General features: G+C 68.1%; 51 protein-coding genes, 2 tRNA genes and 1 other RNA gene (1 of these 54 cut by a window edge). 32 read left to right on the forward strand and 22 right to left on the reverse strand.

The features are described 5' to 3' along the window. Positions 1–793, reverse strand: a 793-nt coding sequence (locus MYL53_RS16035) for a pyruvate kinase (RefSeq protein WP_247854967.1), incomplete at its 3' end; no start/stop codon positions are given. A 354-nt stretch (positions 794–1,147) separates the two neighbouring features. Between MYL53_RS16035 and gap the strand changes: the two genes are divergently transcribed. Further along, positions 1,148–2,152 (forward strand): type I glyceraldehyde-3-phosphate dehydrogenase, encoded by a 1,005-nt coding sequence (gap, locus tag MYL53_RS16040; RefSeq protein WP_247854968.1) that lies wholly within the window; start codon positions 1,148–1,150, stop codon positions 2,150–2,152. 96 nt (positions 2,153–2,248) lie between these two features. Here the strand turns inward: gap and MYL53_RS16045 are convergent, their stop codons facing one another. The 3 genes from MYL53_RS16045 to smpB form a co-directional block, all read right to left on the reverse strand. Next, a complete protein-coding gene (locus MYL53_RS16045) occupies positions 2,249–2,992 on the reverse strand; it encodes a M15 family metallopeptidase (protein WP_247854970.1) in 744 nt (247 codons plus the stop codon). Positions 2,993–3,372: 380 nt separating this feature from the next. Next, positions 3,373–3,751: a transfer-messenger RNA gene (gene ssrA / locus MYL53_RS16050) on the reverse strand. Between the two features lie 42 nt (positions 3,752–3,793). Further along, positions 3,794–4,285 (reverse strand): SsrA-binding protein SmpB, encoded by a 492-nt coding sequence (gene smpB / locus MYL53_RS16055; RefSeq protein WP_247854972.1) that lies wholly within the window; start codon positions 4,283–4,285, stop codon positions 3,794–3,796. 129 nt (positions 4,286–4,414) lie between these two features. Between smpB and MYL53_RS16060 the strand changes: the two genes are divergently transcribed. Together MYL53_RS16060 and MYL53_RS16065 are read left to right on the forward strand one after the other, a co-directional pair. Beyond that, positions 4,415–4,858, forward strand: a complete 444-nt coding sequence (locus tag MYL53_RS16060) for a type II toxin-antitoxin system RatA family toxin (protein ID WP_247854973.1) — start codon at positions 4,415–4,417, stop codon at positions 4,856–4,858. A 1-nt stretch (position 4,859) separates the two neighbouring features. Then, positions 4,860–5,159, forward strand: a complete 300-nt coding sequence (locus tag MYL53_RS16065; protein ID WP_247854975.1) for an RnfH family protein — start codon at positions 4,860–4,862, stop codon at positions 5,157–5,159. A 12-nt stretch (positions 5,160–5,171) separates the two neighbouring features. Here MYL53_RS16065 and MYL53_RS16070 read toward each other — a convergent pair whose 3' ends face one another. Next, positions 5,172–5,594: an outer membrane protein assembly factor BamE gene (locus tag MYL53_RS16070; protein WP_247854978.1), complete on the reverse strand. Its 423-nt coding sequence runs from the start codon at positions 5,592–5,594 to the stop codon at positions 5,172–5,174. A 72-nt stretch (positions 5,595–5,666) separates the two neighbouring features. Here MYL53_RS16070 and fur point away from each other — a divergent pair, with 72 nt between their 5' ends. Beyond that, positions 5,667–6,113: a ferric iron uptake transcriptional regulator gene (gene fur / locus MYL53_RS16075; protein WP_247854980.1), complete on the forward strand. Its 447-nt coding sequence runs from the start codon at positions 5,667–5,669 to the stop codon at positions 6,111–6,113. 121 nt (positions 6,114–6,234) lie between these two features. Here fur and recN read toward each other — a convergent pair whose 3' ends face one another. Continuing rightward, positions 6,235–7,908: a DNA repair protein RecN gene (gene recN, locus MYL53_RS16080; RefSeq protein WP_247854982.1), complete on the reverse strand. Its 1,674-nt coding sequence runs from the start codon at positions 7,906–7,908 to the stop codon at positions 6,235–6,237. Between the two features lie 235 nt (positions 7,909–8,143). Between recN and grpE the strand changes: the two genes are divergently transcribed. From grpE to dnaJ, 3 genes are all read left to right on the forward strand, one after another. Beyond that, positions 8,144–8,776 carry a nucleotide exchange factor GrpE gene (gene grpE, locus MYL53_RS16085; RefSeq protein ID WP_247854984.1) on the forward strand — a complete coding sequence of 211 codons (633 nt, stop codon included), beginning with the start codon at positions 8,144–8,146 and terminating at the stop codon, positions 8,774–8,776. 121 nt (positions 8,777–8,897) lie between these two features. After that, positions 8,898–10,826: a molecular chaperone DnaK gene (gene dnaK, locus MYL53_RS16090; protein WP_247854986.1), complete on the forward strand. Its 1,929-nt coding sequence runs from the start codon at positions 8,898–8,900 to the stop codon at positions 10,824–10,826. Positions 10,827–10,919: 93 nt separating this feature from the next. Then, positions 10,920–12,062 carry a molecular chaperone DnaJ gene (dnaJ, locus tag MYL53_RS16095; protein ID WP_247854988.1) on the forward strand — a complete coding sequence of 381 codons (1,143 nt, stop codon included), beginning with the start codon at positions 10,920–10,922 and terminating at the stop codon, positions 12,060–12,062. A 69-nt stretch (positions 12,063–12,131) separates the two neighbouring features. On the opposite strand, the gene MYL53_RS16100 is transcribed toward dnaJ, so the two are convergent. Next, entirely contained in the window at positions 12,132–13,064 is a 933-nt protein-coding gene (locus MYL53_RS16100; protein ID WP_247854991.1) for an HNH endonuclease, read from the reverse strand. A gap of 199 nt (positions 13,065–13,263) precedes the next feature. On the opposite strand from MYL53_RS16100, the gene MYL53_RS16105 reads away from it, so the two are divergent. Beyond that, on the forward strand, positions 13,264–14,157 hold the full coding sequence (locus tag MYL53_RS16105) for a DMT family transporter (protein WP_247854994.1): 894 nt from the start codon (positions 13,264–13,266) through the stop codon (positions 14,155–14,157). Here the strand turns inward: MYL53_RS16105 and MYL53_RS16110 are convergent. From MYL53_RS16110 to MYL53_RS16120, 3 genes are read right to left on the reverse strand one after another with little or no spacing between them, the layout of a single operon-like run. After that, complete coding sequence (locus tag MYL53_RS16110) at positions 14,135–14,884, reverse strand: ABC transporter ATP-binding protein (protein ID WP_247854996.1); 750 nt, start codon at positions 14,882–14,884, stop codon at positions 14,135–14,137. The genes MYL53_RS16105 and MYL53_RS16110 overlap by 23 nt on opposite strands. After that, positions 14,878–15,960, reverse strand: coding sequence for a FecCD family ABC transporter permease (locus MYL53_RS16115; protein WP_247854997.1), 1,083 nt, complete (start codon positions 15,958–15,960; stop codon positions 14,878–14,880). The genes MYL53_RS16110 and MYL53_RS16115 overlap by 7 nt, the downstream gene beginning before the upstream one ends. Before the next feature lies 1 nt (position 15,961). After that, positions 15,962–17,089 (reverse strand): ABC transporter substrate-binding protein, encoded by a 1,128-nt coding sequence (locus MYL53_RS16120; RefSeq protein WP_247854998.1) that lies wholly within the window; start codon positions 17,087–17,089, stop codon positions 15,962–15,964. Between the two features lie 277 nt (positions 17,090–17,366). On the opposite strand from MYL53_RS16120, the gene MYL53_RS16125 reads away from it, so the two are divergent. The 6 genes from MYL53_RS16125 (at position 17,367) to greA (ending at position 24,646) form a co-directional block, all read left to right on the forward strand. Beyond that, positions 17,367–17,648 carry a DUF2218 domain-containing protein gene (locus MYL53_RS16125; protein ID WP_247855001.1) on the forward strand — a complete coding sequence of 94 codons (282 nt, stop codon included), beginning with the start codon at positions 17,367–17,369 and terminating at the stop codon, positions 17,646–17,648. Between the two features lie 38 nt (positions 17,649–17,686). Continuing rightward, a complete protein-coding gene (locus MYL53_RS16130) occupies positions 17,687–18,574 on the forward strand; it encodes a DMT family transporter (RefSeq protein WP_247855003.1) in 888 nt (295 codons plus the stop codon). A 70-nt stretch (positions 18,575–18,644) separates the two neighbouring features. After that, positions 18,645–19,451 (forward strand): 4-hydroxy-tetrahydrodipicolinate reductase, encoded by an 807-nt coding sequence (gene dapB, locus MYL53_RS16135; protein ID WP_247855004.1) that lies wholly within the window; start codon positions 18,645–18,647, stop codon positions 19,449–19,451. A 286-nt stretch (positions 19,452–19,737) separates the two neighbouring features. Then, positions 19,738–20,883, forward strand: a complete 1,146-nt coding sequence (carA, locus tag MYL53_RS16140; RefSeq protein WP_247855007.1) for a glutamine-hydrolyzing carbamoyl-phosphate synthase small subunit — start codon at positions 19,738–19,740, stop codon at positions 20,881–20,883. Positions 20,884–20,942: 59 nt separating this feature from the next. Next, positions 20,943–24,173 carry a carbamoyl-phosphate synthase large subunit gene (gene carB, locus MYL53_RS16145; protein ID WP_247855008.1) on the forward strand — a complete coding sequence of 1,077 codons (3,231 nt, stop codon included), beginning with the start codon at positions 20,943–20,945 and terminating at the stop codon, positions 24,171–24,173. Continuing rightward, a complete protein-coding gene (greA, locus tag MYL53_RS16150; RefSeq protein ID WP_247855009.1) occupies positions 24,170–24,646 on the forward strand; it encodes a transcription elongation factor GreA in 477 nt (158 codons plus the stop codon). Before carB ends, greA begins: the two co-directional genes overlap by 4 nt. A gap of 149 nt (positions 24,647–24,795) precedes the next feature. Here greA and yhbY read toward each other — a convergent pair whose 3' ends face one another. Continuing rightward, the gene (gene yhbY / locus MYL53_RS16155) at positions 24,796–25,122 is read right to left on the reverse strand and encodes a ribosome assembly RNA-binding protein YhbY (RefSeq protein WP_247855012.1); all 327 of its coding nucleotides are present in this window, start codon (positions 25,120–25,122) and stop codon (positions 24,796–24,798) included. 177 nt (positions 25,123–25,299) lie between these two features. Between yhbY and rlmE the strand changes: the two genes are divergently transcribed. The 16 genes from rlmE to MYL53_RS16235 all read left to right on the forward strand — a co-directional run bounded on the left by rlmE (position 25,300) and on the right by MYL53_RS16235 (position 42,014). Beyond that, complete coding sequence (rlmE, locus tag MYL53_RS16160) at positions 25,300–25,959, forward strand: 23S rRNA (uridine(2552)-2'-O)-methyltransferase RlmE (RefSeq protein WP_247855014.1); 660 nt, start codon at positions 25,300–25,302, stop codon at positions 25,957–25,959. 186 nt (positions 25,960–26,145) lie between these two features. Continuing rightward, positions 26,146–28,113 (forward strand): ATP-dependent zinc metalloprotease FtsH, encoded by a 1,968-nt coding sequence (ftsH, locus tag MYL53_RS16165; protein WP_247855015.1) that lies wholly within the window; start codon positions 26,146–26,148, stop codon positions 28,111–28,113. Between the two features lie 97 nt (positions 28,114–28,210). After that, complete coding sequence (gene folP / locus MYL53_RS16170; protein ID WP_486606362.1) at positions 28,211–29,074, forward strand: dihydropteroate synthase; 864 nt, start codon at positions 28,211–28,213, stop codon at positions 29,072–29,074. After that, complete coding sequence (gene glmM, locus MYL53_RS16175) at positions 29,067–30,416, forward strand: phosphoglucosamine mutase (protein WP_247855017.1); 1,350 nt, start codon at positions 29,067–29,069, stop codon at positions 30,414–30,416. Before folP ends, glmM begins: the two co-directional genes overlap by 8 nt. Positions 30,417–30,480: 64 nt before the next feature. Next, positions 30,481–31,230 (forward strand): triose-phosphate isomerase, encoded by a 750-nt coding sequence (gene tpiA / locus MYL53_RS16180; protein WP_247855019.1) that lies wholly within the window; start codon positions 30,481–30,483, stop codon positions 31,228–31,230. Positions 31,231–31,234: 4 nt separating this feature from the next. Then, positions 31,235–31,603, forward strand: a complete 369-nt coding sequence (gene secG, locus MYL53_RS16185) for a preprotein translocase subunit SecG (protein WP_247855021.1) — start codon at positions 31,235–31,237, stop codon at positions 31,601–31,603. Positions 31,604–31,627: 24 nt separating this feature from the next. Next, positions 31,628–31,714: transfer RNA gene (locus MYL53_RS16190), tRNA-Leu, on the forward strand. Positions 31,715–31,837: 123 nt separating this feature from the next. Further along, a tRNA-Met gene (locus tag MYL53_RS16195) sits at positions 31,838–31,914 on the forward strand. A gap of 221 nt (positions 31,915–32,135) precedes the next feature. Continuing rightward, positions 32,136–32,597 carry a ribosome maturation factor RimP gene (gene rimP, locus MYL53_RS16200; protein ID WP_247855023.1) on the forward strand — a complete coding sequence of 154 codons (462 nt, stop codon included), beginning with the start codon at positions 32,136–32,138 and terminating at the stop codon, positions 32,595–32,597. 40 nt (positions 32,598–32,637) lie between these two features. Beyond that, a complete protein-coding gene (gene nusA / locus MYL53_RS16205; RefSeq protein ID WP_247855025.1) occupies positions 32,638–34,131 on the forward strand; it encodes a transcription termination factor NusA in 1,494 nt (497 codons plus the stop codon). 27 nt (positions 34,132–34,158) lie between these two features. Further along, on the forward strand, positions 34,159–36,654 hold the full coding sequence (gene infB, locus MYL53_RS16210; protein WP_247855027.1) for a translation initiation factor IF-2: 2,496 nt from the start codon (positions 34,159–34,161) through the stop codon (positions 36,652–36,654). Positions 36,655–36,670: 16 nt separating this feature from the next. Next, positions 36,671–37,090, forward strand: coding sequence for a 30S ribosome-binding factor RbfA (gene rbfA / locus MYL53_RS16215; protein ID WP_247855030.1), 420 nt, complete (start codon positions 36,671–36,673; stop codon positions 37,088–37,090). Then, complete coding sequence (gene truB, locus MYL53_RS16220) at positions 37,090–38,016, forward strand: tRNA pseudouridine(55) synthase TruB (protein ID WP_247855032.1); 927 nt, start codon at positions 37,090–37,092, stop codon at positions 38,014–38,016. The genes rbfA and truB overlap by 1 nt, the downstream gene beginning before the upstream one ends. A gap of 91 nt (positions 38,017–38,107) precedes the next feature. Next, a complete protein-coding gene (gene rpsO / locus MYL53_RS16225; protein ID WP_016853973.1) occupies positions 38,108–38,377 on the forward strand; it encodes a 30S ribosomal protein S15 in 270 nt (89 codons plus the stop codon). Positions 38,378–38,576: 199 nt separating this feature from the next. Further along, complete coding sequence (gene pnp, locus MYL53_RS16230; protein WP_247855033.1) at positions 38,577–40,712, forward strand: polyribonucleotide nucleotidyltransferase; 2,136 nt, start codon at positions 38,577–38,579, stop codon at positions 40,710–40,712. A gap of 93 nt (positions 40,713–40,805) precedes the next feature. Further along, on the forward strand, positions 40,806–42,014 hold the full coding sequence (locus MYL53_RS16235) for an MFS transporter (RefSeq protein ID WP_247855035.1): 1,209 nt from the start codon (positions 40,806–40,808) through the stop codon (positions 42,012–42,014). A gap of 114 nt (positions 42,015–42,128) precedes the next feature. Here the strand turns inward: MYL53_RS16235 and MYL53_RS16240 are convergent, their stop codons facing one another. The 10 genes from MYL53_RS16240 to dksA form a co-directional block, all read right to left on the reverse strand. Then, positions 42,129–43,304, reverse strand: coding sequence for an acetyl-CoA C-acetyltransferase (locus MYL53_RS16240; protein WP_247855038.1), 1,176 nt, complete (start codon positions 43,302–43,304; stop codon positions 42,129–42,131). 307 nt (positions 43,305–43,611) lie between these two features. Next, positions 43,612–44,460, reverse strand: a complete 849-nt coding sequence (gene panC, locus MYL53_RS16245; protein ID WP_247855040.1) for a pantoate--beta-alanine ligase — start codon at positions 44,458–44,460, stop codon at positions 43,612–43,614. After that, the gene (gene panB, locus MYL53_RS16250; RefSeq protein WP_247855041.1) at positions 44,460–45,251 is read right to left on the reverse strand and encodes a 3-methyl-2-oxobutanoate hydroxymethyltransferase; all 792 of its coding nucleotides are present in this window, start codon (positions 45,249–45,251) and stop codon (positions 44,460–44,462) included. Before panB ends, panC begins: the two co-directional genes overlap by 1 nt. Positions 45,252–45,361: 110 nt before the next feature. Next, a complete protein-coding gene (gene folK, locus MYL53_RS16255) occupies positions 45,362–45,862 on the reverse strand; it encodes a 2-amino-4-hydroxy-6-hydroxymethyldihydropteridine diphosphokinase (RefSeq protein WP_247855043.1) in 501 nt (166 codons plus the stop codon). Beyond that, the gene (gene pcnB / locus MYL53_RS16260) at positions 45,859–47,259 is read right to left on the reverse strand and encodes a polynucleotide adenylyltransferase PcnB (protein WP_247855045.1); all 1,401 of its coding nucleotides are present in this window, start codon (positions 47,257–47,259) and stop codon (positions 45,859–45,861) included. Before pcnB ends, folK begins: the two co-directional genes overlap by 4 nt. Positions 47,260–48,113: 854 nt before the next feature. After that, positions 48,114–49,520: a sigma-54-dependent transcriptional regulator gene (locus tag MYL53_RS16265; RefSeq protein WP_247855047.1), complete on the reverse strand. Its 1,407-nt coding sequence runs from the start codon at positions 49,518–49,520 to the stop codon at positions 48,114–48,116. Continuing rightward, on the reverse strand, positions 49,498–52,452 hold the full coding sequence (locus MYL53_RS16270) for an ATP-binding protein (protein WP_247855048.1): 2,955 nt from the start codon (positions 52,450–52,452) through the stop codon (positions 49,498–49,500). The genes MYL53_RS16265 and MYL53_RS16270 overlap by 23 nt, the downstream gene beginning before the upstream one ends. Further along, on the reverse strand, positions 52,449–52,643 hold the full coding sequence (locus MYL53_RS16275) for a hypothetical protein (RefSeq protein WP_247855050.1): 195 nt from the start codon (positions 52,641–52,643) through the stop codon (positions 52,449–52,451). The genes MYL53_RS16270 and MYL53_RS16275 overlap by 4 nt, the downstream gene beginning before the upstream one ends. A 9-nt stretch (positions 52,644–52,652) precedes the next feature. Next, positions 52,653–53,546: a tRNA glutamyl-Q(34) synthetase GluQRS gene (gene gluQRS, locus MYL53_RS16280; RefSeq protein WP_247855052.1), complete on the reverse strand. Its 894-nt coding sequence runs from the start codon at positions 53,544–53,546 to the stop codon at positions 52,653–52,655. An 88-nt stretch (positions 53,547–53,634) separates the two neighbouring features. After that, positions 53,635–54,072, reverse strand: a complete 438-nt coding sequence (dksA, locus tag MYL53_RS16285; RefSeq protein ID WP_126481705.1) for an RNA polymerase-binding protein DksA — start codon at positions 54,070–54,072, stop codon at positions 53,635–53,637. A 218-nt stretch (positions 54,073–54,290) separates the two neighbouring features. On the opposite strand from dksA, the gene MYL53_RS16290 reads away from it, so the two are divergent. Next, positions 54,291–55,460 carry a pyridoxal phosphate-dependent aminotransferase gene (locus tag MYL53_RS16290; protein ID WP_247855055.1) on the forward strand — a complete coding sequence of 390 codons (1,170 nt, stop codon included), beginning with the start codon at positions 54,291–54,293 and terminating at the stop codon, positions 55,458–55,460. Further along, the gene (sfsA, locus tag MYL53_RS16295; protein ID WP_247855058.1) at positions 55,460–56,227 is read left to right on the forward strand and encodes a DNA/RNA nuclease SfsA; all 768 of its coding nucleotides are present in this window, start codon (positions 55,460–55,462) and stop codon (positions 56,225–56,227) included. The genes MYL53_RS16290 and sfsA overlap by 1 nt, the downstream gene beginning before the upstream one ends. Here sfsA and metW read toward each other — a convergent pair. Further along, positions 56,214–56,686, reverse strand: the 3' portion of a protein-coding gene (metW, locus tag MYL53_RS16300; RefSeq protein ID WP_247855074.1) for a methionine biosynthesis protein MetW. The gene runs 121 nt beyond the window's last position; only the last 473 of its 594 coding nucleotides appear in the window; the start codon falls outside the window, past its right edge — the gene reads right to left on this strand; it ends in the stop codon at positions 56,214–56,216. The genes sfsA and metW overlap by 14 nt on opposite strands.

The raw sequence follows: 56,686 nt of genomic DNA on the forward strand, positions 1-56,686 counted from the left end.
GCGCCTCGTCGCCGATCTCCACGCCGAGATCGCCGCGGGCCACCATCACCGCCTCGCTGGCCTCGATGATGCCGTCGAGCGTGGCGTCGTCGGCCACCGCCTCGGCGCGCTCGAGCTTGGCCACCAGGCCGATTTCCTTTCCGGCGTCTCCGAGGAGGGCTCTGGCTTCCTGCATATCGGCGGCGCTGCGCGGGAAGGACACGGCGAGATAGTCGACGCCGATGGCCATGGCGGTCTCGAGGTCGGCCTTGTCCTTGTCGGTCAGCGCCGGGGCGGAGAGCCCGCCGCCCTGCTTGTTGATGCCCTTGTTGTTGGATAGCTCGCCGCCGACCACCACCGTGGTGTGGATGGCGCTGCCGTCGACGCGGTCGACGTCGAGCACCACCCGGCCGTCGTCGAGCAGCAGGCGGTCGCCGGCGGCCACGTCGTCGGCCAGTGCGCGGTAGTCGCAGCCGACCCGCTCGGCGTCGCCGGCCTCGCGCTCGAGGGCCACGTCGATGACGAAGGGCGCGCCTTCCTCCAGCACGACCTTGCCCGCGCCGAAGCGGGCGATGCGGATCTTGGGTCCCTGCAGATCACCCAGGGCGGCGACGCTGCGGCCCTGGCGGGCGGCGATCTCGCGCACCGCACTCAACCGGCGGCGATGGTCGTCCGCCGAGCCGTGGGAGAAGTTGAGGCGCACCACGTCGACGCCGGCGGCGATCATCTGCTCCAGCACGCCCTCGCGGTCGCTGGCGGGGCCGAGAGTGGCGACGATCTTGGTGCGGCGGAGCGGGGTGGGGCGATCAGACATGCCGATTCTCCTGTGGCGCGGTCGGTGCGGCGGGAAATGAAAGGGTCAAGATATCGTAGTAGTGGTGATATTACGAAACAAAGCGCCTTCGACCAAAGTCGTCCTCACCCTGCTCCTGGCGAGATTTTTTCATACAACCCCCTTTGAGGAGAAGCTTTTAGCAAAGTCCGGAGGGAATGAGGGAGTTGGCGGTGTTGTAAAATTACGAAAAATCGCTTGTCTCGAGCGCCATCCTGATCCACATTGAAGGACAAGACGAGCCTTCGGGTCGTTCGCGAGGCGGCGGCCGCCGCTTCTCCGGCTCGACACGCTCCCATCCGACAAGTCGGTAACTGGTTTCGAGAGGATCACGCCATGACGCTCAAGATCGCCATCAACGGTTTCGGTCGCATTGGTCGCAACGTGTTTCGTGCGCTGTACGAGGGTGGCTATCGCGACCGGGTGCAGGTCGTCGCCATCAACGACCTGGGCGATCCGGCCCTCAACGCCCACCTGCTGCGCCACGACACCGTGCACGGCCACTTCCCCTTCGAGGTCTCTCACGACGAGAGCAGCCTGACGGTCGACGGCGATCGCATCGAGATCATCTCCGAGCGCGACCCGGCCCAGCTGCCCTGGGAGCGCCTGGGCGTGGACCTGGTGATGGAGTGCACCGGGCTGTTCACCAAGCGCGCCGATGCCGGCAAGCACCTCGAGGCCGGTGCCGGTCGCGTGCTGGTCTCCGCGCCGAGCCCGGACGCTGACGCCACCGTGGTCTTCGGCGTCAACGAGGACGTGCTGACCGCCGAGCACAAGGTGGTGTCCAACGCCTCCTGCACCACCAACTGCCTGGCCCCGGTGGCCAAGGTGCTGAACGAGACGGTGGGTATCGAGAACGGTCTGATGACCACGGTGCACGCCTACACCAACGATCAGAACCTGTCCGACGTCTATCACAAGGACCCCTACCGGGCTCGCAGCGCCACGCACTCCATGATCCCGACCAAGACCGGCGCCGCCGCTGCGGTGGGGCTGGTGCTGCCGGAGCTGGACGGCAAGCTCGACGGTCTGGCGGTGCGCGTGCCGGTGATCAATGTCTCGCTGGTGGATCTGACCTTCACGGCGAGCCGCGACACCACCAAGGAAGAGATCAACGCCATCGTCGCCGAGGCGGCTCAGGCGTCGCCGGTGCTGGCGGTCAACGAGCAGCCGCTGGTGTCGATCGACTTCAACCATGACGCCAACTCCTCCACCTTCGACAGCAATCACACCCGCGTGACCAACGGTCGCCTGGTGAAGGTCATGGCCTGGTACGACAATGAATGGGGCTTCTCCAACCGCATGCTGGATACCGCCCTGGCGATGCACGCCACGGCCTGATCCTGGCGGGAATGCCGCGCCGAGCGACGCCGGGCCACGCGAGTGGCCCGGCGTCGCTGCGTCTGGCCGCTGGAAAGACGAGGCGGGGCGGACAGGTCAGACGCCGCGCCGCCAGCGGCTCTCCAGCGTCACCGGCCGGGTGGCGCCGTAGCGGGCGGCGGGATGATCGCCGTAGTGGGCCCACAGCGGATCGCCGAGGTCGAAGTGCCACCACTCGCTCGGCAGGTTGGTGAAACCCTCGGCGGCCATGGCGTGGTACAGCAGGCGGCGACGGTCGCGGGCCCGGCGCTCGGCCTTGCCGGGCGCGTCCAGGCGTTCCAGGGCCGCGCTGTGGGACGCCGGCACGGCCTCGTCGAACAGTGTGCCCATGTCCAGCGGCAGGCCGTCGGCATCGCACAGAGTCACGTCCACGGCGCCGCCGGTCAGGTGCGGGCTCGGCGCCTCCGGCGACTGGCTCGGCAGGGCGACGAACTCTCGGGTGCGCGTCGCCAGGGTCTCGGCATCGAGCTCGGGGTGGCGCGAGCGGATCGCCTCCTGCAGCGTGTCGAAGAGGTGCTGCTGCACCCGCCAGGGTCGCCAGCCATCCAGCACCAGCAGGCTGAGTCCCTCGGGCAGGGCGCGGGCCACCGCCAGCAGTCGGCGATATACGCCCTCGCGCACGTAGCAGTCATGGACGGCGCCGGGAATGCCGAGCCGCGCATAGACCGGGTACGCCCGCAGCGGCATGGGCGCGAGGCTGACCGGCACCAGCGGCTCGTCGCACTCGACGATCGTCCGGCGCTCGACGACGGCCCAGTCGGGCTCGGGGCATTCGGGAACGGGCGGAAGATGATCGGCCATGCGGGGCTCGCGTCTGGCGGGTAGGTCATCATCATATCGCAGCGCGTCGTATCCCGGGCAAGCCGGTCTCTATGAGCATTCCCAAACGAAAAAAGCCACCTGGGTGGGGTGGCTTCTTTCTGAGTTTGGTGGGGGTGGCGGGAATCGGGCCCAGGTCGTCGAGAGAGGGTCGACACCGCGACGGCGGAGCCGGTGTCTTTCGCCCTCTTCAAACGAAAAAAGCCACCCGGGTGGGGTGGCTTCTTTCTGAGTTTGGTGGGGGTGGCGGGAATCGGGCCCAGGTGGTCGAGAGAGGGCCGACACCGCGTCGGCGGAGCCGGTGTCTTTCGCCCTCTTCAAACGAAAAAAGCCACCCGAGTAGGGTGGCCTTTCTCTGAGTTTGGTGGAGGCGGCGGGAATCGAACCCGCGTCCGCCGACACTCGCCCATCGGCTCTACATGCTTAGTTCCGTCATTTGTTTTAACGTCGCTGGCTCCGACGGGCAGGATCCAGAAACGCGATTCCTCTAAGATTTAACGGTTGACGCGAGGACGAAGCCAACCGCGATCCCATCAATCTGAGCTCGTGCCCTTTGGCGATGAATGGGCACATCGCCGCCGGGTAGGACTAGAAGCTAGCGGCGTTTAAGCTGCCAGCGCGCCCTGAGCGTAGTTGTCGTCGTTTGCGACTATTTAATCGTGATGTTGGATTTACGAGATACATCACGCTCTCGGCATGCACCTCAGGGGTTGTCATCGGCGTCGAAGCCATGTCGCCCCCAGAACGTCGCCATCTTATCAGGATGGCCGATCTTATGACACCTCAGCCGCGGTTTTGTTCGCGCATGATGCGGCCCTTCTGGCGTTGCCAGTCGCGGTCCTTCTCGGTGGCCCGCTTGTCGTGCAGCTTCTTGCCCGACACCAGCGCCAGCTCGCACTTCACCTTGTTGCCCTTCCAGTACAGCTTGAGCGGCACGCAGGTGTGCCCCTTGTCCTGGGTGCGCGAGAAGATCCTGGCGATCTCCTTCTTGTGCAGCAGCAGCTTGCGCGTCCGAGTCGGGTCGGCGACCTCGTGGGTGCTGGCGGTGTTGAGCGGCGTCACGTGGCTCCCCAGCAGCCAGGCCTCGCCGTTCTTGACCAGGATGTAGGTGTCGGTGAGCTGCGCCTTGCCGGCGCGCAGGCTCTTGACCTCCCAGCCGGCCAGCGACAGGCCGGCCTCGAAGGTCTCGTTGATGTGGTACTCGAAACGCGCCTTCTTGTTCAGCGCGATGGCGTTGCTGCCGGGACCCTTGCCTTTACCTTTCTTGCTGGCCATGGAACCTCGTGTCTGTGCTTGCCGGTGGCGGCCTGCCCCCTCCGATATGGGGGGAAGCGTGATACCATTCAAGGCCGAAATAACCGCTCATGATACGCCCTGGGCCCCTTGAAGTCAGCGGAGAGGTCAATGCCAACGGTCAATCGGTCCGCCCTGGTGCGGCACACCCCTCAGGAAATGTTCGATCTGGTCAACGATTTCGAACGCTATCCGGAATTCCTGCCGGGCTGTCGACGGGCGCGCCTGATCGAGCGGGACGAGGCGCACCTGGTCGGCGAGATGACCCTGGGGCGCGCCGGCATCGAGCAGAGTTTCACCACCCGCAACGACCTTCACGAGCCCGAGCGCATCGAACTGTCGCTGGTCAGCGGGCCCTTCAAGCGGCTGCGCGGCCGCTGGCAGTTCCTGCCGATGGGCGACGGCGCCTGCAAGGTGAGCCTGGAGATGGAGTTCGAGTTTGCCAGCCGCCTGCTGGGCATGGCCTTCGGCAAGCTCTTCCAGCAGGTCGCCGGCCAGCTGGTCGATTCCTTCACTCGTCGCGCCGACGATCTCTACGGCCGGGGGCGCTACTGAGATGCTGCGCGTCGAGGTGGCCTTCGCCATGCCGCAGCGCCAGCGCATCGTCGAGCTGACGGTGCCCGAGGGCACCACGGCCCGCCGGGCGGTGGCCCTGGCCGAGCTGGAGGTGCACTTTCCCGAGCTCGCGCCGGAGACCTTCGCCGAGGCCGATCTGGGCATCTTCGGCAGGGCATTGCGCGAGCCCGAGACCCATGCGCTGGCAGACGGCGATCGGGTCGAGGTCTATCGCCCGCTCGAGCTGGACCCCAAGGCAGCGCGGGCGGCCAGGGCCGCCCGCGCTGCGCGTTCTTCCTGAGGCCTCGCCCGCTTATTCCTCGTTCGGCACCACGTTGAAGAGGTTGCCGCGCGAGGTGTCGCTTTCGCCGGACGGGCCGATGCCCTGCTTGGAGATCAGCGCCGGCGGATGGGAGAAGTCGCCTTCGTGCTCGATGGCGGCCAGGCGGTCGCCATCGAAGGTCAGCGTCAGGCGGCGCTGCTCTACGTCGCCGTAGGCCTTGTCCAGGCGATAGACGTAGTCCCACTGGTCGGCGTCGAAGGGCGCCTCGAGCAGCGGGCTGCCCATCAGATCGATGACCTGCTGGCGGGTCATGCCGGCGTGCAGCTGTTCGGTCATCGCCGGGGTCACCAGGTTGCCCTGGGCCAGGTCGCGCTTGTAGACGCCGAAGTAGCTGCAGCCGCTGATCAGCGTCAGGGCGATGGAAAGGGTGACAATTCTGCTCAGCTTTTGCATTTGCGGCCGTTCTTCACTATCGTGGTTTCGGTCGATCATAACCGACCCTACCCGATACTGCGAAGAGCAACCATGGCCGACCAGAACCATGAACTGCGCAAGGCCGGTCTCAAAGTGACCCTGCCGCGCGTCAAGATCCTGCATATCCTCGAGAATGCCACCAATCAGCATCATCTGAGCGCCGAGGACGTCTACAAGACGCTGCTCGACTCCGGTGAGGACGTGGGTCTCGCGACCGTCTATCGGGTGCTGACTCAGTTCGAGTCCGCCGGACTGGTGACCCGCCACAACTTCGATGGCGGCCACGCCGTCTTCGAGCTGACCCAGGAAGAGCACCACGATCACATGGTGTGCCTGGACAGCGGCGAGATCGTCGAGTTCTTCGACGAGACCATCGAGCGCCGCCAGCAGGAGATTGCCGAGGAGCACGGTTACGAGCTCGTCGATCATGCGCTGGTGCTCTATGTGCGCCCCAAGGGGTCCAAGGCGACCCGTCAGGAGCTGAACCTGAAAAAGTGACGCCCGAGTAAGTAGCAGGCGTAGGCACGACCGCCGCCGAACAGCGAACGGCCCCGATCCACTGGATCGGGGCCGTTCTCATTGGTGGGCATGACGGCGTGCCGGCGGGCGTCGGCGCGTCTCAGTGGCGGGCGCGCTGGCTGGCGTCGAGCATCTCCCGGGCGTGGGCCAGGGTCTGGTCGGTCAACTTCATGCCGCCGAGCATGCGCGCCAGTTCGCCGACGCGGCCGGCCTCGTCGAGCAGCGCCATGCGGGTCAGGGTGGTGTCGTCCTCGGCCTGCTTGGCGATGTGCAGATGCTGGTGGGCCTGGGCTGCCACCTGGGGCAGGTGGGTTACGGTCATCACCTGGCCGTTGCCGCCCAGTCGACGCAGCAGCTGGCCGACGATCTCGGCGGTGGCGCCGGACACGCCGACGTCGACCTCGTCGAACACCAGGCTGGGGATGGTGGAGTGCTGGGCCGCCACCACCTGGATCGCCAGGCTGACGCGGGACAGCTCGCCGCCGGAGGCCACCTTGGCCAGCGGGCGGGCCGGCTGGCCGGGGTTGGCGCTGATCAAAAAGCGTACCCGGTCGAGCCCCTCCGGAGCCGGTGCCTCGCGCTCGCGGACCTCGACCTCGAAGCGCGCCTTGCCCATGGCCAGGAAGGCTAGCTGGTCCTGCACGGCGGTGCCGAAGCGCGCGGCGGCCGCGCGGCGGGCGGCGCTCACGGTCTCGGCCTGTTCACGCCAGCGCGCCTCCAGGGCGTCGACCTCGGCGGCGAGCGCCTCCAGGTCGTCGCCGCCGTCTTCCAGCTCGGCCAGCTCGGCGGCCAGCCGCTGGTGCAGTTCGGTCAGCTCCTCGGGCGAGATGTGATGCTTGCGCGCGATGCGGTGGACCTCGCCGAGGCGCTCCTCGACCCAGGCCAGGCGCTCGGGGTCGAGTTCGACCCCGGCGGCGAAGTGGTTGAGCTCGCGGCCGGCTTCCTCGACCTGGATGCAGGCGTCGCCGAGCATCGTCAGCGCCTCGGCCAGGGCGCCGCGGTCGCTGCCGGGCAGCGCGGAGAGATGATTCACGGCCTGCTGCAGCAGTGGCAGGGCGCCACCCTCCTCGCCGTCGCAGCAGGTGGCGGCGAACTGGGCCTCGCGCAGGCGCTCCTCGGCGTGGGCCAGCGCCTCCTGTTCGGCCTCCAGGCCGGACAGCTCGTCGTCGGCCAGCGCCAGCTGGTCGAGCTCCTCCACCTGATAGCGCAGCAGCTGGCGGCGGGCGCGCAGCTCGTCGCCGTCTTCGGCCAGCCGCTTGAGGCGGCGCTTGGTCTCGCGCCACTCGCGGAAGGTCTCGCCCAGCGCGATCACCGCCTCGTCGTGGCCGGCGAAGTCGTCGAGCAGCCGCAGGTGGGTCTCTTCGCCGAGCAGCGCCTGATGGGCGTGCTGGCCGTGGATCTCGATCAGGTGGCCGCCCAGCGCCTTGAGATCGGCCACGGTGGCGGGCTGGCCGTTGATCCAGGCCTTGGAGCGTCCGCCCCGGGTCACCACGCGGCGCAGCAGACAGTCGTCCTCGGGCAGCTCGCGGCTGGCCAGCCACTCCCGGGCGGCGGGCAGGGCGGCGATGTCGAAGCGCGCGCTGAGGTCGGCGCGCTCGGCGCCGTGGCGCACGCTGCCGGCGTCGGCGCGCTCGCCGAGGCACAGCCCCAGGGCGCCGAGGAGGATGGATTTGCCGGCCCCGGTCTCGCCGGTGATGGCGGTCATGCCGCCGCCGAGCTCGAGCTCCAGATGGTCGACGATGGCGAAGTCACGAATGGCGAGCTCTGTCAGCATGATGCCTCCCGGGGCCGGTTTCGGAATGACGGGCGAAACTACTGGTTATTCATCCACTGGCTTGTGCGTTTATACAGTAGTTCAGGGAGGGGGACAACGCACGCTCCGATTCCCGCGCGTCTTCATCCCTTGAGATCGACGCGGCCAGCCCCATATAGCTGGCAACGGCATTTTTCACCGACATATCAGTCTCGCTGGCGGCTTCGGCCGCCGGCCGGCATTTCAGGAGAGACGCATGGCCAAAGATCCGCAGACCCCGCTGGACGACGAGCTGGCCCGCCAGCAGGACGAGGCCGACACCCAAGTCGAGCCCGAGCCCGTCGAGGGCGAGCTGGAAGACGCCGTCGACGCGGCCGAGGCCGCCGAAGAGAACGCCGAGGTCGAGTCCGACAATCCGGAGGCCGAGATGCTCGCCGCCAAGGTCGAGGAGCTCGAGCAGGCCCTGGAAGAGGCCAAGGACCAGTCGATGCGCACCGCGGCCGAGGCCCAGAACGTGCGTCGCCGCGCCGAGCAGGAGGCCGAGAAGGCCCGCAAGTTCGCGCTGGAGAAGTTCGTCAAGGAGCTGCTGCCGGTGGTCGACAGCCTGGAGAAGGCGCTCGAGGCCATGGGCGAGGACGCCACCGAGGCGCACCGCGAGGGCGTCTCCATGACCCTGAAGATGCAGCTCGACGTGCTCAACAAGTTCGGCGTCGAGCAGGTCGAGCCGTCCGGCGAGCCCTTCGACCCGCAGTACCACGAGGCCATGGCCATGGTGCCGAACCCCGAGCTCGAGCCCAACACCGTGATGGACGTGATGCAGAAGGGCTACCTGCTCAACGGTCGCCTGGTGCGCCCGGCGATGGTGGTGGTCAGCCAGGCCGCCGGCTGAGGCGACGCGAAATCGCCCCGACCCCCTTGAAATGGCGTCGAGGGCCCCCAGATAAACGTCATCCCGCGGTGAACGCCGCGAACGAACGAAACACGTAACAGCTAATTTTCGAGGATTTCCTATGGGACGCATCATCGGTATTGACCTGGGGACCACCAACTCTTGCGTTGCCGTGCTCGACGGCGACAGCCCCAAGGTGATCGAGAACGCTGAAGGCGCACGCACCACTCCGTCCATCATTGCCTACACCGAAGACGGCGAGACGCTGGTGGGCCAGGCGGCCAAGCGCCAGGCGGTGACCAACCCGCAGAACACCCTGTTCGCCATCAAGCGCCTGATCGGTCGTCGCTTCGCCGACGACGTGGTGCAGAAGGACATCAAGATGGTGCCCTACACCATCGCCGAGGCCGACAACGGCGACGCCTGGGTCGAGGTCAAGGGCAACAAGCTGGCACCGCCGCAGGTCAGCGCCGAGGTGCTGAAGAAGATGAAGAAGACCGCCGAAGACTATCTCGGCGAGTCCGTGACCGAAGCGGTCATTACCGTGCCGGCCTACTTCAACGACAGCCAGCGTCAGGCCACCAAGGATGCCGGCCGCATCGCCGGTCTCGAGGTCAAGCGCATCATCAACGAGCCGACCGCGGCCGCGCTGGCCTACGGCATGGACAAGTCCCGCGGCGACAAGACCATCGCGGTCTATGACCTGGGTGGCGGCACCTTCGATATCTCCATCATCGAAGTGGCCGACGTCGACGGCGAGACCCAGTTCGAGGTGCTGGCCACCAACGGCGACACCTTCCTGGGCGGTGAGGACTTCGACCTGGCGCTGATCAACTATCTGGTCGACCAGTTCAAGGCCGACAGCGGCATCGACCTGTCCGGCGACAACCTGGCCATGCAGCGCCTCAAGGAAGCCGCCGAGAAGGCCAAGATCGAGCTGTCCAGCGCCCAGCAGACCGAGGTCAACCTGCCGTACATCACCGCCGACAACACCGGTCCCAAGCACCTCAACGTGAAGGTGACCCGGGCCAAGCTGGAGTCGCTGGTGGAAGACCTGGTGACCCGCTCCCTGGCGCCATGCAAGACCGCGCTGGCCGACGCCGGCCTGTCCGCCTCCGAGATCGACGACGTGATCCTGGTCGGCGGCCAGACCCGCATGCCGATGGTCCAGTCCAAGGTCGCCGAGTTCTTCGGCAAGGACGCCCGCAAGGACGTCAACCCGGACGAGGCCGTGGCCGTGGGCGCCGCGATCCAGGGCGGCGTGCTGGGCGGCGACGTCAAGGACGTGCTGCTGCTCGACGTCACCCCGCTGACGCTCGGCATCGAGACCCTCGGCGGCGTGATGACTCCGCTGATCGAGAAGAACACCACCATCCCGACCAAGAAGACCCAGACCTTCTCGACCGCGGATGACAACCAGACGGCCGTGACCATCCACGTGCTGCAGGGTGAGCGCAAGCAGTCCAGCGGCAACAAGTCGCTCGGTCGCTTCGACCTGGCCGACATTCCGCCGGCGCCGCGCGGCGTGCCGCAGATCGAGGTCGCCTTCGACCTGGACGCCAACGGCATCCTCAACGTGTCCGCCAAGGACAAGGCCACCGGCAAGGAACAGTCGATCGTCATCAAGGCCTCCAGCGGCCTGTCCGATGAAGAGATCGATCAGATGGTTCAGGACGCCGAGGCCCACGCCGACGAGGACAAGAAGTTCGAGGAGCTGGTCCAGCTGCGCAACCAGGCCGACGGCATGATCCACGCCGCTCGCAAGACCCTCGAGGAAGCCGGCGACAAGGCGACCGACGAGGAGAAGCAGGCCATCGAGAGCGCTGCCTCCGAGCTCGAGGAAGCGGTCAAGGGCGACGATCAGGCCGACATCCAGGCCAAGCTCGACAAGCTGACCGAGGCCTCCGGCAACCTGGCGCAGAAGATGTACGCCGAGCAGGGTGAGGCCGCCCAGGGCGCCGACGCCTCCGGCGAAGCGGGCGCCAAGCAGGAAGACGACGTGGTCGACGCCGAGTACGAGGAAGTCAACGACGACCAGAAGAAGCAGTAACCACGACGCCTGACATCGGGTGACGCCAGCGCGGGGGCCAGACTCCCGCGTTGGTGTTTCCGCAGCAGCGTCGCGACGGAGGCGGACAGACTCATGTCCAAGCGTGATTACTACGAGGTTCTGGGCGTCGAGCGCGGGGCCGATCAGAAAGAGATCAAGAAGGCCTATCGACGCCTGGCCCAGAAATACCATCCGGACCGTAATCCGGACGACGATACTTCGGCGGAGAAATTCCGCGAGGTGTCCGAGGCCTACGAGGTCCTGACCGACAGCGAGAAGCGCGCGGCCTACGACCAGTTCGGCCATGCCGGCGTCGACGGCCAGGCCGGTGGTGGCGGCGGCTTCGGCGGTGCCGGTGCCGGCGGCTTCAGCGACATCTTCGGCGATGTCTTCGGCGACATCTTCGGCGGGGGCGGCGCGCGTCGTCATCCCAACGCCCCGCAGCGTGGCAGCGACCTGCGCTACAACCTCGAGCTCGACCTCGAGGATGCGGTGTCCGGCACCAGCGTCGACATCCGCGTGCCGCGTCACGTCGAGTGCGAGCGCTGCGACGGCGACGGCGCCGAGCCGGGCTCCACCAAGGAGACCTGCCCGACCTGTGCCGGTCATGGCCAGGTGCGCATGCAGCAGGGCTTCTTCGCCGTGCAGCAGACCTGCCCGACCTGTCACGGCAGCGGCCAGCACATCAAGGTGCCGTGCCACGGCTGTAACGGCGAGGGTCGCGTGCGCGAGACCCGTACCCTGTCGGTGAAGATCCCCGCGGGCGTCGACACCGGCGATCGCATCCGCCTCAACGGCGAGGGCGAAGCCGGGCTCAACGGCGGGCCGGCCGGCGATCTCTACGTGCAGGTGGCCATCAAGCCGCACCCGATCTTCGAGCGCGACGGGCGCCACCTGCAGTGCGAGGTGCCGATCAACTTCGTCGACGCCTCCCTGGGCGGCGAGCTCGAGGTGCCGACCCTGGACGGCCGGGTCAAGCTGAAGATTCCGCCCGAGACCCAGACCGGCAAGCTGTTCCGGCTCAAGGGCAAGGGCGTCAAGCCGGTCCGCGGCGGCCCCGCCGGCGACCTGCTGTGCAAGGTGGTCGTCGAGACTCCGGTCAAGCTCAGCGAGGAGCAGAAGGACCTGCTGCGCCAGTTCCAGAACAGCCTGGAAGGCAGCAACAGCCATCACTCGCCGAAGAAGACCAGCTTCTTCGACGGCGTGAAGAAGTTCTTCGAGGACATGAAGCCGTAAGGCGACATTCCCGGCGACAGGCTCGAGGCCCCGCACTCCCCAGGGAGGCGGGGCCTCGTCGTGTCTGGCTCAGTGCTGCAGGTGTGCCAGTCGCCAGGCGAGTGCTTCGGGAGAAGGATGGCGCTGTTCGTCCCGTGGCAGGGAAAGAGGCGCGTTATCCAGTTCGCACAGCCAGCGATTGTCTGGCACCAGAGCGTCGATGACGGGGCTGACGTGCCAGCGCTTGTCCGGCCCCGGCGCGATCAGATGATTGTCCATGGCCCAGTGCAGGTTGGGCGTCAGGGCCAAGCCGTTCACGGGGCGGTCGTCCTGGCTGACGGAAAAGGGAATCAGGTGGGCGGCCTCCACTAGATAGCGGTAGTCCGGCGTGATGTAACGCAGTCGGGTGGCCGCGCATCGATAGTCATAGGCTTCCAGCACCAGGGAGCGAAAGGCCGCGGAGCGGGCATATTGCTGCTGGCTTGCTTCCTCGACGCTGCCGAGCATTCGATCCGGCTGTCGCTCGTATTCGCCGCTGGCGAGGGCGACGCGAAGATATTTCTGCAGCCGGCCGAGGGCATCCGGTTCCGATGCGAGATGATGGTGGGCGATCAACTGGCAGGCCGCTTCTGCCATGCCGGGGGCCTGCAGTGCCTCGAACAGTTCGGCGTCCAGGCGTGCGGAGGAAAAGCGTTCGAACAGCTGGTTCAGCGATTTCGGTTGCCCCAGTTGTTTGGCCAGCGGTGCGATCTCGGGGAGGTAATCGGGTGTCCATAGTGGCCCCGATGGCCCCTTGTCGCTGGCGAGGTGCCACAGCGGCAGCCAGGGGCTCGCGTTGCTTCTCTCGCCTTTCAGGGCTTCGTAGATATCGTGGTAGCGCGCCAGCAGGCGATCGTCGAGATCGACTCGGGACGATGTGATGTGCCCTGCCTGAATCTCGCAAATGATGGCCATCATGAGGCCGGGCTTGTGAAAGGGGCTGCCCGTTCGCAGGCGCTTGAGGCATTCGAGTCGCTCGTCCATGTGCGCGGTCTTTCCGATCGTCATGAGAACGGACAACGTATCGCGCACAGGCGATGGCTGTCATGCCGCCTTCCGGAAGGGAAGTGAAAGACGCCAGCTTTCAGATGGGAATCATTCCCGTCAACGGTGTACCATGTCGGGCTCTTACGGGCGCGACGATGGCCGCGCCCGACCGATTCCATCACACACAGGGACGCTCATGGATAACGCCACGGATCGGCCGCTGGCCGGCATCGTGCTCAGGCTGCTGTCGGGCATTCTCTTCACGGGCATGATGGTGTGCGTCAAGGCGGTGAGCGACGCGGTGCCGCTGGGCCAGACCGTGTTCTTCCGCTCGGCCTTCGCGCTGCTGCCGATCGTGATCTTCATGACCTGGCGGCGGGAGTTTCCCCGGGCGCTGGTCACGCGCAAGCCGCTCGGGCATCTGGTGCGCTCGGGGCTGGGGGCGGCGGCCATGTTCGCCTCCTTCGCCGCGGTGGCGCGGCTGCCGGTGGCCGAGGCGACGCTGCTGGCCCAGCTGTCGCCGGTGGCCATGGCGGTGGGCGGCGTGGTGCTGCTGGGCGAGCGCTTCACCCTGCACCGGGCGGCGGCGTTCGCGCTGGTGCTGGCGGGCGTGGCGGCGCTGGTGCTGCCCGACCTGGGCGAGTCCCGCGGGCAGGTGGTGGGCTACGGCCTGGGCGTGCTGGCGGCGCTGCTGACGGCCGGAGCGCTGGTGACGGTGCGGCGCATCTCGCGCACCGAGACGGCGGCGTCCATCGCCTTCTACTTCGTGCTGGTCACGGCGCTGGCCGGCCTGGCCACCCTGCCGCTGGGCTGGGTGGCGGTGTCGGGGCAGACGCTGGCGCTGCTGGTGCTGGCGGGGCTGTTCGGCGGCGCCGCGCATATCTGCATGACCCTGGCGCTGCGCTACGCCGAGGTCTCGCGCCTGGCGCCGTTCGAGTACGTGGCGCTGATCTGGCCGGTGCTGGCCGATCTGCTGATCTTCGGGCTGGCGCCGTCCAGCGGCTTTCTGGTGGCGCTGCCGCTGGTGCTGGGCGGCGCGGCCCTGGCGGCGCTGGAGGGGCGTCGGCTCAGACGGCCTCTTCGACAATGAGCTGAGGCCGGCCCCGCGAGCAGCGCTCGATGCGCGCGGTCACCCGGTAGACGCGGTGCAGCAGCTCGGGGGTCACCACCTCTTCGGTCGGGCCGCAGGCGATCAGCTCGCCGTGCTTGAGCACCATCGCCTGATCGGTGAAGCGCAGCGCATGGCCCAGGTCGTGCAGGGCGGCGATCACCAGCATGCCGCGCTCCTTCGCCAGCCGGCGCAGGATCGACAGCAGCTGGATCTGGCGATGCAGGTCCAGCGCTGAGGTCGGCTCGTCGAGCAGCAGCACCTCGGGGTTCTGCACCAGCGCCTGGGCCGCGCTCACCATCTGCCGCTGGCCGCCGCTCAGGTCGCCGATGTCGCGCTCGCCGAGCGCGGCGACTCCCAGCTCCTCCAGCGCGCGGTCGACCTCGGCCAGATCCTCGGCCTGCACGTTCAGGTGCCGCCCCTGCATGCGCGCCAGCAGCACCGATTCATAGACCGTCAGCACCGCGTTGGCGCCGGTGTCCTGGGGCATGTAGGCCACCGGGCGCTCGCGGGTGGCGCCCTCGAGGCGCACCGTGCCGGCGCCGTCGAGCAGCCCGAAGATGCGCCGGAAGAGGGTCGACTTGCCTGCGGCGTTGGGGCCGAGCACGGCCACCACCTGGCCGCCCTCGAGGGGCGGCGTGGTGACCTCGGAGAGGATGCGGCGGCGGCCGTAGCGGGCCGACAGCCCGTCGAGGGTGAGCGTTACCATGAGGCCTTCTTGTGGCGGAGGACGAGGAACAGGAAGAAGGGGATGCCGACCAGCGAGGTGATGATGCCGATGGGGATGACGGTGCCCGGGATCAGCACCTTCGACAGCACCGAGCCGATGGACAGGATCAGCGCGCCGCACAGCGCCGCGCCGGGCAGGAAGAAGCGCTGATCCTCGCCCACCAGCATCCTCGCGATGTGCGGGCCCACCAGGCCGATGAAGCCGATGGTGCCGACGAAGGCCACGGCGATGGCGGCCAGCAGCGAGACCAGCACCAGCACCTCGAGGCGCAGTGCGCGGGGCTTCACGCCCAGGCTCTCGGCCTTGGCGTCGCCCAGGCGCATGGCGGTCAGCGCCCAGCCGTGACGTGCCAGCAGCGGCATCACCACCGCCAGTACGCCGAGCGCGATCCACAGCTTGGGCCAGGTGGCCTTGGTCAGGCTGCCCATGGTCCAGAACACCACCGCGGAGACGGCCTGCTGGCTGGCGAAGAACTGGATCAGCGACATCAGGGCGTTGAAGATGAACACCATGGCGATGCCCAGCAGCACGATGGTCTCGATCGTCACCCCGCGGCGCATGCTCAGGGCATGGATCGCGAAGGCGGTGATCATGGCCATGACGAAGGCGTTGATCGGAATCACGTAGTCGACCGCCGCGGGCACGATCGTCACGCCGAAGGCCAGCGCCAGGGCGGCGCCGAAGCTGGCGCCCGCCGAGATGCCCAGCGTGAAGGGACTGGCCAGCGGGTTGCTGAGGATGGTCTGCATCTGGGCGCCGGCCACCGACAGGCTGGCGCCGACCGCCAGCGCCATCAGCGCCACCGGCATGCGGATCTCCCACAGGATGACGCGGGCCTGCTGGCTGACGTCGTCCGGGGTGAACAGCGCGGCGATGACCTCGCCGAGGCCGTAGCGGGCCGGCCCCAGCGCGAGGTCGACGCACAGGCTGAGGAACAGCGCCAGCGCCAGGGCGGCGAGGATCAGCTGGCGGCGGACCACCAGGGCGCGGTAGAAGTCGCGCCCCTCTTCGGCGGCGGGCATGCCTTGTGAGGCAGTCGATGCGCTGGCCGGCATATCAGTCATCCTTCAGCGAGACCCAGTAGCCCGGCGCGTAGTCCACCGGCAGGAAGCGGTTGTGGAGCTCTTCCATCGTGGCTTCAGGGTCGAGGTCGGGGAACAGCTCGGGATGGAACCACTTGGCCAGCCGCTGTACCGCCACGAAGTAGTAGGGGCTGTTGTAGAACTGGTGCCAGATGGCGTGGAAGTCGTCGTTGTCGACGGCCTCGATGCCGGTCATGGCGGTGCGCTCGGTCAGCGCCTGGAGCTTGGCACGGGCGGCGTCCAGGTCGGCGCCGGGGCCTACGCCGACCCAGTCGCCGCCGGGCACGTAGGCGTCCCAGTGGCCGCCGGTCACCACCACCTGCTGCGGGTTGGCGGCGATGATCTGCTCCGGATTCAGGGTGCCGAAGGTGCCGGGAATGATGCCGTCGGCGATGTTGGTGCCGCCGGCGAGCTCGACGTATTCGCCGAAGTTGCCCGGGCCGAAGCTCATGCAGCAGTCGTCGGAGTAGCCGCCGGCGCGATCGACGAACACCCGCGGACGCTCGGGATCGGCGGCCTCGATGACGTCGGTGACGCGCGCCATCTGTTTTTCGGAGAAGTCGATGAAGGCCTCGGCCGCGTCTTGCTCACCGAGCAGCTCGCCCATCAGCCGCATGGAGGGCGTGGTGTGTGCCAGCGGATCCTCGCGGAAGTCGACGTAGACGATCGGGATGCCCAGCTGCGCCAGCTTGTCGTCGTAGGCGGCGTCCTCGGTGGCGGCCCTGGCCTCGAGGTTCATCAGCACCACGTCCGGCTGCAGCGCGGCGGCCTGCTCGACGTCGAAGGTGCCGTCCTTGAAGCCGCCGAAGGTCGGGATGTCCTTCAGCTCGGGGAACTTCGCCGCGTAGCGGGCGTAGTTGTCCGGGTCGGCCTGGGAGAAGTCCTCGCGCCAGCCCACCACGTGCTGGAAGGGATCTTCCGGCTCGAGTGCGCCGAGCAGGTAGATCTGGCGCCCCTCGCCGAGGATCACGCGATCCACGGGGGCGTCGACGGTGACCTCGCGACCGGCCACGTCGGTGACGGTGATTTCCTCGGCCAGTGCAGTCGTGGCGCCGAGGGCGAGGGCCGCGCCGGCGACGGCGTTCAACAGTGGGCTGGGCATGGCGGTGTCGGGCTCGTTGTCATGGTTCGGTAAGGCGAGGGTGTTTCTCGGTCTCGCCAGCGTTTGCGACTCATTACTGTTCGCGAGTGGCGGCCAGTATGCCCGCATCCTCCGGCGCCGTCGAGGCGGGCGGAGCGAGGCGCTGCAGCGCGCGGGCCACCGTCAGGCACGGCGGTCCCGCCTGGCCGAACGCGAGGCTGCCGTCGCCGGGGCTGGCGTTCGCGGTGGGCGTCGTCATAGTCTGGTGGCCCACCCTACTGGAACGCGGAGAGCAGAGATGCCGATTTCACGTGCCGATATCGCCACCGAGTCCGGCGACAAGCTGATCAACCGGCTGTGCAAGCACTGGGCTCACAAGCTGGAGGTGGAGCAGGAAGAGGGCAAGGGACGCGTGACCTTCGACGTGGGCAGCTGCCTGATGACCAGTGAGCCGGGCAGGCTGCACGTGGCCGTCGAGGCGCTGGACGAGGAAGGCCTGGACCGCCTCGAGGGCGTGGTGGCGAGCCATCTCGAGCGCATGGCTGGCAAGGAAACGCTGGAGATCGTCTGGGAAAACTGAGCCTCGCCGCCTCGCCGGTGCGGGGTGCCCATCTCGGCATGCTGGCCTGGGCGCTGCTGGTGGGGCTGTCGTTTCCCGTCGTCGGGTGGCTCGGCGAGCTGCCTCCGCTCTCGCTCACCGCGCTGCGCTTCTTCATCGCCTGCCTGGGGTTGTGGGCGCTGGTGCGCCGCGCGCCCGAGCGCTGGCCTGGGCGCCGGGCCTTGCCGTGGTTTGCCGCCATGGGGGCGTGCCTGGCCGGTTTCTTCGGTGCCATGTTCTGGGCCGCTCATCATGCCACGGCGCTGTCCATGTCGACCCTTTATGTCAGCGTGCCGCTGCTGGCCTACGGCATGGGGCTGGCGGTCGGCGTGGAGCGCCTGGCCTGGCGGCTGCCGGCGATCCTCGCGCTGGGGGCGCTCGGCGCCCTGGGGCTGGCCGCGGCGGAGGCCTGGCAGCGCGGCGGGGCGTGGCGCTTCGGCACCGGCGAGGCGGTGTTCTTCCTCGGCTGCCTGTGTTCGGCGCTGTACCCGGTGCTGTCGCGACGCGGCCTGGTGTCCGGACGGCTGCCCGCCTCGGCGGCGGTGCGCACCTTCTGGAGCCTGGCGCTCGGCGGCGTGCTGGTCGGGGCGCTCGGGCTCGCCGTGGAGCCGGTGATCAGGCTCGCGACCATGAGCGGGCGCGACGCCCTGCTGATCGTCTATCTGGGGCTCGGCTCCAGTGCCCTGACCTTCTGGCTGATGCAGCGCGCCACGTCGGTGCTCGGCCCGGCCAGCATCACCGCCTACGGCTACCTGGTGCCCTTCGTCTCGATGCTGTGGCTGTTCGTCGAGACGCCGTCGCGCCTCGGCTGGGTGTGGCTGCCGGGCGCCGCCCTGGTGGTGCTGGCCACCGGCCTGCTGCTGGCCCGCGGCGACGACGCGCCTGAGGCCGGCGGGCGGCGCGGCTGACGGCGCGGCCGGCCTCGGGCCTCTGATATACTCCGGCCATCTTTCGATCCGTCAACGTCAGGAGTCTCGCATGACCCGTATCGCCATCGTCGGTGTCGCCGGCCGCATGGGCCGCACCCTGGTCAACGCCGTGCAGCAGGATGCCGAAGCCACCCTGGCCGGCGGCATCGTCGAGCCGGGTAGTTCGCTCATCGGCGCCGATCTCGGCGAGCTCTCCGGTCAGGGCAAGCTCGGCGTCGCTGCCGTCGATTCCCTGGCGCAGATCGTCGACGACTTCGACGTGCTGATCGACTTCACTGCCCCCAAGGTGACGCTCTCCAATCTGGCGTTCTGCGCCGAGCACGGCAAGCGCATCGTGATCGGCACCACCGGCCTCTCCGACGACGAGCTGGCCGAGCTGGACGGCTACCGCGATCGCGTGCCGATGGTCTTCGCCCCCAACATGAGCGTCGGCGTGAACCTGACCCTCAAGCTGCTCGAGACCGCCGCCAGGGCGCTGGGCGACGAGGGTTACGACATCGAGGTGATCGAGTCCCACCATCGTCACAAGGTCGACGCGCCCTCCGGCACCGCGCTGAAGATGGGCGAGGTGATGGCCGACGCCCTGGAGCGTCCGCTCAAGGAATACGGCGTGTTCGAGCGCGTCGGTCAGTGCGGTCCGCGCACCGACAAGGAGATCGGCTTCGCCACCGTGCGCGCCGGCGACATCGTCGGCGAGCACACGGTGATGTTCGCCACCGAGGGCGAGCGCATCGAGATCACCCACAAGGCCTCCAGCCGCATGACCTTCGCCAAGGGCGCGGTGCGAGCGGCGCGCTGGGTGAACGAGCGTCCGGCCGGCCGCTACGACATGCAGGACGTGATCGGCCTGAAGTGAGCCATCGATCTGCATCGAGGGGGTAGTCGAGCGGCCGCGGATGCTTTAAAATCCCCCAAATTTTGGCCGGGCGACGGCCCTTCGCCGCGCAAGCGCTTGTTGCGTCGGCCCAGCATTCCGAGCGAATGACAACAAGCGGGATGAAACCGGTCTTCCATGTCGGGTTTCGTCCCGCTTTTTTACGGGCCGAAGGGCGGTGGGGCGTTTCACCCGACGGGGGCCTGCCGAGCCTATCCTTGACGAGCTGTCTCGAAAGCTGTCTGTGAAAATATGGGAGGACGTTGCATTGAACAAACCCGCGATACTGGCCTTGGAAGATGGCAGTGTGTTTCATGGCACCGCCATTGGCGCCGATGGGCAAACCAGCGGTGAGGTGGTGTTCAATACGGCCATGACCGGCTATCAGGAAATTCTCACCGACCCCTCCTACACCCGACAGATCGTCACCCTGACCTATCCCCACATCGGCAACACCGGCATCAACGCCGAGGACGTCGAGTCCGGTGCCATCGCCGCCGCCGGCCTGGTGATCCGCGACCTGCCGCTGCTGGCCAGCAACTTCCGCTCCGAGCAGTCGCTCTCCGACTATCTGGCGAGCCAGAACGTGCTGGGCATCGCCGACATCGACACCCGCCGCCTGACCCGCATCCTGCGCGACAAGGGGGCCCAGAACGGCGCCATCCTGGCCGGCGCGGACGCCGAGGGCGAGGGCGCCGAGGCACGCGCCCTCGAAGCCGCCAAGGCCTTCCCGGGCCTCAAGGGCATGGACCTGGCCAAGGTGGTGTCCTGCCAGTCCGCCTACGAGTGGAGCGAGGGCGAGTGGACCCTGGGTGCCGGCTACGCCGATGCCGCCGATGCCGAGCGCCCCTTCCACGTGGTCGCCTACGACTACGGCGTGAAGCGCAACATCCTGCGCATGCTGGCCTCCCGCGGCTGCCGGCTGACCGTGGTGCCGGCCCAGACCCCGGCCAGCGAGGTCATGGCGCTGAAGCCGGACGGCATCTTCCTCTCCAACGGCCCCGGCGACCCCGAGCCCTGCGAGTACGCCATCGCCGCCATCCGCGAGCTGCTCGAGACCGAGCTGCCGATCTTCGGCATCTGCCTCGGCCACCAGCTGCTGGCGCTGGCCAGCGGCGCGACGTCCGAGAAGATGAAGTTCGGCCACCACGGTGCCAACCATCCGGTCCAGGATCTCGACACCGGCCACGTGATGATCACCAGCCAGAACCACGGCTTCGCCGCGGACGAGGCGTCCCTGCCCGCGACCCTGCGCGCGACCCACCGTTCGCTGTTCGACGGCACCCTGCAGGGCATCGAGCGCACCGACCGTCCGGCCTTCAGCTTCCAGGGCCACCCGGAGGCGAGCCCGGGGCCGCGCGATGTCGCGCCGCTGTTCGACCGCTTTATCTCCATGATGAAGGAACGCCGCTAAGCGTTGATCCTCAGTCACCATCGAGTCCTTCTTTACACCGATTAGCCGCGGGAACCGTCATGCCAAAACGTACCGACATCCAGAGCATCCTGATCATCGGCGCCGGCCCCATCGTCATCGGCCAGGCCTGCGAGTTCGACTATTCCGGCGCCCAGGCCTGCAAGGCCCTGCGCGAAGAGGGGTATCGGGTCATCCTGGTCAACTCCAACCCGGCCACCATCATGACCGACCCGGTGATGGCCGACGCCACCTACATCGAGCCGATCACCTGGCAGGCGGTGGAGAAGATCATCGAGGCCGAGAAGCCCGATGCCGTGCTGCCGACCATGGGCGGCCAGACCGCGCTCAACTGCGCCCTCGACCTGGACAAGCACGGCGTGCTCGCCAAGCACGGCGTGGAGATGATCGGCGCCAACGCCGACGCCATCAACATGGCCGAGGACCGTGACCTGTTCGACCAGGCCATGAAGCGCATCGGCCTGGAGTGCCCCAAGGCCAAGGTCGCCCACACCATGGACGAGGCCTGGGAGATCCAGGGCGAGCTCGGCTTCCCGGTCATCATCCGTCCGTCCTACACCATGGGCGGCTCCGGCGGCGGCGTGGCCTACAACAAGGAAGAGTTCGAGGAGATCTGCACCCGCGGCTTCGAGCTCTCCAACAACCACGAGCTGCTGATCGACGAGTCGCTGCTGGGGTGGAAGGAATACGAGATGGAGGTCGTTCGCGACAAGAACGACAACTGCATCATCGTCTGCGCCATCGAGAACTTCGACCCCATGGGCGTGCACACCGGTGACTCCATCACCGTGGCGCCGGCCCAGACGCTGACCGACAAGGAATACCAGAACATGCGCGACGCCTCCCTGGCGGTGTTGCGCGAGATCGGCGTCGAGACCGGCGGTTCCAACGTCCAGTTCGGTGTCGATCCGAAGACCGGCCGCGTGGTGGTCATCGAGATGAATCCGCGGGTGTCGCGCTCCTCGGCGCTGGCCTCCAAGGCCACCGGCTTCCCGATCGCCAAGATCGCCGCCAAGCTGGCCGTCGGCTACACCCTGGACGAGCTGCAGAACGACATCACCGGCGGTCGCACCCCGGCGTCCTTCGAGCCGTCCATCGACTACGTCGTGACCAAGATTCCGCGCTTCACCTTCGAGAAGTTCCCCCAGGCCAACGATCGTCTGACCACCCAGATGAAGTCGGTGGGCGAGGTGATGGCGATCGGCCGCACCTTCCAGGAGTCGCTGCAGAAGGCGCTGCGCGGCATGGAGACCGGCAACGACGGCCTCGACCCCAAGATCACCCGCTTCACCGACGAGGCGATGGCGCAGATCAAGGGCGAGCTGCAGGCCGCCGGCGCCGACCGCATCTTCTACGTCGCCGATGCCATGCGCAGCGGCATGAGCGTCGAGGACGTGTTCGCGCTGACCAACATCGACCGCTGGTTCCTGGTCCAGCTCGAGGACCTGATCCTGACCGAGCAGTCCCTGGCCAAGCGCTCGCTGTCCGAGCTGAGTGCCCGTGACCTGTGGCAGCTCAAGCGCAAGGGCTTCTCCGACGCCCGCCTGGCGCGGCTGCTCGGCGTGGCCGAGAAGGAGTTCCGCAAGACGCGCCAGAAGGCCGGCATCCGCCCGGTCTACAAGCGGGTGGACACCTGCGCGGCCGAATTCGCCTCCGACACCGCCTACATGTACTCCACCTACGAGGAGGAGTGCGAGGCAGAGGTCAGCGACAAGAAGAAGATCATGGTGCTCGGCGGCGGTCCGAACCGCATCGGCCAGGGCATCGAGTTCGACTACTGCTGCGTCCACGCCGCTCTCGCCATGCGCGATGACGGCTTTGAAACCATCATGGTCAACTGCAACCCCGAGACCGTCTCCACCGACTACGACACCAGTGACCGCCTCTACTTCGAGCCGGTGACTCTGGAGGACGTGCTGGAGATCGCCGACAAGGAGCAGCCGGCCGGCGTGATCGTGCAGTTCGGCGGCCAGACCCCGCTCAAGCTGGCCCGCGAGCTCGAGGCCGCCGGCGTGCCGATCATCGGCACCACCCCGGACGCCATCGACCGCGCCGAGGACCGCGAGCGCTTCCAGACCATGATCGACAAGCTGGGCCTCAAGCAGCCGCCCAACGCCACCGCGCGCAGCTTCGACGAGGCCTTCGCCAAGGCCGAGGCGATCGGCTATCCGCTGGTGGTGCGCCCGAGCTACGTGCTCGGCGGCCGGGCCATGGAGATCGTCTACGACGCCTCCGAGCTGGAGAACTACATGACCCACGCGGTCAAGGTCTCCAACGACTCGCCGGTGCTGCTGGACCACTTCCTGAATGCCGCCATCGAGGTCGACATCGACGCCGTCTCCGACGGCCAGCAGGTGGTGATCGGTGGCATCATGCAGCACATCGAGCAGGCCGGCGTGCACTCCGGCGACTCCGCCTGTGCGCTGCCGCCGTACTCGCTGCCGGCCGACGTGCAGGACGAGATGCGCGACCAGGTCAAGCGCATGGCGGTGGAGCTCGGCGTCAACGGCCTGATGAACGTGCAGCTGGCCTGGCAGGACGGCGAGATCTACGTCATCGAGGTCAACCCGCGCGCCTCGCGCACCGTGCCCTTCGTCTCCAAGTGCATCGGCACCTCGCTGGCCCAGGTGGCGGCGCGCTGCATGGCCGGCATCAGCCTGGCCGACCAGGGCTTCGTGGCCGAGATCGTGCCGACGACCTACAGCGTCAAGGAAGCGGTCTTCCCGTTCAACAAGTTCCCGGGCGTCGACCCGATCCTGTCGCCGGAGATGAAGTCCACCGGCGAGGTGATGGGTTCCGGCGAGACCTTCGCCGAGGCCTTCTACAAGGCGCAGCTGGGTGCCGGCGAGGCGATTCCGTCGCTGGAAGGCGAGCGCAAGGCGTTCCTGTCCGTGCGCGAGCCCGACAAGGCGGGTGTTATCGAGGTGGCCCGTTCTCTGTTAACATTGGGCTTCACCCTTTGTGCGACCCGTGGCACGGCGGCGGCCCTTCAAGCGGCCGATCTGCCCGTGGAGATCGTCAGCAAGGTCTACGAGGGTCGTCCACACATCGTCGATCTGCTCAAGAACGACGAAATCGCCTATATCGTCAATACCACCGAGGGCCGTCAGGCCATCAATGATTCCTCGGTGATCCGCCGCACCGCACTCGCCCGCAAGGTTCCCTATGCCACCACCCTGGCAGGGGCCAAGGCCGTTTGTCTGGCGCTCGAGTACGGCAATGCCATCACCGTGCGGCGGCTACAGGAACAGCATGCAGGAGTCAGTCAATGAACAAGGTCCCGATGACCGTCGTCGGTGAGCAGCGTCTGCGCGACGAGCTCGAACACCTCAAGAGCGAGGCCCGCCCGAACGTGATCGCGGCCATCGCCGAGGCGCGCGAGCACGGCGACCTCAAGGAAAACGCCGAGTATCATGCGGCCCGCGAGCAGCAGGGCTTCATCGAGGGGCGTATCCAGGAGATCGAGGGCAAGCTCTCCAACGCACAGGTCATCGATGTCACCAAGCTGCCCAAGACCGGCAAGGTGATTTTCGGGGTGACCGTGGAGCTGATGAATCTGGATACCGACGAGGAGGTGACCTACCGCATCGTCGGCGAGGACGAGGCCGACATCAAGGCCGGTCAGATCTCCGTGACCTCGCCCATCGCCCGTGCCCTGATCGGCAAGGAAGAGGGTGAGGTGGTGCTGGTGCGTACCCCCGGCGGCGACGTCGAGTACGAGATCTCGAGCGTCGAGCACCTGTAAGCGCCGAGCGTCAAGCTGCAGGCGCCAGGCCGCTCGGTGACGGGCGGCTGGTGTAGAGGCGGCAAATCGGCATAAAGAAGCCCCGCTGACTCTTGTCGGCGGGGCTTCTCGTTGGGCGGCCGTTAGCTATTCTTGGCCGCTTGGCCACCTCAGCGCCGGCCGTGATGCTCCTCGAAGCGCTTGATGTTGGAGAGCTTCGGATTGGCCTTGGGGTTGTGGCGGTAGAAGAGGGCGACCTTGCCGATCTTCTGCACCAGCTCGGCCTTGCTCTCGGCGACCAGGGCCTCCAGCACGGCGGCGCGGTCCTCGCGCTCGCTCAGCGCCAGCTTGACCTTGACCAGCTCGTGGTCGCGCAGTGCCCGGTCGAGCTCGGCGAGCACGCCCTCGGAGAGGCCGTTCTCGGAGACCGTGACGACGGGGTCGAGATGGTGGCCGATGCTGCGAAATGCTTTCTTTTGTGCCTGTGACAAGCTCATGGTATCTTGCTTCTTCCCGGTTGGCGCGCAGCGCACATGGTACGGTGAATCGCCTCGCGGCGAAAGCGCGGCCGGCTCTCACCGCCTCCTCGACCGGCCCGCAAGGTCAGCTTCCCCATCCCCGGTTTCCGGAATCCGCTCGACCCCCTGTCATCCAGATTTCTCACAGGTGATGCCGTGGCATCTTCCCATGACGCCCGGGCCAAGGGCTCCAAGCGTGGCGCCAGCAAGAGCAGCGCCGGCTGGCTGAAGGAACACTTCGACGACCGCTACGTCCAGCAGAGCTGGCAGGACGGCTATCGCTCGCGGGCCAGCTACAAGCTGCTGGCGCTGGACGAGAAGGACAAGCTGCTGAAGCCCGGCATGACGATCATCGACCTGGGCGCCGCCCCCGGCGGCTGGAGCCAGATCGCCGCCGAGAAGGTCGGCGACCATGGCGTCGTCATCGCCTCCGACATCCTCGAGATGGACGCCCTGGCCGGCGTCGACTTCGTGCAGGGCGACTTTACCGAGGAGCACGTGCTCGACGAGATCCTCGCCCGCCTCGGCGATCGCCCGGTGGACCTTGTGATGTCGGACATGGCCCCCAATATGAGTGGGATGGCCGCCATCGATCAGCCCCAGGCGATGTATCTGGTGGAGCTGGCCCTGGACCTGGCGCGACAGACCCTGTCGCCCGGCGGCACCTTCCTGGCCAAGGTCTTCCATGGCGAAGGCTTCGATGCCTACCTGAAGGAGCTGCGCGGTAGCTTCAAGAGGGTGGTGACGCGCAAGCCGGAGGCGTCCCGGGCGCGCTCCCGCGAGGTCTACCTGCTGGCGGAGGGGTTCCGCGGCTGAGCCGCGTCGCCGGGCGGGTAGCCGATAGTTTCAGGCTAACGATGCCATGGCCGGACATCATCGCGTGTCTGTGTCACAGTGAGGACAGGTGCCGTGCCTGGCCTGCTGGCCGAACGGGCGTGGTAGGGTAGTGTCGAAGGGCCAGGCGTATACGGCCGACAGATTCTTGCAATTGAGGGTAGTCCCTTGAACGACATGGCGAAGAACCTGATTCTGTGGTTGGTCATCGCGGCGGTGCTGCTGACGGTGTTCAACAACTTCAGCGTCGAGAATACACCCCAGACGATGAACTATTCCCAGTTCGTCGAAGAGGTGCAGAACGAGCAGGTCGAGAGCGTGACCATCGATGGCTATACCATCAATGGCAAGCGTACCGACGGCTCCCAGTTCCAGACCATCCGGCCGGCGGCGGAAGACCCGAAGCTGATGGATGACCTGCTGGCCCACGACGTCACCGTGATCGGTCAGAAGCCCGAGCAGCAGAGCCTGTGGACGCGGCTGCTGATCGCCAGCTTCCCGATCCTGCTGATCCTCGCCATCTTCATGTTCTTCATGCGCCAGATGCAGGGCGGCGGTGGCGGCAAGGGCGGGCCGATGAGCTTCGGCAAGTCCAAGGCCAAGCTGCTCTCCCAGGACCAGATCAAGACCACCTTCGCCGACGTGGCCGGCTGCGACGAGGCCAAGGAAGAGGTCGAGGAGCTGGTCGACTTCCTGCGCGATCCGACCAAGTTCCAGCGCCTGGGCGGTACCATCCCCCGCGGCGTGCTGATGGTCGGCCCGCCGGGTACCGGCAAGACGCTGCTGGCCAAGTCGATCGCCGGCGAGGCCAAGGTGCCGTTCTTCTCGATCTCCGGCTCCGACTTCGTCGAGATGTTCGTCGGCGTGGGCGCCTCGCGCGTGCGCGACATGTTCGAGCAGGCCAAGAAGCAGGCGCCCTGCATCATCTTCATCGACGAGATCGATGCCGTGGGCCGTTCGCGCGGCGCCGGCATGGGCGGCGGCAACGACGAGCGCGAGCAGACCCTGAACCAGCTGCTGGTCGAGATGGACGGCTTCGAGGCCAACGAAGGCATCATCGTCATCGCCGCCACCAACCGTCCCGACGTGCTCGACCCGGCGCTGCTGCGCCCGGGCCGCTTCGACCGTCAGGTCACCGTGCCGCTGCCCGACATCCGCGGCCGCGAGCACATCCTCAACGTGCACCTGCGCAAGGTGCCGCTGGCCGACGACGTCAAACCGTCGCTGATCGCCCGCGGCACGCCGGGCTTCTCCGGCGCCGATCTGGCCAACCTGGTCAACGAGGCGGCGCTGTTCTCCGCCCGTCGCAACAAGCGACTGGTGGGCATGGAGGAGCTGGAGCTGGCCAAGGACAAGATCATGATGGGCGCCGAGCGCCGCTCCATGGTCATGACCGAGAAGGACAAGCTCAACACCGCCTATCACGAGTCGGGCCACGCCATCATCGGCCTGGTGATGCCGGAGCACGATCCGGTCTACAAGGTCACCATCATTCCGCGCGGCCGCGCGCTGGGCGTGACCATGTTCCTCCCCGAGGAGGATCGCTACAGCCTGTCGCGTCAGCAGATCATCAGCCAGATCTGCTCGCTGTACGGCGGCCGCCTGGCCGAGGAGATGACGCTGGGCCCGAACGGCGTGACCACCGGCGCCTCGAACGACATCAAGCGCGCCACCGAGCTGGCCCACAATCTGGTGGCCAAGTGGGGACTGTCCGAGGAGATGGGGCCGATCATGTACGACGAGGACGAGTCCCACCAGTTCCTCGGCGGCCCGGGCCAGAGCGGCGGCAAGCTCAAGTCCGGTGAGACGGTCACCAAGCTCGACAAGGAAGTGCGGCGGATCATCGACGAGTGCTACGCCCAGGCCAAGCAGATCCTCGAGGACAACCGCGACAAGCTGGACGCCATGGCCGAGGCGCTGGTGCAGTACGAGACCATCGACGCCGACCAGCTCAAGGACATCATGGACGGCCGCACCCCGCGTCCGCCCAAGGGCTGGGACGACGACGGCCCCGGTCCCGGCGCGCCGATCGGCGAGGCGCCCCAGGAGGAGCCCAGGGCCGACGACGACAGCGACGAGGAGGAATCCTCGGGTCGCCGTCCCTCCGACCCGCTGGGCGGGCCGGCCGGCAACTGAACCACCGCGAGCTAGACGATCATCGGGCGCCCTGCGGGGCGCCCTTGCCGTGGCAGGGGACGTCATTCCCCGCTTTCAGAACACGCTCAGGACAACGATGCACAACAGCGCTCCCACCTCTCTCCAGTGTGGCCGGCACCGGCTCGATCTCTCCTTTCCCCGCGTGATGGGGATCCTCAACGTCACTCCCGACTCCTTCTCCGACGGCGGTCGGCACAATGCCCTCGACGATGCCCTGCGGCGCGCCGAGGGCATGCTGGCCGAAGGCGCGGCGATCATCGATGTCGGCGGCGAGTCCACCCGGCCCGGCGCCGAGGCGGTGCCGCTGCAGCAGGAGCTCGACCGGGTGGTGCCGGTGGTCGAGGCGCTGGTGCGCGAGTTCGATGCCCTGGTGTCGGTGGACACCAGCGCCCCCGAGGTGATGACTGCCGCGGCCGAGGCCGGCGCCGGCATGCTCAACGACGTGCGCAACCTGCGCCGCGAGGGCGCCCTGCGCGCCGCCGCCGCCAGCGGCCTGCCGGTGTGCGTGATGCACATGCTCGGCGAGCCCAGCGACATGCAGGACGCGCCCCGCTACGACGTGCCGGTGGAGGAGGCGGTGGCCGACTTCCTCGAGCGGCGGGTGGCGGAGTGCGAGGCCGCCGGCCTGCGTCGCGAACGGCTGATCCTCGACCCGGGCTTCGGCTTCGCCAAGAGCGTCGAGCACAACCTGCGCCTGCTCCATCGCCTGGGGCGTCTGGAGGCGCTCGGCCTGCCGCTGCTGGTGGGCATGTCGCGCAAGAGCATGATCGGCAAGGTGCTGGATCGCCCGGTGGAGGAGCGCCTGCATGGCGGCCTGGCGCTGTCGGCGCTGGCCGTCGAGCGCGGCGCACGGATTCTTCGCGTGCATGACGTGGCCCCCCACGTGGATGCGATCAACATGACCTGGGCCGTGCTCGAGGAGGGCCGCCACGATGACTAAGCGTTACTTCGGAACCGACGGAATCCGCGGCACGGTGGGCGAGCCGCCCATCACCGCCGACTTCATGCTCAAGCTGGGCTGGGCCACCGGCCGGGTGCTGGCCGAGAAGGTCGGCCGCGCGCGAGTGGTGATCGGCAAGGACACCCGCATCTCCGGCTACATGTTCGAGTCGGCGCTGGAGGCCGGGCTGTCCGCGGCCGGCGTCGACGTCATCCTGCTCGGCCCGATGCCGACGCCGGGCATCGCCTACCTGACGCGGGCCTTCCGCGCCAACGCCGGCATCGTCATCTCGGCGTCGCACAATCCGTTCGCCGACAACGGCATCAAGTTCTTCTCCGCCGCCGGCACCAAGCTCGGCGACGCGGTCGAGGAGCGCATCGAGGCGATGCTCGAGGAGCCGCTGACCACGGTGGCGCCGGATGCCCTGGGCAAGGTGCGTCGCGCCGACGACGCCGCTGGCCGCTACATCGAGTTCTGCAAGTCGACCATTCCCGACCGCGTCGACCTGCACGGTCTGAAGATGGTGATCGACTGCGCCCACGGTGCCACCTACCACATCGCCCCCAGCGTGTTCCGCGAGCTGGATGCCAAGGTGGAAGTGATCGGCGCCGAGCCGGACGGCCTCAACATCAATCGTGAGGTCGGCTCCACCCATCCTGCCGCGCTGCGCGCCGCGGTGATCCGCAGCGGCGCCGATCTGGGCGTCGCCTTCGACGGCGACGGCGATCGGGTGCTGATGGTCGACGCCGACGGTCGCGAGATCGACGGCGACGACATCCTCTACATGATCGCCCGCGACCGCCACGCCCGCGGCGAGCTGGGCGGCGGCGTGGTCGGCACCCTGATGAGTAACTTCGGCCTGGCCGCCGCGCTCGAGTCGATGGGCGTGCCCTTCGAGCGGGCCAGGGTCGGCGACCGCTATGTGATGGAGCGCCTGGCGGCCAACGACTGGCGGCTCGGCGGCGAGTCCTCCGGCCATATCGTCTGCGGCCATGTGCAGACCACCGGCGACGGCATCGTCTCCGCCCTGCAGGTGCTGGCGATCATGGTGCGCGAAGGCAAGCCGCTGGGCCGGTTGCTCGACGGCCTGGAGAAGGCCCCCCAGGCGCTGGTCAACGTGCGGCTGACGCCGGGCAGCGATGCCCGGGCGCTGATGGAGGAGGCCTCGCTGCAGCGCGCGGTGGCCGCCGTCGAGGCCGAGCTCGGCGACCAGGGGCGGGTGCTGCTGCGTCCCTCCGGCACCGAGCCGCTGATCCGGGTGATGGTCGAGGGACGCCCGCACCTGGACGTGGACGGTCTGGCTCGCCGCCTGGCGGCCGACGTGGAGGGGCTGCTGTCCTGAGGCTGGTTGTCTTGACAGGGCCGCTCCTATACCATTTCGCTCCACCTTGAAAGAGGGAAGCTGCATGCCTACGCCGCTGATTGCCGGCAACTGGAAGATGAACGGGTCCCGTCAACTGGTCGATGAGTTCGGCCGGGCCTTTCGCGATGCCGCGCTGCCGGACGGCGTGTCGGTGGCGCTGATGGTGCCCTTTCCCTATCTGGAAGCCGCCGCTCGTGCTTTCGAGGGCGGCCCGCTGGCCCTCGGGGCCCAGACCCTGAGCGATCGGCCCTCCGGCGCCTTCACCGGCGAGGTCGGCGGCGAGATGCTGCGCGACTGCGGCGTGCGGATGGTTCTGGTCGGTCACTCCGAGCGGCGGACCCTGTTCGGCGAGGACGACGCCGCCGTGCTGGCCCGCGTGCGTGCGGCGCTGGGCGTCGGGCTGACACCGGTGCTGTGCCTGGGCGAGTCTCTCGAGGAGCGCGATGCCGGGCGTACCGAGGCGGTGGTGCTCGGTCAGCTCGAGGCGGTGCTCGACGGCCTCGACGCAGCCCAGCGCGCGGCGCTGGTGATCGCCTACGAGCCGGTGTGGGCCATCGGCACCGGCCGCACCGCGACCCCGGACCAGGCCCAGGCGGTGCACGGCGCCATCCGCGCGCGGCTCACGCGCTACGATGCCGAGCTCGCCGCCGCCATGCAGGTGCTCTACGGCGGCAGCATGAAGGCCGACAACGCCGCCGAGCTGCTCGCCCAGCCGGACATCGACGGCGGCCTGGTGGGCGGTGCTTCCCTGAAAATCGACGATTTCCTAGCCATTTGCCAGTCAGCAGGTTGATACCATGCAAGTTGCCATTCTCATGATCCACGTGGCGATCGCCATCGCTCTGGTCGTCCTGATCCTGCTGCAGCAGGGCAAGGGCGCCGACGCCGGTGCCTCCTTCGGCGGCGGCGCTTCCCAGACCGTATTCGGCTCCCGCGGCAGCGGCGGCTTCCTGTCGCGCGCCACCGGCGTGCTGGCCGCGGCCTTCTTCGCCACTTCCCTGACCCTGGCGTATTTCGCCTCCCAGGCCGGCCAGGCACCGAAGGAAACGGGGATTCCCGATGCCAAGCTGATCGAACAGCAGCAAAATTCCGTGCCGTCCCTTGACGAAGGCTCCTCGAGTGCGGATAATGCTGCGCCAGTGCTGGAGAGCAGCGACGGAAACTGAGTCGTGAATCCGGCCTCCCCTGATGCCGAAGTGGTGGAATTGGTAGACACGCTATCTTGAGGGGGTAGTGGCCTTACGGCCGTGCGGGTTCAAGTCCCGCCTTCGGCACCATTCCTGAAGCCGATCCGACGATCTCATCGTTGTGCATCGGATCTTCATCGCAGGATTGGCGAAACGGTGTGATGCGGCTTGACGGAGACGCTGAGTCAGCATAGAATCACCGACCTAGATTGATGCGGGGTGGAGCAGTCTGGTAGCTCGTCGGGCTCATAACCCGAAGGTCATCGGTTCAAATCCGGTCCCCGCTACCATCTTCCTGTCGACATGCAGGGCCTTTAAGGGGCATGTCAGACGCCGAGAAGTGGTATACAGGTTTCTTGAAAAGCCCCTTCCTGTGAAGGGGCTTTTTGTTAGCGGCCAGCTCGCCGGCAAGCATCGGCGGCGCTGATCCGGGCAACGCCAATCAGCCACCTGACTTTCCTGTTCACTCCCGGCCAGGTGCCTGATGCAACGGCTGTAGGAGCTTTCTTCCGTGGCAACCAAGGATGCTGCGCTGCACGCGCTGATCGAACCGGTGGTCTCGGCCATGGGGTTCGAGCTGTGGGGCATCGACTACCTGTCCCAGGGCAAACACTCCCGTCTGGTGATCTACATCGATCACGCCGATGGCGTGAATGTGGATGACTGCGCCGACGTCAGCCGCCAGGTCAGTGCGGTGTTCGACGTCGAGGATCCCATCAGCGGTGAATATCGGCTCGAGGTGTCCTCCCCGGGGATGGATCGTCCCCTGTTCACCCTCGAGCAGTTCGCGCGCTATGCCGGCCACCACGTGGCGGTGAAGCTGCGCGTGCCGTTCGACGGGCGGCGCAAGTTCCAGGGCCTGCTGGCCGGCGTCGAGAACGACGAGGTGCTGGTGCGGCTCGACGACGAGGAATACTGCTTTCCCATCGAGAGCATCGATCAGGCGCGGGTCGTGCCGCAGTTCGAAGACTGAGGTCGATGCACAAGGACGGGTTTTCTGGCGAGGCTAAGGCATGAGTAAAGAGATTCTGGCGGTCGTCGACGCGATCTCCAACGAAAAGGGTGTCCCCCGCGAGGTGATCTTCGAGGCCGTCGAGGCGGCGCTGGCCAGCGCGTCACGCAAGCGTTTCGAGGACGAAGAGGTCAGCGTGCGGGTACACATCGACCGCGTGACCGGTGACTACGAGACGTTCCGCCGCTGGGAGGTCGTCGAGGACGACGACTTCGACGGCCCGGACGCCCAGATCAAGCTGACCTTCGCCGAGCGTCGCGATCCGCCGCTGGGCCTGGGTGACGTGGTCGAGGAGCAGATCGAGAACGCCGCCTTCGGTCGCATCGCGGCCCAGACCGCCAAGCAGGTCATCGTGCAGAAGGTGCGCGAGGCCGAGCGGGCCGAGGTGGTGCGCCTCTACGCCGACCGCGAAGGCGAGCTGGTCGCCGGCATCGTCAAGAAGACGACACGCGACGGCCTGATCATCGATCTCGGCGAGAACGCCGAGGCCTTCCTGCCGCGCAGCGAGATGATCCCGGGCGAGCGCTATCGCATGAACGAGCGCGTCCGCGCGCTGTTGACCAAGGTCGATCCGGAGGCCCGCGGCGCCCAGCTGATCCTGTCGCGTACCTGCCCGGAGCTGATCATCGAGCTGTTCAGCATCGAGGTGCCGGAAATTGCCGAGCAGCTCATCGAGATCAAGGGCGCGGCCCGCGATCCGGGCTCGCGGGCCAAGATTGCGGTCAAGACCAACGACCGTCGCATCGACCCGGTCGGCGCCTGCGTGGGCATGCGCGGCTCGCGGGTACAAGCGGTGTCCACCGAGCTGCAGAACGAGCGCGTGGACATCGTGCTGTGGGACGACAACCCCGCCCAGCTGGTGATCAACGCCATGGCGCCGGCGGATGTCGCCTCGATTCTCGTCGACGAGGATTCCCACGCCATGGACGTGGCGGTCGCCGAGGACAACCTGGCTCAGGCCATCGGCCGTAGCGGCCAGAACGTGCGCCTGGCCTCCGAGCTCACCGGCTGGCGTCTCAACGTCATGACCGAGGCCGAGGCCGAGGCCAAGCGCGACCAGGAGATCGATAGCCTGGTCGAGCATTTCATCCAGCACCTGGACATCGACGACGACGTGGCTCGTCTGCTCGTCGAAGAGGGCTTCACCTCCCTGGAGGAGGTCGCCTACGTCCCGGCGGAGGAAATGCTGGAGATCGAAGAGTTCGACGAGGATCTCGTCGAGGAGCTGCGCGCTCGCGCCAAGGACGAGCTGTTGAACCTGGCCATCGCCTCCGAGGAAGAACTCGATGGTGCCGAGCCGGCCGACGACCTGCTTGAAATGGACGGCATGGAGCGTCACCTGGCCTACATCCTGGCCAGCCGCGGCATCAAGACCATGGAGGACCTCGCCGAACAGTCCGTCGACGATCTGACGGACATCGAGGAACTGGACGAGGAGCGCGCCGCGGCACTGATCATGACTGCCCGTGCGCCTTGGTTCGAGAGCGAACAGTAAACGGGTCACGGGCTGAGGAGGGTCGTAATGTCAGAAATGACCGTTAAGGATTTTGCAGCAAAGGTGGGGCGTGAAGTGCCTCGTCTGCTGGAACAGATGAAAGAAGCCGGGCTCAAGCACAAGTCCGAAGGCGACGCCGTATCCGAAGAGGACAAGCGTCAGCTGCTGGACTATCTCACCAAGAGTCACGGCGGGAGCGCCGAGCAGGCCGCACCCAAGAACCGTATCACCCTGACCCGCAAGACGCGCAGCCGCATCAAGAGTGGCGATCGCGGCAAGAGCATCGAGGTGCAGGTCCGCAAGAAGCGCACCTACGTCAAGCGCGAGGAAGAGAAGCCCGTCGAGGAGCCGAAGGCGGAGGATCACGGTCCGCGTCAGCTGGTCGGCGACATGGCCGATTCCGAGGCCAAGCGCCAGGCGGAAGAAGCCAAGCGTGCCGAGGAGAAGGCCGCTCGCGAGGCCGAGGAGAAGGCCCAGGCCGAAGCGGCCGCCAAGGTCGAGCCGGAGATCCCGGTGCCGGAGCTGGAAACCCCGGCCCCGACCGAGCAGCCGCCGGCGCCGCCGAAGGAAGGCCGTACCGATCGTCGCGCCGCCCCGGCCGGCAAGAAGGCCGGCAAGAAGGGCCGTCACGAGCGTGAAGACGATCGTGGCGATCGCGAGGAGCGTCGTCGCGGCGGCAAGAAGGCCAAGCGCGCCGAGCGTCGCGGCGGCCGTCGCGGTGGCAGCCAGGGCGGCGGCAAGCACGGCTTCCAGAAGCCGACGCAGCCGATCGTCCGCGAGGTCTCGATCCCCGAGTCGATCAGCGTCGCCGACCTGGCCGACAAGATGTCCATCAAGGCGAACGAGGTCATCAAGACCATGTTCACCATGGGCGCGGCGGTGACCATCAACCAGACCATCGATCAGGACACCGCGGCCATCGTGGTCGAGGAGATGGGCCACAAGCCCAAGCTGGTCAAGGACGATGCGCTGGAGACCGAGGTCCTCGAGAACATCTCCTACGAGGGCGAGGAAATCACTCGCTCGCCGGTCGTGACCGTCATGGGTCACGTCGACCACGGCAAGACCTCGCTGCTCGACTACATCCGTCGTGCCAAGGTCGCCACCGGCGAGGCCGGCGGCATCACCCAGCACATCGGCGCCTACCACGTCGAGGACGATCACGGCGGCGTGACCTTCCTCGATACCCCGGGCCACGCGGCGTTCACCGCCATGCGTGCTCGCGGTGCCAAGGCCACCGACGTGGTGGTGCTGGTGGTGGCCGCCGATGACGGCGTCATGCCCCAGACCATCGAGGCCATCGAGCACTCGAAGGCCGCCGGCGTGCCGATGGTCGTCGCGGTCAACAAGATCGACAAGCAGGGCGCCGATCCGGATCGCGTCAAGAACGAGCTGTCCCAGCACGGCGTGATCTCCGAGGAGTGGGGTGGCGACACCCAGTTCGTGCACGTCTCCGCCAAGTCCGGCGAAGGCATCGAGGGCCTGCTCGAGTCGATCCAGCTGGTCTCCGAGGTGCTCGAGCTCAAGGCCGTGCCCGAGGCGCCCGGCAAGGGCGTGGTGGTCGAGTCCCGCCTGGACAAGGGCCGCGGCCCGGTGGCCACCGTGCTGGTCCAGAACGGCACCCTGAAGAAGGGCGACATCGTGCTCGCCGGCCTGCACTACGGCCGCGTGCGTGCGCTGATCAACGAGCTCGGCCAGCAGGTCGACGAAGCCGGCCCGGCCATGCCGGTCGAGATCCAGGGCCTGGACGGCACCCCGGAAGCGGGTGACGACTTCATGGTCCTCGACGACGAGAAGAAGGCCCGCGAGGTCGCCAACTTCCGTCAGGGCAAGTACCGCGAGGTGCGCCTGGCTCGTCAGCAGAAGGCCAAGCTGGAGAACATGTTCTCCCAGATGGGCCAGGAAGAGGTCGCCAAGGTCAACATCGTCCTCAAGGCCGACGTCCAGGGCTCCCTGGAAGCCATCAAGGGTGCGCTCGAGGAGCTGTCGACCGACGAAGTGCAGGTCGCCGTGGTGTCCTCCGGCGTGGGCGGTATCACCGGTACCGACGCCAACCTGGCCCTGGCCAGTGACGCCATCGTGGTCGGCTTCAACGTGCGTGCCGACGCCGCCGCTCGCGAGATCATCGAGCGCGAAGGCCTCGACCTGCGCTACTACAGCGTCATCTACCAGCTGATCGACGAGGTCAAGCAGGCGATGAGCGGCATGCTCGCGCCGGAGTGGAAGGAAGAGATCGTCGGCGTGGCCGAGGTTCGCGACGTCTTCCGCGCCCCGAAGATCGGCGCCGTTGCCGGCTGCATGGTGGTCGAGGGCACCGTCTATCGCCACAAGAAGATCCGCGTGCTGCGCGAGAACGTGGTGATCTACGAGGGCGAGCTCGAGTCCTTGCGCCGCTACAAGGACGACGTCAACGAGGTTCGCAGCGGTATCGAATGCGGTATCGGCGTGAAGAACTACAACGACGTCCAGGTCGGCGACAAGATCGAGGTCTTCGATCAGGTCAAGGTCGAGCGGACGCTCTGACCGCGAGGAGCCGATCATGCGCGAGTTCAAGCGTACCGACCGGGTAGCCGACCAGCTCCAGAAGGAGCTGGCGGTACTCATCCAGCGCGAGATCAAGGATCCGCGCCTGGGCATGGTCACCGTCAGCGGGGTCACGGTCAGCCGTGATCTCGGCTACGCCGACGTCTACGTGACGCTGCTCGGCGAGCAGGATGCCGAGCGGATCAAGGAGAACCTCGGCGTGCTCAAGCGCGCCGCCGGTTTCCTGCGTGGTCAGATCGCCCGCCGCATCAAGCTGCGTCACGTGCCGGAGCTGCGCTTCCACTACGACGAGAGCGTGGTGCGTGGCCAGCATCTGTCCTCGCTGATCGACGAGGCGGTAGCGAGCGATCGCGACCGTCACGACGACGAGGCCGAGGGTGACGACGGCGAGCGCGGCGAGGGAGAGCGCGACTGATGGCGCGTCGCCGTCGCGGGCTGCCGGTGAACGGCGTGCTGCTGCTGGACAAGCCCCAGGGCGCGTCCAGCAACCACGCGCTGCAGCGGGCCCGGCGCCTGTTCCAGGCGCAGAAGGCCGGCCACACCGGCACCCTCGATCCGATGGCTACCGGGCTGTTGCCGGTGTGCTTCGGCGAGGCGACCAAGTTCTCGGCCTTCCTGCTCGACGCCGACAAGACGTATCGCACCCGGGTCGAGCTCGGGACGATCACCGACTCCGGCGACGCCGAGGGCGAGGTTGTCGAGCGCCGCGAGGTGCCGCCGCTCGAGGAGGCCGACCTGCGCGGCGTGCTCGAACGCTTCACCGGCGAGATCGACCAGGTGCCGCCGATGTATTCGGCGCTCAGGCACCAGGGGCGCAAGCTCTACGAGCTGGCCCGCGAGGGCAAGAGCGTGGAGCGTGCAGTGCGCCGCGTGACGGTGTATGATGCGCGCCTTCTCTCGTTCGAGGGCGCGGCCTTCGAACTCGAGGTGCGGGTCAGCAAGGGCACCTACATCCGGACCCTGGCCGAGGATATCGGCGAGGCGCTCGGCTGCGGCGCCCATATCAGCGTCCTGCGACGGCTGGCGACCGGTCCCTTCGGCGCCGACGGCATGCTGACGCCGGAGGCCCTCGAGGCGCTGTCGGATCAGGCCACACGCGAGGGCGTGCTGCTGCCGGTGGACGTGCTGGTGGCCGACCTGCCCAGGCTGGCCCTGGACGAGGCGGCGGCCAGCCGCCTGCTGCATGGCCAGAGCGCCAGGTGTGATACCGGTGATCTGCCGGTCGACGGCCTGGCCAGACTCTATCGCGACGAGACCTTCCTGGGGCTCGGCGTGGTGAGAGCGGCGGGGGAGATTGCCCCGCGCCGCCTGCTGAGCACCGCCGAGGCGGACTCGGCATGAACCGACCCTTCGGGGCCGGCGTGGAGACTGCAAATATGCGTGGTCTCCGACATTCACATCATTCAGGCATATTGCTGAACTGGAGAGACAGATGGCACTGACAGCCGAGCAGAAGGCCGAGATCGTCAACGAATACGGCCGTGGCGACAACGACACCGGTTCCCCTGAGGTGCAGGTGGCCCTGCTGACCGCCAACATCGACGGCCTGCAGGATCACTTCAAGACCAACAAGCAGGATCACCACTCCCGTCGTGGTCTGATTCGCATGGTCAACCAGCGCCGCAAGCTGCTGGACTACCTGAAGCGCAAGGACTTCGAGCGCTATCAGTCCCTGATCCAGCGTCTGGGTCTCCGTCGTTAAACGACGGCGTCCAGAACGACGCGAAACGGGCAGCCCTTCGGGGCTGCCCGTTTTGCGTTTATGGGTCTTCCTCGATGGCTGGTAACGACGCAAGAGGGGGAAATCTCACCCCCTGGTGGCCGCGCCGGGCGACACCCCCTAAAATGGTCGCCGAGTCGAAACGACCCGAACATGAATCGAAAAGCTGAAGGAAGTCGCCGTGAACCCGGTCAAGAAAACGTTTGAGTACGGTCGCAGCACCGTCACCCTGGAAACCGGGCGCATCGCCCGCCAGGCCTCCGGTGCCGTGATGGTCACCATGGACGACACCGTGGTGCTGTGCACCGTGGTGGCGAAGAAGGACGTCAATCCCGCCCAGCCGTTCTTCCCGCTGTCCGTCCACTACCAGGAGAAGACCTACTCGGTCGGCAAGATTCCCGGCGGCTTCTTCAAGCGTGAGGGGCGTCCCACCGAGAAGGAGACCCTCACCTCGCGGCTGATCGATCGCCCGATCCGCCCGCTGTTCCCGAAGGGCTTCATGAACGAGGTCCAGGTCATCTGCACGGTGCTCTCCGCCGACCGTAACCAGGATCCGGACATCGCCGCCATGATCGGCACCTCCGCGGCCCTGGCCGTCTCCGGCGTGCCCTTCAACGGGCCGATCGGCGCCGCCCGCGTCGGCTTCACCGAGGACAAGGGCTACTTCCTCAACCCGAGCGTCGAGGAGCTCGCCGCCTCCGAGCTGAACATGGTCGTCGCCGGCACCGAGAAGGCCGTGCTGATGGTCGAGTCCGAGGCCAGCGAGCTGCTCGAGGACGAGATGCTGGGCGCCGTGCTCTACGGCCATCAGGAGATGCAGGTCGCCGTCTCCGCCATCAACGAGCTGGCCGCCGAGGCCGGCAAGCCGCGCTGGGACTGGCAGCCGGCCGCCGAGAACACCGCCCTCAAGGACGCCGTGGCGCTGGGCTTCGAGGCCAAGGTCGGCGAGGCCTATCGCATCACCGACAAGATGGCCCGCCAGGATGCCCTGTCCGCGCTGAAGGACGAAGCCGTGGCCCAGCTGGCCGGTGAGCAGGAAGGCCAGTTCGCCGCCGACGAGGTCAAGGGCGCCTTCGCCGGCCTCGAGAAGCGCGTCGTGCGCTCCCGCGTCATCAAGGGCGAGCCGCGCATCGACGGCCGCGACCACAAGACCGTGCGTCCGCTGGACATCGAGGTCGGCGGCCTGCCCAAGACCCACGGTTCGGCGATCTTCACCCGTGGCGAGACCCAGGCCGTGGTCGTGGCCACCCTCGGCACCCTGCGCGACGCCCAGCTGATCGAATCGCTGGAAGGCGAGCGCAAGGACCGCTTCCTGCTGCACTACAACTTCCCTCCCTACAGCGTGGGCGAGGCCGGCTTCATGGGCGGTCCCAAGCGTCGCGAGATCGGCCACGGCCGCCTGGCCCGCCGCGGCGTCCAGGCCATGCTGCCGAGCGAAGATGACTTCCCCTACACCATCCGCGTGGTGTCCGAGATCACCGAGTCCAACGGCTCCAGCTCCATGGCCTCCGTGTGCGGCTCCTCGCTGGCCCTGATGGACGCCGGCGTGCCGATGAAGGCTCCGGTGGCCGGCATCGCCATGGGCCTGGTCAAGGACGAGGACGGCTACGCCGTGCTGACCGACATCCTCGGCGACGAGGATCACCTCGGCGACATGGACTTCAAGGTGGCCGGTTCCGCCGAGGGCGTCACCGCCCTGCAGATGGACATCAAGATCGAGGGCATCAACGAGGAGATCATGGAGCAGGCGCTCCAGCAGGCCAACGAGGCCCGCCTGAGCATCCTCGAACAGATGAACACCGTGATCGCCAAGAGCCGCGAGGAAGTCTCCGACAACGCGCCCTCCATGGCCACCATCAAGATCGATCCGGAGAAGATCCGCGACGTCATCGGCAAGGGCGGCGCCACCATCCGCAAGATCTGCGAGGACACCGGCGCCTCCATCGACCTGGACGACGACGGCACCGTGCGCATCTACGCCGAGGAGAAGTCGGCGGCCAAGGCGGCCATCGACACCGTGCTGGCGATCACCGCCGAGCCGGAAATCGGCAAGCTGTATCGCGGCAAGGTGGTGCGCATCGCCGACTTCGGCGCCTTCGTCAACATCATGCCCGGCACCGACGGCCTGGTGCACATCTCCCAGATCGTGCCCGAGCGCGTCAACGACGTGCGTGACTTCCTCAACGAGGGTGACGAGGCCGTGGTCAAGGTGCTCGACATCGACAACCGCAACCGGGTGAAGCTGACCATCAAGGAGATCACCCCGGAAGAGAAGGCCGCCTTCGAGGCCGAGGAAGCCGAGACCGACGAGCTCTAAGCGAGCGGTCATGAGCCGAACGCCCCCGTGGCTCACGCCGCGGGGGCGTTCTCGTTTCGGGGCACTGGCCCCACCATCGATCAGGGACGACCCATGACGCGCCACGATTCCCACCCGTCATCCTCCGCCCCCAAGACCGTCACCCAGCGTCGCGACTGGCTGGGCGTGGGCGCGGTGATGATCGGCATCTTCCTGCTGGTCACCGCCGAGCAGCTGCCCATCGGGCTGCTGTCTCAGGTGGCCGATTCGCTGTCCGTGACTTCCGGCATCGCCGGGCTGCTGATCACCGTGCCCGGCGTGGTGGCGGCCTTCGCCGCGCCGCTGCTGCCGGTGGCGGTGGGGCGGCTCGACCGGCGCTGGCTGTTGACCGGGCTGATGGCGCTGATGACCGTGGCCAGCCTGCTGGGCGCGCTGGCCGACGGCTTCGTCATGCTGCTCGCGACCAGGGTGCTGGTGGGCGTGTGCATCGGCGGCTTCTGGGCCATCGCCGGCGGGCTGGCCTCGCGGCTGGTGGCCCTGGAGCAGGTGCCGCGGGCCATGTCGCTGATCTTCAGCGGCGTGGCCGGGGCCTCGGTGCTGGGCGTGCCGGCGGGCACCTGGCTCGGCGAGCACACCGACTGGCGCATCGCCTTCGGCTCGCTGGCGGGCCTGAGCCTGCTGGTGACCATCGCCCTGTGGCGGCTGCTGCCGCGCCTGCCGGCACAGCAGCCGGTTCGGCTGTCCAACCTGGCCGGCCAGTTTGCCAGCCGCGGCGTGCGGGTCGGCGTGGCCGCCACCGCGCTGATCGTGATGGGCCACTTCGCCGCCTACACCTTCGTCAGCCCGATCCTGCAGGACATCGCCGGCATTCCGCTGGCCGGCATCAGTACCCTGCTGCTGTGCTACGGGGCGGCGGGCCTGTGCGGCAACTTCCTCGCCGGCACCGCCGCCGGGCGCCGGCCCTACGCCACCGTGCTGGTGATTCCGCTGCTGCTGGCGGTCGCCACCCTGGCCTTCCCCTGGCTGGGGCGTGAGCCGGCCATGGCGATCGCCCTGCTGATGCTGTGGGGCGCGGTGTTCGGCAGCATCTCGGTGAGCCTGCAGACCTGGATTCTCAGGAGCGCGCTGAACACCGAGGCCGCCACCGCGCTGATGGCCTTCGTGTTCAACCTGTCGATCGGCATCGGCGCCATGGCCGGCGGCCGGGTGGTGGACGCCATCGGGCTGAGCGGCGTGCTGCTCGGCGCCGGGGGGCTGTTCGTGCTGGCCGCGGCGCTGGTGGCTCGCACGCCCTCGCGGGTGGTCGGTCCGCCCCAGGGCTGAGGCCGAGAGTCGCCTGGCAGAACGCAAAAGCCCCGCTCATCCGAGCGGGGCTTTTGCATTTAGCGGTTGGCAGCCTTCATGCGACGTTGCCGAACGCAGCCACTTCCGTGATCGTTAACGCTCGATCGCGAGAGCCACGCCTTGCCCGCCGCCGATACACAGCGTCGCCAGGCCCTTCTTGGCATCGCGGGCGATCATTTCGTGCACCAGGGTCACCAGGATACGGCAGCCGGAGGCGCCGATCGGGTGGCCCAGCGCGATGGCGCCGCCGTTGACGTTGATCATCGAGGTGTCCCAGCCGAGCTCCTTGTTCACCGCCAGCGCCTGGGCAGCGAAGGCCTCGTTGGCCTCGACCAGATCCAGGTCGTCCAGGCTCCAGCCGGCCTTCTCGAGGCAGCGGCGGGTGGCCGGAGCCGGGCCGATGCCCATGATCGCCGGGTCGACGCCGGCATTGGAGTAGGCCTTGATGCGTGCCAGCGGCTCGAGGCCAAGGGCCTTGGCCTTCTCGGCGGAGCACAGCATCACCACCGCGGCGCCGTCGTTGATCGAGGAGGCGTTGCCGGCGGTCACGCTGCCGTCCTTCTTGAACGCCGGGCGCATGCCGCCGAGCTTCTCGGCGCTGACCTCGCGCGGGTTCTCGTCGGTGTCGAACACCACCGGGTCGCCCTTGCGCTGGGGAATCTCCACCGGGACGATCTGGCCCTTGAACCGGCCTTCCTTGATCGCGGCGGAGGCCTTCTGCTGGGAGCCGGCGGCGAACTCGTCCATTTCCTCGCGGCTGATGCCGTACTTCTCGGCCAGGTTCTCGGCGGTGATGCCCATGTGGAAGTCGTTGAAGGCGTCCCACAGGCCGTCGTGGACCATGGAGTCGATGGCCTTCCAGTCGCCCATGCGCTGGCCGGTGCGCGAGTTGGGCAGCACGTGCGGGGAGAGCGACATGTTCTCCTGGCCGCCGGCCAGGATCAGCTCGGCGTCGCCGCAGCGAATCGCCTGAGTGGCCAGGTGCAGGGCCTTGAGGCCCGAGCCGCAGACCTTGTTGATGGTCATGGCCGGTACCGCGTCGGGCAGTCCGCCCTTGATGGCGGCCTGACGGGCGGGGTTCTGGCCGGTGCCGGCGGTCAGCACCTGACCGAGCAGCACTTCATCGACCTGGTCCGGGGCCACGCCGGTGCCGGCGAGGATGTCCTTGATCACATGGGCACCGAGGTCGCTGGCGGGAATGCCGGCGAGGGAACCGCCGAAGGCGCCGACGGCGGTACGACGGGCGGCTACGATCACCACTTCTTGCATGAGGCTTACTCCTGAAGATTCGCGGACGAGCGTCCGCTCAGCATAGGGGACTTTTGTGCGCTGCGGCAATCCCCGCTGAGGGCGGTTCGGCTAGAACTTCAGTATAGGCAAGCGGAAGGGGGATGAAGAGGGGATGGCCGGGGCGGGCGCCCCGGCGCGGAGCCATCGGGCCAGCTGGGCCGGAATGGCGTTGCTGGTGTGGCTGACGAGGTTGCCTTCCTCGAGGTAGACCAGGAGGGCGCGTGACGAGTTCGTCCCGGTGGCCAAGGACGGCAAGGGGCGCCGCCTGGGCGGCGTGGCCGGATCCTCAGCGGGGGAGGGTCAGCGACAGATTGTCGATCAGTCGGGTCGGGCCCAGGCGCGCCGCGGCGAGCAGCACGGCATCGCGGGTGGCGTCGCCGACCGGGCCCAGGTCGGCGGCACGCAGTTCCAGGTAGTCGGGGGCGAAGCCCGCCTCGCGCAGCCGCTCGAGGCCGCGGGTCAGGCTGTCCTCGACCGGTGCGCCGGCCTCCAGCGCCTCGCGCAGGGCACCCAGGGTGCGGTAGAGCTCGGGGGCCATGGCGCGCTGCGCCGCGTCCAGATAGCCGTTGCGCGAGGACAGCGCCAGGCCGTCCTCGTCGCGCTCGATCGGCACCCCGACGATCGCGATAGGCAGGTGCAGATCGGCCACCAGGCGGCGGATCACCGCCAGCTGCTGGTAGTCCTTCTCGCCGAAGCAGGCGAGATCGGGCTGCACCAGATTGAACAGCATGGTGACCACGGTCGCCACGCCGTCGAAGTGGCCGGGGCGGTCGCCGCCGCACAGCCCCTCTGAGACCTCGGGCACGCTGACTCGGGTCTGGGCTTCGAGGCCGCGCGGATAGACGGTGGCCACGTCGGGGGCGAACAGCAGGTCGCAGTCGGCGGCCTCGAGACGGGCCTGGTCGTCGGCCAGGGTGCGCGGATAGGCGTCGAGGTCCTCGTTCGGCCCGAACTGCATCGGATTGACGAAGATGGTCGCCACCACCACGTCGGCGCGGCGCCGGGCCTCGGCGACCAGTGCCAGGTGGCCGGCGTGCAGGTTGCCCATGGTTGGCACCAGGCCGATGCGGCGACCGGCACGGCGATGCGCGGCCAGGGTCTCGCGCAGCGCGGCGACGTCGTTCAGGGTCTGCATCAGAAGCCGTGCTCCTCGGCGGGGAAGCGCCGTGCCTTGACGTCCTCGTGGTAGCGCTGGAAGGCGCCCTGGATGTCGTCGGCCTCGGCCATGAAGTTCTTGACGAAGCGCGGGGTGCGCCCGCCGGTGACGCCGAGCACGTCGTGCATCACCAGTATCTGGCCGTCGGTGTCGGGGCCGGCGCCGATGCCGATCACCGGCACGTCGAGGGCCTCGGTCACGGCGCGGCCGAGGCTCGCCGGCACGCATTCCAGCAGGATCACCGAGGCGCCGGCCTCGGCCAGGGTGCGGGCGTCCTCGAGGATGCGCTCGGCGTGGTCGGCGTCGCGGCCCTGGACCTTGTAGCCGCCCAGCTGATGCACGGTCTGAGGGGTCAGACCCAGGTGGGCGCACACCGGCACGCCGCGGCGGGAGAGCTCGCGGATGCCGTCGGCCATCCACGCCTCGCCTTCCACCTTGACCATCTCGGCGCCGGCACGCATCAGCGCCCCGGCGTCCTCGAGCATGCGCTCGGTGGTGGCGTTGCTCATGAAGGGCAGGTCGACCATCAGCAGGCTCGCGCCCTTGCCCTGCGCCGCGCAGCGGGTGTGATAGCAGATGTCGTCCAGGGTCACCGGCAGGGTGCTGGTGTGGCCCTGGAGGACCATGCCGAGTGAGTCGCCGACCAGCAGCACTTCGATGCCGGCCTCGCTGGCGGTGCGGGCGAAGGTGGCGTCGTAGGCGGTCAGGCAGCTGAAGGGTTCACCGGCGCGCTTCAAGGCCTGCAGCGTGCTTAGGGTGACGGTTTTCATGGCGTGCTCTCGTATCGTGATCCGGCGCTCGGCGAAGGCCGCGCTCTTGTGTAACCGCGCATTGTTACCCGATCCAGGGGAGAGTGTCGATAGGTAACACCCGAGGCAATTTAGTCGGCTTGGGGTAACACTCGACGCAGGCCGTCATCGTCCAGGGCGGCGGCCAGGCTTGCCGCGTCGCGACCGTCCGGCAGGCGCAGCTCGGGGGCGAGCTCGGCCAGCGGAACCATCACGAAGGCGCGCTTCATCATCTCCGCGTGGGGCAGCGTCAGCCGCGGCGTCGTCATCTTGCGATCATCGAACAGCAGCAGGTCGAGGTCCAGGGTGCGCGGCCCCCAGCGGCGGCCGCGGACGCGGCCGTGGCGCTGTTCGAGGGCCTGCAGCTGGTCGAGCAGGGCCAGCGGCGACAGCCGGGTCTCGAGCTCGGCCACGGCGTTGACGAAGTCGGGCTGGTCGGCCGGGCCCAGCGGGCGGCTGGCGTAGCGCGACGAGGCGCGGTGCCGGCGGGTCAGCGGCAGGGCATCGAGCTCGGCCAGGGCGCGCTCGACGTGCCCGTGGGGGTCGTCGAGGTTGCTGCCGAGCCCGATCCAGGCGCGATGCGGAAGGCTCATGAGTCGCCGTTGGACGGCTTGCGGCGACGACGGCGGCGGCGGCGCTTGTTGCGCGGCGCGGGCGTGCCGGCCGGGTCGGCGTCGACCTTGCCCAGCAGGCGGCGCTGCTCGTGCTCGTCGGCGTCCTGGAAGGCGGTCCACCAGTCGCCCAGGCCGGGCTCCATTTCGCCGGCGGCCTCGCGCACCAGCAGGAAGTCGTAGGCAGCGCGGAAGCGCGGATGCTCACGGGTCTGGAAGACGCGCTTGCCGCGGCGCAGCGGCAGCCGCTGCTGGAGGTCCCAGATATCGCGCATCGGCAGGCTGAAGCGCTTGGGAATGGACACGTGCTGCAGCTGGCGCGAGATGACCTGCTGGGAGGCGGCCTGCAGGGCCGGAATCGGCGGCATGCCGTCATCCTCCAGCGCCCGCTGGCGCAGCTGCACCGGGCCCCACAGCAGGGCGGCGAACAGGAAGGCCGGCGTCACCGGGCGCTCGTCGCGGACGCGGCGGTCGGTGCTGGTCAGGGCGCGCTCGATCACCGCCTCGGCCCAGGGCAGCTCCTCCATGGCCTCGTCGGCCTCGGGGAACAGCATGGCGAACAGGCCGTAGTCGCGCAGCAGGTGGAAGGTCTCGACGCCGTGGCCGCTCATGAACAGCTTGAGCACTTCGTCGAACAGTCGCGCCGGCGGCACCTGCAGCAGCAGCTCGGCGAGCTCGACGATCGGCGCCTCGGTGGCCGGGTCGATGTCGAAGTCGAGCTTGGCGGCGAAGCGTACCGCGCGCAGCATGCGCACCGGGTCCTCGCGGTAGCGGGTCGCCGGATCGCCGATCAGCCGCAGGATGCGGTCCTCGATGTCCCGGACGCCGCCGGCGAAGTCGTGGATCGAGAAGTCGGCGATGTTGTAGTAAAGGGCATTGATCGTGAAGTCGCGCCGTATGGCGTCTTCCTCGATGTTGCCCCAGACGTTGTCGCGCAGCAGCATGCCGTCGTCCGACTGCTGGGCGATATGGTCGGCGTGATCGTCGCTGGGCTTGCCGCGGAAGGTGGTGACCTCGATCACCTCCCGGCCGAAGCGCACGTGGACGATACGGAAGCGGCGCCCGACGATGCGCGAGTTGCGGAACAGCTCGCGGACCTGCTCCGGGGTGGCGTCGGTGGCCACGTCGAAGTCCTTGGGCATGCGGCCGAGCAGGGAGTCGCGGATGCAGCCCCCCACCAGGAAGGCCTCATGGCCGGCGTTGTGCAGCCGGTAAAGCACCTTGAGGGCGGCGTCGCTGAAGTGCTGACGCGACACCGGGTGCTCGTCGCGGGGAATGATGCGCAGCGCGGGGAGGGCGGCCGACGGCTCCTGAGGGCCGAACAGCGACCGGAGGCGCTCGCCCGGGCTCTGCAGAAAGCGGGTAAAACCTTTGATCATGCGGCGTTGTCGACTCGCGGGGGATACAAATGAGGGTACGAAAAGCGTTGAGTGTAGCGAACACCCGACACCTTGCAAAGCGTGGGACCTGTTGGTTATCCGGCTAGCAATGGAAAGGGGAGGCCATCTGGCCTCCCCCGAAAGCAGGATGCAGCATCCCTGCTGCTGATTCTTCTTCGTGATGGCGCATCGCCTTGAATACGCACCACAGTCACCAAGCAGCTCAGGCAAGCAATGTTGTTGTCGTTGTGGACGTTCCTGAAGGTGACCGTCTCGTATTCAAAACAATAATCCAACCACGACGGCTGATGATTGCCTCCCCCCGACGTCTTGTTGTTGTTGACGGGGGTGCACCTCTGGCGGCCCTTGTTGTTGTTGGCGGCCGGGGCGGGTGCGTCGCGTCCTGATTCCGGACTTCGAGCGTCTTGTTGTTGTTGCCTCGAAGGACTCGCGCCGCCTGCCGCTGTTGTGCTTGTTGTCGGCAATGGCGCTTGAGTGTCTGTGGCCCGTGGTCTTGTTGTTGTTGAGTCGGGCCTGTCTCCGCTCGCGAGCCTTGTTGTTGTTATTGGCCGCGGGTGACATCCGGCATTGTTTTTCTTGATCTGTATATAGCAGGCTGCGTGCCATTATCTTGAAAATACTTTAAAAACATAGAGTTGTTGGTGTTGGTCTTGGCAGGGTCCGGCATGAGGCGGGAAAGTGTTACCCAGGCTGCCCGCTTATGGGGCAAAGGCTGTGTGGGAAGGTAACAAATGGTGCGTGTGCGTCCTTGAATGCCTCAAAAACGACGCCCGCGGCATCGGCCGCGGGCGCTAGTGCTTTGGTCGTAGGGCTGGAACATGGCCTCGGAGGGCTCAGCCGGCGCTGCGGCGGGGCCCCTTCTTGCGCGGAATGCCGAGGCGCTGGCGACGCTCCCACAGGCACTTGCGACTGATGCCGAGCTTCTGGGCCAGCTCGGTCTCGCTCATCTGATCCTGGTGCTCGAGCACGAAGTGCTGGAAGTAGTCCTCCAGCGACAGGTCCTCTTCTTCGTCCTCCGCTCGTTCGCCGGCGGCGGGCGGTTCGTCGTCGAGCTCGGGTGGGGCGGGCGGTGTCGGCGGGGCCGTGCCGCCACGGGGCGCGGGGCCGAGCCCCAGGTCGTCGGGATGGATCAGATGGCCTTCGGCGAGGATCACGCCGCGCTCGAGAGCGTTCTCCAGCTCGCGCACGTTGCCGGGCCAGGGGCAGTCGCGGATCACGCGGCGCGCGGCGCGCGACAGCTTGAGACCCTCGCGCTCGTGGCGGCGACAGGCCTTCTCAAGCAGCGTGTCGGCGATCTCGAGGATGTCGTCCTCGCGGTCGCGCAGCGGTGGGAGGTCGATCTGCATCACGTTGAGGCGATAGTAGAGGTCGAGGCGGAAGCCGCCGGTGCGCGACAGGGCGTGCAGGTCGCGGTGGGTGGCAGCGATCAGGCGCACATCGACGTGGCGGGTCTCCACCGAGCCGATCTTGCGGATCTCGCCCTCCTGCAGCACGCGCAGCAGCCGGGCCTGGGCGTCCAGCGGCAGCTCGCCGATCTCGTCGAGGAACAGGGTGCCGCCGTCGGCGGCCTCGACCAGGCCGGTGCGGGCGGCGCTGGCGCCGGTGAAGGCACCTTTCTCGTGGCCGAACAGCTCGGACTCGATCAGCGTCTCGGGGATGGCCGCGCAGTTCACGCACACCAGCGGCGCCGCGGCGCGCTTGCTCTGCTGGTGCAGGGCGCGGGCCACCAGCTCCTTGCCGGTACCGGACTCGCCCTGGATCAGCACCGTGACGTCGGCCGGCGCGGTCTTGCGGATGCGGGTGTAGACCGCCTGCATGGCCGGGCAGTTGCCGATCATCGGCTGGCGCTCGCCGCCGGGAGCGGTGACGTCGGGCGGCTCGCCCTGCTGCAGGGCGCGCTGGTGGAGCACCCGGGACACGGTCTCGAGCAGCTCGTCGTGGTCGAAGGGCTTGGCCACGTAGTCCACGGCGCCGAGCTTCAGCGCCTCCACCGCCGAGCGCATGCTGGCGTAGCTGGTCATGATCAGCACCGGCACCGGGGCGGCGCGGGCGATCAGCTCGGTGCCGGGGTCGCCGGGCAGGCGCAGGTCGCTGATCACCAGGTCGAAGCCCTGGGGATCGAGGGCCAGCGCCTCGTCCACCGAGCCGGCCTCGCTGACCCGGTGCTCGTGACGCTCCAGCAGGCGCTTCAGGGCGCTGCGGATGATGGCTTCGTCTTCAACGATCAGGATCCGGCTCATCGGTACTCTCAGCATCCTCTCGGTGGAGGGGCAGCCACAGCAGGATTCGTGTGCCGTGGGTCTGCCCGGCGGGCGGGGACTCGATGTCGATCTGGCCGCCATGCTCGGCAACGATGCTGTAGACCAGCGGCAGGCCGAGTCCCGTGCCCTCGCCGGCGGGCTTGGTGGTGGTGAAGGGCTCGAACAGGTGGTCGCGCACCCGCTCGTCGATGCCGTGGCCCTCGTCGGTGACCGTGACCCGCAGCCGTTCGCCCTCCGGCTCGGCGGCGACGATCACCCGGCCGCCGGGCGCGCTGGCGTCGCGGGCGTTGCCGAGCAGGTTGATCATCACCTGCTGCAGGCGCTGGGCGTCGCCGGTCACCCGCGGCGTCGCCGGGCAACGGTTCTCGAACACGACATCCTCCCCCGAGCGGGCGAGGTGGATCAAGTGCAGGGCCTCGTCGGTGACCTCGGCCATCGATACCGGCTGGAAGGCCGCGCCGGTGACGTGGCGGCCGCCGTGGGCGAAGCCGACCAGCGAGCCGACGATGCGCGAGACCCGGTCGGTGAGCTGCTGGATCTGGTCGGCGGTCTCCCGTAGCTCGGGGTCGTCGGTGTCGTAGCGCAGGTTCTGGGCCAGCGAGGAGATGCCGGTGATGGGGTTGCCGATCTCGTGGGCCACCCCGGCGGCGAGCTGGCCGATGGAGGCCAGGCGGGCGGCGTGCACCAGCTCGTCCTCCAGCCACTTCATCTCGCTGTGGTCCTCTACCAGGATGACGGTGCCGCCGTGGGTGGCGCGCTCGTCCTGCCGCTCGGCCTTGTGCAGGCTCAGGAAGCGCTGGCCGCCGGACAGCGTCACCGGCTGCTTGTACAGCTGGCTGGCCGGCTCGGCGAGGATGCGACCCAGCAGCTCGTTCCAGGGCGGTGGCAGGGTATCTCGGTGGGCGCCGATCACCGACTCGCCGGGAATGCCCGAGAGCCCGGCCAGGGCGTCGTTCCACATCAGCAGCTCGCCGTCCTCGCCGAAGGCGCACAGCCCCACCGGCAGCCGGGTCAGGGTGCGGCGGTGGTAGCGGCGCAGGCCGTCGATCTCCCGGGCCAGACCGTTGAGCCGCGGGCGATAGTCCTCCAGGCGATTCTCGACGAAGTGGATGTCCTCGGTGGCGCCGGGACCGTCCTGGCGATAGGGCAGGAAGCGGTCGACGATGTCCTGGGCCACCGAGGGCCCCATCAGCCCGGAGAGATTGGCCTGGATGCGGTCGCGCAGCCGGCGCAGGGCATAGGGGCGGCCGTCGAGCGGCGACATCTGCAGCGCCGCCAGGGCGCGCTCCACCTCGCGCTCGGCGACCTCCTGGCCCAGCGCGCGAGACAGGTGTCGCTTGATCTCCAGGCCGTTGGCGGCCACCAGCGGCAGGCGCATGGGGCGCACCACGGCGTCCACCGAGCAGGCCTCGGCGGCGGCCCGTTCGCCGGCCGAGGTGCGGGTGGCCAGCGAGACCAGGATGAAGCTGAGCACGTTGGCCGCCAGCGAGACCAAGGTGACGAGATACCAGTCGGGCTCGTCGGCCAGCGCCTCCAGCCCCGGCGGGATCGGCGGCAGCCAGGGCGCGCCGCCGAGCAGCGACGGCCATAGCCCGGCCAGCCAGATCGCTACGCCCACGACGAGGCCGGTGACCATGCCCTTGCGGTTGGCGCCGGGCCAGTAGAGCAGTGCCAGCATGCCGGGCAGGCACTGGGCCATGCCGACGAACGAGGCCATCGCCAGGGACGAGAGATCGTGGTGCACGCCGACGAGACGATAGAACAGCCAGCCGCCGCCGATCACCGCGGCGATCAGGGCGCGACGCAGCCAGCGCAGCCAGCGGTAGAGATCGGGCTGGGCGATGGGCGGATGGGCCACCAGCACCAGGTGGTTGAGGATCATCCCCGACAGCGCCAGGGAGATGATGATCATGGTGCCGCTGGCCGCCGCCAGGCCGGCGATGAAGGTCAGGGCGCCGATCCACCACGAGGACGACAGACCGAAGGCCAGATAGGCGCTGCCGGTGAGCGAGGCGTCGACGCCGAGGCGCTGGGCGCCCCACAGGATCAGCGGCACCGGCAGCGCCATCAGCAGCAGGAACAGCGGCATCACCCAGGCGGCGCGCAGCAGGGTGCGGCGGCCCAGCGGTTCGGCGAAGGTGATGTGAAACATGTGCGGCATCAGGAAGGCCGCGGCGAAGAACAGCATCAGCAGGGTGCGCCACTGGGCCGGGGCCAGCGGATGGGTCTCGGCCTGGGCGAGATGGCCCGGGCCGTCGAGCCAGCTCTGGAGATCGCCGGGGCCGTCGAAGATGCCGAACAGCGCGACGGCGCCCAGCGCCAGCATGGCCCCGAGCTTGACCACCGACTCCAGGGCGATCGCCGCCAGCAGGCCGTCCTGGCGCGCGTTGAGGTGGGTATGGCGGGCGCCGAACAGGATCGCGAACAGCGCGATCAGGGCGCTGAGGCCCGGCGCCAGCCACGCCTGCGATGCGCTGCCGGACAGCAGCCGGATGGCGTTGCCCAGGGTCTGCATCTGCAGCGCCAGCAGCGGCAGCACCGCCAGCAGGCTGACCAGCGTGACCAGGGTGCCGACCCAGCGGGAACGAAAGCGAAAGGCGAACAGGTCGGCCAGCGAGGCCAGCTGGTAGGTGTGGGCCATGCGCTGGATCGGCACCAGCAGCATCGGTGCCAGCAGAAAGGCGCCGGCCGCGCCCAGATAGTAGGCCAGGTAGCCGTAGCCGCTGCGGTCGGCCTGCTCGAGGGTGCCATGGATGGCCCAGGCGCTGGCGTAGACGCCCAGGGCCAGGGTGTGGATCGCCGGATGGCGGACGAGGCGTGTCGGCAGCCAGCCGCGCTCCACCGCCAGCGCGCACAGGGCGAGTATCAGCAGGTAGCCGATGCCCAGTGCCAGCAGCCCGACGAGGCTCATTCGAGTTCCTCCCGGCGCCGCTCATCGAGCCGGCGCTTGCGCTCCAGCCACATCGTCAGCGCGATCAGCCCGCCCCAGATCAAAAAGGGGCGGTACCAGGCGGCCCCGGGGCTGCCCCAGCCGCTCATCAGCAGCGGCGAGAACAGGTAGCCGGCGAAAACCAGGAACAGCACGATGCGATAGACGTACACGGCGTCTCCTCAGCCGGCGGCGTCCGTCAGGCGCCGCTCGGGGTCGGCGCGCAGTCGCGCCGGCGACCAGTGCGGGATGGCCCAGGCGAGCTGCTCGGCCACCGGCGCTTCGGCCAGCTCCACCGGCGGTGCCTGGTCGAGCAGTGTCAGGGCGTGGTGCAGCAGCGGTCGCGCCTCGGGTTCGGTCTCCGGCAACGCCGGGGCCAGATTCTGCTTGGAGAGCTTCTGGCCGTCGTCGCCCATCACCAGCGGCAGGTGCAGGTAGCGCGGCTCGGGCAGACCGAGGGCGTGCTGCAGCTGGCGCTGCCAGGGGGTGTTGTCGAGCAGGTCGGCGCCGCGCACGACCTCGTTGATGCCCTGGTCGGCATCGTCCACCACCACCGCCAGCTGATAGGCCCAGAGGCCGTCCTTGCGCTTGAGCACCACGTCGCCGAGCTCGGCCGGGTCGAAGCGCTGCGGCCCGAACAGGCGGTCCTCCCAGCGCACCGGGCGCAGGCCGAGGTCGCTGCGCAGCCGCCAGGCGTGAGGCTTGTCCGGCTCGCACAAGCCGTCGCGGCACCAGCCGGGGTAGATGGGATAATCGCGCCACTGCTTGCGCGAACAGCTGCAGGGGTAGGCCAGGCCCAGCGCCTCGAGGCGGGCCAGGGCGGTGGCATAGGCGTCGTCGCGCGCGCTCTGCCAGGCGACCGGGCCGTCCCAGTGCAGGCCGAAGGCCTCGAGCTGGCGCAGGATGGCATCGCTGGCGCCGGGCGGGCAGCGCGGCGGGTCGACGTCCTCGATGCGCAGGCCCCAGTGGCCCCGCGCGAGGCGGGCGTCGAGGAAGCTGGCCAGGGCGGCGATCAGCGAGCCGACATGCAACGGACCCGAGGGGGTCGGGGCGAAGCGGCCACGATAGGCACTCATGGGCGGCTCCGGAGCGGATGAGACAGGATGATAGAGGAGTGCGGACGGGCGCCGGCGGCGCCCGTCGCGAAAGCGAGCCTGGCGGGTATCAGCCGCCCAGCTGCTTCTCCTTGAGTTCGGCGAGGGTCTTGCAGTCGACGCACAGGGTAGCGGTGGGGCGCGCCTCGAGGCGACGGATGCCGATCTCGACGCCGCAGGCGTCGCAGAAGCCGTAGTCGTCCTCGTCGATCTTCTCGATGGTCTCGTTGATCTTCTTGAGCAGCTTGCGCTCGCGGTCGCGGGTGCGGAGCTCGAGGCTGAAGCCTTCCTCCTGAGTGGCGCGATCCGCAGGGTCAGCGTAGTTGTTCGCCTCCTCCTGAAGATGACGCACCGTGCGATCCACTTCCTCCATGAGCTCCTGTTTCCAGCCCAGCAGGATCTGTCGGAAGTGCTCGAGCTGCTTCTCGTTCATGTACTCTTCACCCGGTGCCGGCTCGTACGGGGTGAATTTCTTGGGCGCTTCCATCTTCTTTTCTGCTACTGGCATGGGACTGCCTCGTTACTTGTGTGACTGCGGATCAATACCCGATGAACTGCTCAAGGTATCTCACGCCAAAGGGATGCTTGTTTAGCGAAAAAACGCGGTCTTTGCAATCCCCCCGAAGCGCCGGACTGCGCCAGCGCAACAAAAGTCGTAACATGCGAGCTTTGACCGTGAGCGGCCGAAAAGATGCCGGTCACGACATGCCGTGCAAGGAGATGCCCATGTCCTGGAGCTCGCGACTCGACGCCGTCGCTCCCTTCCGCGTGATGCGCCTGCTCGAGGCCGCCCAGGCCCGCGAGGCCGCCGGCCACGACGTCATCCATCTGGAGGTCGGCGAGCCGGACTTCCCCACCCCCGAGCCAGTGCAGGCCGCCGGCCAGCGGGCCCTGGCCGAGGGCCACACCCGCTACACGCCGGCCGCGGGGCTGCCGGCGCTGCGCGAGGCGATCGCCGGGCACTACGCGCGCCACTTCGACGCCGAGGTCGACCCGGCGCGGATCATCGTCACCCCCGGCGCTTCCGGCGCGCTGCTGCTGGCCAGCCAGCTGCTGGTCGAGGGCGGCGACCGGGTGCTGATGGCCGATCCTACCTATCCCTGCAACCGCCACTTCATGGCCCTGGCCGGCGCCGAGGTCGATACGGTGCCGGTGGGGCCGGCCAGCGGCTGGCAGCTCGACGCCGCGAGCGTCGCCCGCCACTGGCGCGACGACACCCGGCTGGCGATGCTGGCCACGCCGTCGAATCCCACCGGGCACATGCTCGATGCCTCGGCTTTGGGCGCCGTGGCCGATACCGTCGCCGCGCGCGGCGGCCACCTGCTGGTCGACGAGATCTACCAGGGGCTGTGCTACGACCTCGCGCCGCTCTCGGCCGCCGCGGTGGCGCCGGAGGCCTTCGTGGTCAACAGCTTCTCCAAGTACTTCGGCATGACCGGCTGGCGCCTGGGTTGGCTGGTGGCGCCCGAGGCGGCGGTCGAACCGCTGACCCGGCTGGCCCAGAACGTCTTCCTGTCGGCGCCGACCCCGGCCCAGCACGCCGCCTTGGCGGCCTTCGAGCCCGAGTGCCGCGAGATCCTCGAGGCGCGCCGCCGCGAGCTGGCGCAGCGTCGCGACGCCCTGCTGGCGGGCCTCGAGCGGCTGGGGCTGGCGCCGGACCAGCCGCCCCAGGGTGCCTTCTACCTGTGGCTCGACGTGTCCCGCTATACCCGCGACAGCGAGGCCTTCTGCCGGCGCCTTCTCGAGGAGGAGAACGTGGCCATCACCCCGGGCACCGACTTCGCCCTCGCGGGCGGCGAGCATCACGTGCGCATCGCCTTCACCACCGGCGTCGAGCGGCTGGAGGAGGCCGTGACGCGGCTGGGACGGTTCCTGAGTCGTCAGGAGGGCGCCTGATGGACTATGCCGCCCCGCTGGTGCCGGGCGTGCTGCTGCGCCGCTACAAGCGCTTCCTGGCCGACGTGCGCCTCGACGATGGCCGCGAGGTCGTCGCCCACTGCCCCAACACCGGCTCGATGCGCGCGGTCAACGTGCCCGGCTGCCGGGTATGGCTGTCCCAAAGCGACGATCCCAAGCGCAAGCTGGCCTGGACCTGGGAACTGATCGAGCTGCCTCGGCCGGAGGGCGGCATCGACCTGGCCTCGGTGCATACCGGGCGCGCCAACCGCATCGTCGAGGAGGCGTTGGCGACGGACGCGGTCGAGGATCTGGCGGGTGCCGGCACGGTGAAGCGCGAGGCCAGGGTGGAGGGCGCGAGGCTGGACTTCCGGCTGGATGGCGACGCCGGCGAGACCACCTACGTGGAGGTCAAGCAGGTGACCCTGCGCGAGGACGACGGCCACGGCTATTTCCCCGATGCGGTCAGCGAGCGCGGACGGCGGCACCTGGAGACCCTGGCCGCGCTCGCCGCCGAGGGCCATCGCGCGGTGCTGCTGTTCTGCGTGGCCCACGAGGGCATCCGCTCGGTGGCGCCGGCCGGCCACCTGGACCCGGCCTATGCCGAAGCGCTGCGTCGGGTGGCCGGCGAGGGCGTGGAGGTGCTGGCGCGGGCCTGTCGCTTCACGCGGGAAGGCGAGCGGCCGGTGGCCGTGAGCCTGGGCGAGGCGCTGCCGGTCAAGCTCGACCGGCAGCCGGCAGCGCCCCGTCCGCTCAGCGCCGGGTGACGCGGAAGATCGCGATCTCGCCGAACAAATTGGGCCAGTGGCGCGAGGCCCAGTTGCCACCACGGCTGCCGACGCCGACCGCCCGGTCGACGATCACCAGGCCCTTGTCGCGGCACAGCTGCTCGAAGTCGTTGAAGGTCGACAGGTGGATGTTGGGGGTGTCGTACCAGGCGTGGGGCAGCGACTTGGACACCGGCATGTAGCCGCGCAGTCCGAGATAGGCCCGATGGCGCCAGTAGGCGAAGTTGGGGAAGGTGATGATGCACTCGCCGGCCACCCGCAGCATCTCGTCGAGCATGCGGTCCGGGCGGCGCAGCGCCTGGAGGGCCTGGGTCATCACCACCAGGTCGCAGGCGTCATCCTCGAAGTTGGCGAGCCCCGCGTCGAGGTTCTGCTCGATGACGTTGACGCCCCGGGCCAGACAGGCGGTGATGCCCTCCGGGTCGATCTCCAGGCCGT

The sequence above is a fragment of the Halomonas getboli genome (genome assembly GCF_023094245.1).
Classification (GTDB): domain Bacteria; phylum Pseudomonadota; class Gammaproteobacteria; order Pseudomonadales; family Halomonadaceae; genus Halomonas; species Halomonas getboli.

Coding starts and splice junctions, on each gene's coding strand:
- gap (WP_247854968.1), top strand. CDS start 1,148: ATGACGCTCAAGATCGCCATCAACGGTTTCGGTCGCATTGGTCGCAAC.
- MYL53_RS16045 (WP_247854970.1), bottom strand. CDS start 2,992: ATGGCCGATCATCTTCCGCCCGTTCCCGAATGCCCCGAGCCCGACTGG.
- smpB (WP_247854972.1), bottom strand. CDS start 4,285: ATGGCCAGCAAGAAAGGTAAAGGCAAGGGTCCCGGCAGCAACGCCATC.
- MYL53_RS16060 (WP_247854973.1), top strand. CDS start 4,415: ATGCCAACGGTCAATCGGTCCGCCCTGGTGCGGCACACCCCTCAGGAA.
- MYL53_RS16065 (WP_247854975.1), top strand. CDS start 4,860: ATGCTGCGCGTCGAGGTGGCCTTCGCCATGCCGCAGCGCCAGCGCATC.
- MYL53_RS16070 (WP_247854978.1), bottom strand. CDS start 5,594: ATGCAAAAGCTGAGCAGAATTGTCACCCTTTCCATCGCCCTGACGCTG.
- fur (WP_247854980.1), top strand. CDS start 5,667: ATGGCCGACCAGAACCATGAACTGCGCAAGGCCGGTCTCAAAGTGACC.
- recN (WP_247854982.1), bottom strand. CDS start 7,908: ATGCTGACAGAGCTCGCCATTCGTGACTTCGCCATCGTCGACCATCTG.
- grpE (WP_247854984.1), top strand. CDS start 8,144: ATGGCCAAAGATCCGCAGACCCCGCTGGACGACGAGCTGGCCCGCCAG.
- dnaK (WP_247854986.1), top strand. CDS start 8,898: ATGGGACGCATCATCGGTATTGACCTGGGGACCACCAACTCTTGCGTT.
- dnaJ (WP_247854988.1), top strand. CDS start 10,920: ATGTCCAAGCGTGATTACTACGAGGTTCTGGGCGTCGAGCGCGGGGCC.
- MYL53_RS16100 (WP_247854991.1), bottom strand. CDS start 13,064: ATGGACGAGCGACTCGAATGCCTCAAGCGCCTGCGAACGGGCAGCCCC.
- MYL53_RS16105 (WP_247854994.1), top strand. CDS start 13,264: ATGGATAACGCCACGGATCGGCCGCTGGCCGGCATCGTGCTCAGGCTG.
- MYL53_RS16110 (WP_247854996.1), bottom strand. CDS start 14,884: ATGGTAACGCTCACCCTCGACGGGCTGTCGGCCCGCTACGGCCGCCGC.
- MYL53_RS16115 (WP_247854997.1), bottom strand. CDS start 15,960: ATGCCGGCCAGCGCATCGACTGCCTCACAAGGCATGCCCGCCGCCGAA.
- MYL53_RS16120 (WP_247854998.1), bottom strand. CDS start 17,089: ATGCCCAGCCCACTGTTGAACGCCGTCGCCGGCGCGGCCCTCGCCCTC.
- MYL53_RS16125 (WP_247855001.1), top strand. CDS start 17,367: ATGCCGATTTCACGTGCCGATATCGCCACCGAGTCCGGCGACAAGCTG.
- MYL53_RS16130 (WP_247855003.1), top strand. CDS start 17,687: ATGCTGGCCTGGGCGCTGCTGGTGGGGCTGTCGTTTCCCGTCGTCGGG.
- dapB (WP_247855004.1), top strand. CDS start 18,645: ATGACCCGTATCGCCATCGTCGGTGTCGCCGGCCGCATGGGCCGCACC.
- carB (WP_247855008.1), top strand. CDS start 20,943: ATGCCAAAACGTACCGACATCCAGAGCATCCTGATCATCGGCGCCGGC.
- greA (WP_247855009.1), top strand. CDS start 24,170: ATGAACAAGGTCCCGATGACCGTCGTCGGTGAGCAGCGTCTGCGCGAC.
- yhbY (WP_247855012.1), bottom strand. CDS start 25,122: ATGAGCTTGTCACAGGCACAAAAGAAAGCATTTCGCAGCATCGGCCAC.
- folP (WP_486606362.1), top strand. CDS start 28,211: ATGCACAACAGCGCTCCCACCTCTCTCCAGTGTGGCCGGCACCGGCTC.
- glmM (WP_247855017.1), top strand. CDS start 29,067: ATGACTAAGCGTTACTTCGGAACCGACGGAATCCGCGGCACGGTGGGC.
- tpiA (WP_247855019.1), top strand. CDS start 30,481: ATGCCTACGCCGCTGATTGCCGGCAACTGGAAGATGAACGGGTCCCGT.
- secG (WP_247855021.1), top strand. CDS start 31,235: ATGCAAGTTGCCATTCTCATGATCCACGTGGCGATCGCCATCGCTCTG.
- nusA (WP_247855025.1), top strand. CDS start 32,638: ATGAGTAAAGAGATTCTGGCGGTCGTCGACGCGATCTCCAACGAAAAG.
- infB (WP_247855027.1), top strand. CDS start 34,159: ATGTCAGAAATGACCGTTAAGGATTTTGCAGCAAAGGTGGGGCGTGAA.
- rbfA (WP_247855030.1), top strand. CDS start 36,671: ATGCGCGAGTTCAAGCGTACCGACCGGGTAGCCGACCAGCTCCAGAAG.
- truB (WP_247855032.1), top strand. CDS start 37,090: ATGGCGCGTCGCCGTCGCGGGCTGCCGGTGAACGGCGTGCTGCTGCTG.
- rpsO (WP_016853973.1), top strand. CDS start 38,108: ATGGCACTGACAGCCGAGCAGAAGGCCGAGATCGTCAACGAATACGGC.
- MYL53_RS16235 (WP_247855035.1), top strand. CDS start 40,806: ATGACGCGCCACGATTCCCACCCGTCATCCTCCGCCCCCAAGACCGTC.
- MYL53_RS16240 (WP_247855038.1), bottom strand. CDS start 43,304: ATGCAAGAAGTGGTGATCGTAGCCGCCCGTCGTACCGCCGTCGGCGCC.
- panC (WP_247855040.1), bottom strand. CDS start 44,460: ATGCAGACCCTGAACGACGTCGCCGCGCTGCGCGAGACCCTGGCCGCG.
- panB (WP_247855041.1), bottom strand. CDS start 45,251: ATGAAAACCGTCACCCTAAGCACGCTGCAGGCCTTGAAGCGCGCCGGT.
- folK (WP_247855043.1), bottom strand. CDS start 45,862: ATGAGCCTTCCGCATCGCGCCTGGATCGGGCTCGGCAGCAACCTCGAC.
- pcnB (WP_247855045.1), bottom strand. CDS start 47,259: ATGATCAAAGGTTTTACCCGCTTTCTGCAGAGCCCGGGCGAGCGCCTC.
- MYL53_RS16265 (WP_247855047.1), bottom strand. CDS start 49,520: ATGAGCCGGATCCTGATCGTTGAAGACGAAGCCATCATCCGCAGCGCC.
- MYL53_RS16270 (WP_247855048.1), bottom strand. CDS start 52,452: ATGAGCCTCGTCGGGCTGCTGGCACTGGGCATCGGCTACCTGCTGATA.
- gluQRS (WP_247855052.1), bottom strand. CDS start 53,546: ATGAGTGCCTATCGTGGCCGCTTCGCCCCGACCCCCTCGGGTCCGTTG.
- dksA (WP_126481705.1), bottom strand. CDS start 54,072: ATGCCAGTAGCAGAAAAGAAGATGGAAGCGCCCAAGAAATTCACCCCG.
- MYL53_RS16290 (WP_247855055.1), top strand. CDS start 54,291: ATGTCCTGGAGCTCGCGACTCGACGCCGTCGCTCCCTTCCGCGTGATG.
- sfsA (WP_247855058.1), top strand. CDS start 55,460: ATGGACTATGCCGCCCCGCTGGTGCCGGGCGTGCTGCTGCGCCGCTAC.